Source organism: Arenibacter palladensis (assembly GCF_900129275.1).
GTDB lineage: Bacteria > Bacteroidota > Bacteroidia > Flavobacteriales > Flavobacteriaceae > Arenibacter > Arenibacter palladensis.
On record NZ_FQUX01000003.1, the window covers coordinates 1 to 57,671 of the forward strand.

A 57,671-nucleotide genomic window follows, 5' to 3' on the forward strand; every position below is an offset into this window, starting at 1 on the left:
AAAGGGCCATGATACGGGTAATTTCGTCCTGTTGGTTGTCCGAAGCCAGAAGTACGAGCTCCTTGGCCAATGCCCCGGTCTCCCCAATGGGGCGATCCGTGATCTGGTGCCATGCAGCCCGTTTTGCCCAGATGGAAGGCGACTTTAAATACCCGACAAGGTCGCTTGTTTTTACCTCATAGAAATTGGGGATCTTCTTTGGTTTTTGGGATTTATGACTGATCCTCCAGATACGGCCATGGGATTTGTCCCGGTCCGGGTGCGATGTGGCCACCTCGTTATGGGAAACAATTTTATTGTACCAATCGGCAATGTAAAGGCAGCCATCAGGGCCAAATTCCATATTCACAGGCCGGAACCAATCATCATCCGAGGTCAGGAAACTTGGAAGAAGTTCCGCACTAACGGAGCCATCTTCATTACGCAGAATTTTTACCGCATTTATCTCACTGGTTATGGGATTGGCAATAAAGGCCACATCTTTCCATTCACTGGGAAAAGATCCCTCCAGATCGTCCGAAAAGGCAACACCGGACATACCCGTCCCACCAACACGGAATTTGTGCAGTTCCGGCATCCATGGCTGGTAGGGCCTTAGACGTTCCCTACCTATACCGGGAAAACCTGTTCCAGGTTCCATGGGCACAACCGAATACCCTAGATCATTGGCTTCCATTCCATACCATTGGCCATTGCCCCTTAACTTGAAGCCCCAGATATTGTTCAATCCAGAACTTACCAGTTCTATCTTTTTCGCATCCAGGGAGAAACGTGCAATTTTGCTAAAGTCCAGACGTATCTTGGCATCACTTTTAAGTGAGCTCACTTCCCCCTTGTTCAGGGCGCCTTGACTAAAATGTATCCAATCTCCCGGGCCACGGACCAAAACATGGGCCATGGTATGGGTGTCGGTATAGCCAAACCCGGTGAACAAAGGCGTGCGCTTGTCCGCCTTGCCATCATTGTCCGTATCCTCCAAAAAGAACAGTTCGGATCCCTGGGCCACATAGGTACCATTTTTATAGGGCAATATACTCTGTGGAATGGCAAGTCCGTCTGCCCAGACATTGGTCTTGACCTTACTTTTTCCGTAAAGTCCGGAAAGTACCAAAATTTTATCCTTTCCTTTGGTATTCCCGCGGTACAGGTCCAAAACTCTTTTAAATTTAGGGTCTTTTTCCTGGGCTGCAGGATCGTCCATCAACTTTAGCAAATCCTGCCACTTGATATCGGATACCGGATCCAAGGGATACATCTCCGCAGTCTGCGTCCACAAATTACCGGCATCGTCAAATGCCATATGGATGGGGTTCACCACACCGTCCTTTTCACTGGCCACCAACTCTACCACGAAGCCTTCAGGTACCTTAAAGCCCGCCAATTCCTTTTCCGGCGAAAGTATTGCCGTCCTTGACGAATGTGTTTTTTTGTTGAGGGTAGGATAATCGCTTCCTTTATTGTCCCCCGAACTGGCGGTATCCGATTTTTCCTTGCATCCCAAGCAACTTAAGGCCAAGACCAAGCCGTATAAAAGTGGTTTCCTTTTAATTTTCATGTGTAATCCCTAAATATTTATGATTTAATTCTTTTAAAGCTCCGTGATTGTAATATGTTTGAATTCTACCTTGGCATTTCCCCCACTGTGCAATTGTATGCCGATAACTCCTTTTGACGGAATATTGGGATCCTTTTCGATATATTCGGCTGTTTTAACCCCATTAATATACGTTACATGCTTGTTCCCTATACATCTAATAATGTAACTGTTCCATCCTTCCTCGTTCAGGATATGTTTTAGGGTTCCGAGTTCACCGCCTACAAGTTTGCCCCTGCGGTGCTCATCATAAATATCGCCCCAATACCCTTTGCCTATGTCTGCCTGGTAGCCGATAATCTTATTATCCTTAATAATGGAACGATATTGAATTCCACTGTTGATCAAGCCTTTACCATGGTCTCCGGTAATACGGAAAAGGCAACGAAATTCAAAATTTTCATATTCCTTATCAGAATACAGGTAAGTGTTCCGGGGAATATTTTCAACCCCATCGCCTCCTATAACCACATTATCTACTACAGACCAATGTCTTTGATTTTCGGCTTTGACCGCCTTCCAATTCTTAAGATCTATTTGATCTGTTGTCTCGGACTTTTGAGCGGAAGACAAAAAAGTCGTCAAGAAAATAACTGAATAAAATAATTGCTTATTGATTTTCATAAATTGATGTTTAATTTCATTTTTTACCCTTTCATTGTTTTTCACAACGACCAAATTAGTTGAACCGTCTGCCGAGGTTATCCAATCCATACTATTGACTAGACCTTCTATCTGAATACCTCTTTTAGAATTGGGAACGGCCTTGAATATATTTTTACCCCTATTGGGTAGCAATACCCCATAGCTCGTATCCTGTCCAATCATGCCTGGATTGAAATCATAAAAGTTTCCAGCCAATATAACATCTTTTTTGCGATTAAGTGCGTCTTCCAGAATCGTATGAATCCCGAACATACCATAATAGTTGCCAAATAATGAGTTTTTGCAATTACCAAGTGCACAATTTGAGCATTTATATAAATGAGATTACACTTTTTTTGAAAATAAGATCAATGAACAAGCTGGCAATTATGATTATCATAAAATGCCATTATGGTAAAAAATTTGTAGTAAAAATTTGGGTTAAAAAAGATACACTACTAATGAAATCTTCTTAAGAGAACTCCCTATATCGATCCGACTATAAAACCTTTTTAAAGGAATTCCGAAAAATATAAAAGGTAAAATTGTACTATCTGAACTCAAATATACTGTCCCTATGTATTTTGTAGAAAAGGATGAATCCATTCTTGAAGAGAGAATGAAACTTTTGGAATCGACAATAGATCAACTACCTAAGAAAAATAGGGAAGTCTTTTGCTCAGCAAGAAATCTGGGTACAGGCACATGGAAATAGCTCCCCAATTGGACATCTCGGAAAATGCCATTGAAAAGCATATTAGTTGCGCTACCAAATCCATAAAAAAATGGCTCAAGGAGAAAAATAGTAGTTTGGTGCTCATATTTTTAAATTATATGAACTTAACTATCTACTAAAAAGCGTTTTTTCTTGGAATATTTTACTCTTTTCTAAGGGGGAGTTTGGATACAGCATTGAGGGAGTCCGACGCTACCTCATTGGTACCTACGGGGGAAACACATCTTAGAGGGTTGTTTAAACAGGCACAAACTTCAGGATCCTCTTGACAAGCTTCATTGTCGCTTGCACAGGAATTGCCAATAATTACTAAGGAAAAAATGGACAGAATAAATAGAAATTTTGTTTTCATGATCTCGCGTTTAGATGATTTCTGATTACATAATCAAAACTAACTAAAGGGATTATTTATATATGCCACGTATGTAACCAATTATATAAGAAATGTAACAACAAATAATTGTGCTCTAAGAATTCTATGGCAGGTATTCTATTTCTGGTTTTTTCTATATTAATATGGCGACATCATCTTTCCTAATTAACTTTTAAGCAAAATAAAATATAGCCAAAAAATGGTCTTTGTGAGGAGCAAGACGGAAGTGTGGGCACATCGGTTTTGTATATGGCTCGTAGCGTGTAAAAAGGTACAGGCTTATCGGTTAAGCACAAGCCGAATTTTTGAATTTTTCTTTTTCCTTATTGACGCAAAAAGCCAAATTTAAAAATTTGGCGATATATCAAATATACCTTAATTTCGATTAGTCAAATGATTAGAGATGAGATATATACGTTATTGTTGGCAGTTTTTATTAGTGAAACTCTATTTTGAGAAGTCAGCAAGACGCACTTAAAATAGCAAGTTGAACTAATTCCGCCATTTTCGGCGGGATCTAGGTTTAATACCTTTTATTGCCTTACTCAAAAGTCAGAAATGATAATTTTTTTCATTCCCATCATTTCCTTGAAAGCTCCTGGTTTTTTGGTCAAATCTTCCCAATTTTCAGGACAAACTTGCCAACTCAAACCGTATTTATCCTTAAGCCAACCGCACACACTTTCTTCGCCACCATTGGCCGTAAGCGTGTCCCAATAATAATCGATTTCTGTTTGGTCTTTACAGGTTATCATAAACGACACAGATTCATTAAACTTGAATTGTGGTCCAGCATTGATCCCTATAAAACGCATTCCTAAAATCTCAAATTCAACCGTGAGAACCTTGCCTGCGAAGTCTTTTTGAAATTCTGCCAAACCTTCGGCTTCTGTTTTCGGGTAATAAGTAGTATTTAAAATTTTGCCATTAGGAAAAACTGAAACATAATATTCAGCGGCTTCTTTTGCGTTTCCGTCAAACCATAAGTTTGGAATTATTTTGCTTTTTTTCATTGTCTTATTTCTTTAAGGTTGCCAGTAGTTCATCTAATTTCTCAAGCGTTGCTATCATTCCTTCTTCCATTCCCATATTTATAATTGTTTCGAGGTCATTTAGTGAATCATAGGTAACAACAGTGGTAACGGTAGAATTTTCGCCTTTATCGTTAAAAGCCACGAGCCATTTTGCTCTTGGAAGGTCTTCATTGATTTTAGCTTCACTATCACAAAATGCATCGATTGTACGATAATAATCAATGGGATTTATATCGTGATATTCCGTGTAACCCCAATACTCTGTTCCTTCAGGGTCAACCATGGCGTAGTGCCAATGTCCGCCATTGCTAAAATCCATTGATTTGGTCTTGGTTGTAAATGGTTTTGGTGCAAACCATTGGTCTAACAGTTCTTGTTTGGTGTAGCAGTCCCAAACCAATTGCCTTTCTGCATTGAACTCACGAACAATGGAAAGCGTGTTTTTTTCGTTATCGACAATGAAGTCGAATTGCAAATTATTTTTCATTTTTTTTGTTTTTAAGAGTTGATAATAAATTGTCAAGTTGGTCAAAACGGTTTTCCCAAATCTTTCTGAACTGTTCCAACCATTTATCGATTTCTTTCATTTTTTCGATTTTCAGTTCGTAGTAGATTTCCCGACCTTGTTGGTTTGCTTCTACAAGATCGCATTCGTTCAAAATTTGTATGTGTTTTGAAATGGTAGGTCTCGCTGCATCAAAGTTTTCGGCAATTGCTCCTGCTGTCATTGCTTGCGAAGTGAGCAATACTAATATCGCTCGTCTTGTTGGGTCTGAAATTGCTTGAAATATGTCTCTTCTTAATTTCATTATGAAGTTATTTGACTACAAATATATATGAAGTCATTTAACTACGCAAATATTTTATTTCAGAAATTTGGAAATTCAGTCGGAATTATTAGTGTAGAAGAAGTTGTTCTTAAATTGCCCACATCTCCCTTATTACACTACCCATTGGTTGGGGTTATTCCAGTAAAACGCACATATTTTTAAAAAAAACATCCATAGGGTGTAATAATCTATGTCTTTAGCCACTAACCAAGAAAAGATTAAAATAATGACACTACAAAATGCACTTGACCATTTCAAAAATTTGGAATCCAAAACGACTAAAAAGTCTGAAATTAAGATTTACCGAAAGTTCATTCAGATATTGACAAGTTTAGAGAACAGTGACCTGTTGGACGCTGAAATTCAATCTATTGAACAGCAACTAGATGTTCTTCATTTAAATGCAAATACAACAAATAATAAAAAAGCATTAAAGCAGTTTCAAAAATATTTGAAGGATACTTTTTCCTTAACCCCTAAAGGATATTACACCAACCTGGGTATAGGATTGGGATCATCATTTGGAATTGTTTTCGGAATAGTAGTACTTTCGAATTTTGAGCGGACTCTGGGTATATCGTTCGGTATTGCCCTCGGAATGCTAATCGGCCTGGTCATAGGACGTAATTTGGATTCGCAGGCCAAGGATGCAGGGAAGATGATATAATACCCTTTAATCAAGCCAACAAACTAGAAGAGTGAGCAACGATTTTTATACATCTTCCATTTTGCCGTATGCCGCAATTATCATTAAGATATGCAGGGCATATACCAATACACAGCAAGATTTTGAAGATTACTATCAAGAGGTGTGTTTACAAATTTGGAAAAGCAGAAACAACTTTCAGGCTCGTTCCGAGTGGTCTACATGGGTATATAGACTATCTCTTAATGTAAGCATGACCTTGTTGAAGAAACAGAAAAACAAGCGTCAGCGTATAGCCTCGGATAAACTACCCTCAGATATATCGGAAGAGCCACGTGTTTTTATCGACGATTCCCTTGAGCAGCTTTATGCCGCAATTAGACAACTGTCCCAGGTGGACAGGGGCGTGATTTTGCTTTATCTGGAAGAAAAAACCTATCAGGAAATTGCAGATATCATTGGCACCAACCCTAATAACATTGGGGTCCGGATAAAACGAATTAAAGTACGATTAAAAAAAATCTTAGATGGAAAAATCAATTGAAACCATTTGGAAAGAAGGTTTCCTAAATAGGGATGCATTAATTGCTCCCAAGGTAAACGACATTTACAACAAGAAGTCGATTTATATCATCGATAAATTCCAAAAAATGTTCTTGATCAATATATGGGGAATTATCATTGGCTCTTCCCTCCTGTTTATTGGGTCCTATTTTGCAGGAGCTTTGCTTGCCGGTAGTATTGTACTCATTATGATGTTCTGGGTTGCATACACCGCTTACCAAGAATTAAAGGCTTTGGAAAAAATAGATAGAGGGCAAAGCAGTTATACTTTTTTAAAATCCTTTAAGGATTGGATATCCAAATCCATAGATCGGTATGGAAAAATGTATAGGGTAGTATATCCTGTCTTAATTCTTGTTTTCTACTTTGGGATTTGGTTTTCCGATATGTTTGCAGGCAAGCGGGAAATGGTCGCAGCCAACTCAAATGATTTAGTGTTCGGACTACATATCTATACCACGATTATCATAATAATTGCGGCTGTTCTGATGGGCGTTTTCAGTAAGGCAATTCATAGTAAGGATATAAAAACGATTTATGGGGGAATATTGGGAAAGCTCGACTTGGCCCTTGCTGAAATGGAGGAATTGAGAGATGAACAACCCCTATCCTAAGGAGAGAAATGTGGAATACACTGAATACAATTAATGCGAAAATAAAGGGTTTTCAGAGGTTAGTTTTTTAAATAATGTTATCTTACAACTTACCAGTCCAGACGTTAAAACCACTTCAAATTATATTATTAAGGTGTAAGGCCATTATTTTAACTTTTAGAGATGTACCAAAAGCTTAGTGCAATTATTAACTCCGTAGCCCCTATTTCGAGTAAATCATTGGCAAAAATCCAAGAGTTAGCGGAATACATTGATGTAAAAAAGGGAGAACTAATTACCGCTGTTGGCCAAAATAATAACCTGGAGTATTTTATCCTTGAGGGAATCTGTAAAAGTTTTCTATACACTCCCGAGGGAGAGGATGTAACAATTTCATTCTTTATGTCGGGCTCAATAATATCCCCTTGTACAACAAGACATAAAGACGGGAAATCCATTATCAATATACGCGCATTGACCGATACTGTAATAGCGACTATCCATGCTGATGAGTTTGAACAATTAATGGTGGAAGATCTGGAAATCAGACATTTCGGCAATACGGTTTTAAGAAATGAATTAATGGGAAAAGTTCAAAAAGAAATAGCCTTGGCTTCCCTTAAAGGTAAGGATAGGTTGTTACTGCTGAGAGATAATTTTCCGAATATAGAAAACCTCGTACCCCATTCTGACATAGCTTCCTATTTAGGGATAACCACAATTTCTTTAAGCAGATTAAGAACACAATCTTAACGCTTATCATTTGTTAATGGAATCTTCCGATGAATTGCCAACCTTTGATTTTTAATCAAAAACATTCATTATGTCAATTCTAAATTCCTTGCTCCTAAAAACTTCCTCAGTAAAGAAAATTTGTATTTCATTCGTTGCAAGTCACTTGGTCCTGCTCCTGATGATGGTATTTACTTTGCCGGTGATCAATGATCAAATTGGAACCCAAGTTTTCGATCTCCAAACCTTTGGATATGATGTTTCCGTAGCGAAATCAATTGTGGACAACTTGAACAATGAGACTACAGCCCTTTACCTTTTTCCGCAATTAAGCTTATTGGATGTACTGTATCCTTTTCTAATGGCGCTATTCTTAAGTAGCCTTTTGTTTCGACTTTTTAAAATAACCAAAACAACTAGTAAGGTAACATCAATACTGTTGGTTATTCCGTTCTTGGCGATGATCTTTGATTACGCAGAAAATATATGTGTTATTTTAATGATTACGAAATCAATCGAGATATCGGAAACCATCGTCCTATTATCAAGTACCTTTACGGTTTTAAAAGGAGTACTGACTTCAATTGCCTGGATGGCCATTTTAGTTTATGCTATTAAATGGTTTGGAATAAAAATTATTGAGCGGAACAAAAAACAAACAATGGTACATCACCCAAAAAGCTCTGGCAATAAATTTTGAAATTCGCTTTTCCCTTGAGATGTAAGAAAGGGAAATAATATACTTAAGTAGGTATTAACGTAATAATCTATATTATGGGCATCCAACTTATTTGAGTAAAGCCGACTGGAATATAGCCAAGTATTACCATAATTAATCATTCTTTCTGCTAAAAAGTTATATTCCTTTTCAAATGATGCTTCCCTCATCAAGTTTTTTTGTTTCAATTTTTCAAATAGGAAGAAACAGCCACCAATCCTATTTTTATAAACCTCTTGAAAATGTGCCCTCACCCTATCGCTTATGGACAGCAGGTTGTACAAATCTGTCCAAAAAAAGGTATAATCCAACATTCTCTTCATACTGCTCTCAACATCATTTCTAAGCTGTTCAATGGATACCTCGGTATTCGGTAACACATCTATCCTTTGATCAAATTCTTCAACCATTTCAAAGTAGAGGACTTCAAAAATATCCTCCCGCTTTTTGAAATGATAATTTAAGTTTCCTGAACTCATTTTCATTTTTAAGGCTATCATTCTTATGGTGACATTATGATAGCCATTTTCGTTAAATAAAGTCCTGGCGGCTTCCAAAATCAATTTCCTTTTTATACTCATTAGTAAACTTGTCCTAAAATAATATTATTAGTAAATTTGTCCTAAAATTACGAAATGAAATCATTATTCAGATCCGAAGAAGGAAAAAAACAAATTATAAATCTTTATGAGCAAAAACTAAGGGATTTAGAAATAGCCTATAAATACAAAATTATTGAAACTATATATGGGAAAACCAATATCATTATAGCAGGAGATTCAACAAAACCCCCAATTTTGTTGATACACGGTTCAAATGGCTGTGCTCCCATAGCTTTAGAAACATATCCCAATCTGTATAAAGATTTTCAAGTATTTGCCATAGATGTGCTTGCCCAACCAAATAAAAGTGCTGAAACTAGATTGAGTATGAAAGACAATAGCTATGGCGTATGGATCAATGATATTATAAATCAGCTAAAGCTTAATAATGTTACCATGGCCGGTTTTTCCTTTGGGGGACTGATCATACTAAAAACTTTGATTCAGAATGAAAAAAATATCAAGGAAGTATTTTTGTCGGCCCCTGCTTTTATAGTCAATGGAAATCCACTAATTCTATTATTCAGGGTGTTTCTTCCTATGAAGCTTTATATAAAAACACAAAAGGTCAAATACCTTGAAAAATTTTTAAAAACCCTATTTACCGAGCCAGATAATTTTGCTCTTAAATATTTAGCAAAAGTCTTTATTCAATTTAGAATGGATTTTACTCCTGTTCCCGTTATAACCAAAGAAGAGGCCTCACAAATAAGTACTCCGATTACCCTGTTTGCAGCTAAAAGGGATATAATGTTTCCTGGAACAAAAATGATAAACCGAGCAAATAAGATTTTCCCTTCCTTAAAAAAAGTAGTAATGCTGGAAAACTCTAAACATGTCCAAAACAGGATGGATAATTATGCCATCGAAAAAATAATATTGAAAAATTAAAGTGCTGCATGTATATTTACAAAACGCTCACATTTAATGTAAAACTGTATTAGGGCAACCAAAGTAAATTGAAAGATTTTTTTACATTATCAATCGTCCAGGACAAGGAAGGGAAGAAAAGGTATCGGTGGCAAATTGCAATAACCTTACTAATTCTCTTCATACTTGGTTCCTTGATAAACATACCTTTTAGTAGGGAAGTCAAACGATTGAAATTGGAGGCCGGTATGGCAAACCTTAATCTGAAGGGATCAATTTATGATGAGCTGTTGACCATTGGCATTAGTAGTCTTGTTTTGGGTACAATATTGATTTTTATTGGTTTATGGGTTTCTTCAAGAGCCAATCTGGGAGCTCCTCTACTGGCCAGTTTTTTTTCCAAGGAGCCTACGCACAAAACATTACATTGGAAAGCCTTACTTTCAAGTATTCTATTAGCAACAATAGTAGCCTTACTCCTACTGGTATTATTTGAAGTGCAAAAAGAGTTTTATCCAGTTTCGCATAAACTAACACGCCCATCCAAGCCCTTTTATGCCCTTGTGTCATTCTCGGCCGGAATTAGCGAAGAAATAATATTCAGGTTAGGTTTGATGTCTTTAATAATTACGGTCATTCAATTTTTGAAAAAAGCAGATACTCCGTCGAATAAAATGATATGGACTGGCATTATAATTTCAGCAATAGTATTTGGCCTTGTTCATCTACCATTGTCAAAGAATTTTGTGGAGCCAACGCCTTTTACCATTGGTATAACAATGATAGGAAACTTAATAACGGGGTCAACATTTGGGTGGATATTTTGGAAACGGGGATTATTCATCGCTATTCTGTCACACATTATCTTTGATCTAGTCTTTCACGTCATTGGAACACCATTTGGTTAAAAAACAATTGCGATTTATACCAATACCGTGTACTAAAGCATCATCTGCCCCTGGATATGGCAAGAGAGTTCAAGGCTGTAAATGGACAATTATGAATATTTCCTATATTGGGAATTATTAAAACCAAATCCATCATTTACTTAACCCTGTGAAAACAATCCCCAACATATCATTCGAGAGCGATGACAACGAAAGAGAGTTGGAGTTCCTTCATCTACCCAAATTATTTGCCAAAATTAAGGAGGGGTTGGATCATAATCCCAACCTGCCACATAGGGTGAGCTTTTTTGCCTTGTTGATCATTTTGGATGGAATGGGAAGTCACCAGATTGACCTGAAGGAATATCCTATAAAAAAAGGGACCGTATTAAAAATAGCCAAAGGTCAAGTGCATGCTTTTCAGGAAAACCCCAATTATGATGGATATCTAATTTTATTTACAGAGGAATTTGTACTGAATTATTTTTCCAAATCTTCCATTGAGTTTATTTCCCATCTCTATAATTATCATATTAATGAACCACTGGTTGAAGGAGGTAATTTAAATGAAGCTTTCATAGAGAATGTACTTGCGGAGTTGGATGACCACAACACCTACGCACAAAGAAATATTGTAGCCGCCATGCTGGAGTTATATCTTTTGAGATTGGAACGTCTTTCCAAAACCGCGGATCAAAACAAGAAAAGCTATCAACACTATCCCTTGTTTCTAGAATTCAAAAATTTGGTGGAAAAACAACATACACAAACCCGCAATGTTAAGGACTATGCAAAAATTCTGCAGATATCTACCAAACATTTGAACCAGATCGTAAAGGAATTTACCTTGAATACGGCCAAACATTTTATTGATGATTTTGTAACCCTTGAAATAAAAAGAGCCATAGCCAGTACAAATTCAAGTTTAAAGGAAATAGGTTATGCCATAGGTTTTGACGAAATGACCAATTTTACCAAATTCTTTAAAAAACAAACCGGCACGACACCCAAACGGTTCAAAGCTGAATTATAAAAATTTGGCTATCGAGTATAACCTTCTTACCCATATATTTATCGAGCTTTTGGTTTGAATTAGCAACATGAATTTTTGTCGACATTAAATCTTGTAGGTCTAACATCTAATAACCTTAGCACTAATTAATTTAGGTAGCTCCTAAAACTTTGGTTTCACTTTTACCATTTTTAGCAAAACATTTACCTTTCCCACGGTCATCAGTAGTGATAATTTTGTAAGGAATTAAACAAGTCTTCAAATTAAATCTATTAAGATGAACAAATTGAAAAGTCAAATAGCGGCTACATACTCTTTTAAAACATTAAAATACCAAACAATATTAAGAGGTGCTTTCCTTGTTTTGGGAATTATTTTGATGCCGGCATGTCAAAATTCACCCAATCAAAATACATCCCAAGTGCAGGATCAAGAACATCCGAATATCACCAAATTAAAAAGTCAGAATGCCGAATTTATTCCGGAAATCATCAAACTGAACGAAAAGGTATATGTGGCCGTAGGCTATGATGGTTCCAACGCCTCTATGGTAATTGGAGAACAAGGGGTAGTGATCATCGATGCGCTACGTGCCTTGGGTGCAGCGGAAAAGGTAGCGGAAGAGTTCCGGAACATAACCGATAAACCTGTAGAAGCTTTAATTTATACACATGGCCATCTGGATCATACTGGGGGCACATCAGCTTTTATAGGCAATAACAAAGACGTAAAGATCATTGCACGGGAAGGTTTTAAGGATGAGTTGCAGGAGCATTCTCCGGTAGAGCCCATATTAAAACAGAGAAACATACGGCAATTTGGACGCGATTTACCTGCTAAAGATATCATTAACAGAGGTGTGGCCCCAGGTATTACCCCAACCGATAGGGCCGGAAAAGGATATATTGCACCTAACCTTACATTTCAAGACTCTATAACCCTTAACCTGGCCGGTATAGATATTGAATTGCATGCCGCTGACGGGGAAACAAATGACGAACTCTTTGTTTGGATTCCCGATCTGAAAACATTATTTGCTGGAGATAATTACTACAAATCATTTCCAAACCTTTATGCTATTCGGGGTTCTCAATATAGGGATGTAAAATCATGGGGCGAATCCATTCGAAAAATGAGTACCTACCCTGTGGAATACCTTGTGCCGGGGCATACCCGTCCAGTTTCAGGAAAAACTATTGTCCATAGCAACTTAAAAAACTACTCAACAGCTATCTTAAGTGTATACCAACAAACCATAGATGCCATGAACAAGGGGTATACACTACAACAAACCGTTGACAGCGTTAGGTTGGCCGATGCGTTAATAGAGCAACCCAACTTACAGGAGTTTTACGGGTCTGTGCCATGGGGCGTTCGCTCTATATTTTTGCACTATGTAGGCTGGTTTGATGGTAACCCTACCAACTTGTATCCCCTTTCTTCATCACAAGAGGCCAAACATATGGTTGAATTGGCAGGCGGAGAGGAAAAAATGTTTTATAAACTGAACCAATCATTAGAAAAAAGTGATTACCAGTGGGGATTAGAGTTGGCCGACTATCTACTACAAACTGACTATGAAAAAGTTAAAGTCACTAAAGTTAAGATAGCGCTTTTAAGAGTTTTGGCGGCGCAACAGATTAATGCTCCAGCAAGAAACTATTACCTATCCTATTCTTATGAATTGGAGAAGAGTTTGAAAGAAAGCGTCTTATAAAAGTTTTTTAGACGTTTTCAGAATCATCATTGTCCTTAATACAACACCTTTTTAAATAGCCAAATCGATGGCAATTTTGTAAAAAAACAACTATGAGTCAAGTAGCCAATTGTCCAAGCTGCGGGGGCAAATCCAAAATAAAGGAAATAGATGGCCAGATTACCTATGAAGCCATTCAAGATGCCGAAGTCTTTAAAAAAGTAGCTCAGCTTAAAAAGGCAATGGAAAAATATAAGGAAAAAGCCGAATCCTTAGAAAAGGAATTGGAAGTTTTAACGACAAACAAATAGAATGAATTTTATAAAACGAAACTACGGGTGGATGATTGTAGCCGTTTTGGCCCTATTGCCCCTATTTATCATTTTTGGTATGTTTAATATCGATTTTTCCAATGGGTTGTCCATTAGCCTGATTGAAGGTGCTGGAAGTGAAGGAAGATCCACTTTGGAAATGTTGTACCACATTTCCGGTGAGTTTGCCGTACGATGGATGACAGCCGTATTAACTTGTACCCCCTTCTTTATACTATTTGGGGTCAATAACCTTTTTGTACGCCAAGCCATGGGTATAGCCACAGCGGTATGGAGCATCCTGCACTTCATCATTTTTGTATGGGGCGAAGGACTTTTGGAAACATTTACCCAAGCCAACTACATTGCTGGCTTCATAGCGGTACTTATACTGCTTCCCTTGTTGTTTACATCCAATAGAAAATCCATGAAACGATTAAAGGTGAAGTGGAAAAAATTGCAAAGTTTGGCGTATGTTGCCATAATTCTGAGTTTACTTCATGTAGCTCTTTTAGATAAAACCTGGCTGATCTATGCGGTAATTGTTGGTTTGGGATTTATTATAAGAATAACCCCTATTAAAGAAAGCATTATGGCATATCGATTACAAATTAAAAAAATATAACCCATGAAAATTGCAGTAACATCCGTTAGCGGACAATTAGGGGCTTCAATAGCAAAAGCATTGATTCAGGAAATTGGTAAAGAAAACATAATAGGCATTGCACGCACACCTGAAAAGGCCATAGATCTGGGTGTGGAAGTAAGAAAAGGCGATTACAATAGTCGTGAAGATTTTGATGCAGCCTTAAAAGGAGTTGATAAATTGTTACTGGTTTCAGGAATGGACCAACCTCAAAAGAGAATTCAGCAACACCGTAACGTAATTGAAGCCGCAAAACTAAATGGAGTTCAAAAAATAGTGTACACCAGTATTGTAGGTGATGAAAAAAATACGGCATTTAGTCCGGTGGTACAAAGCAATCGCCAAACGGAAGAAGATGTGCGCAACTCTGGATTACAATGGATTATTGGCAGAAACGGCATTTATGTTGAACCCGACTTGGAATATATGGATACCTATGTAAAAGAAGGTAGAATTACCAACTGCGCCGCAGACGGAAAATGTACTTATACCAGTCGTGAGGAATTGGGTTTTGCCTACGCACAACTACTTTTAAATGATGGGCTTAACGGACAAACCCTAAATCTTGTTGGAGAAGCCATCACCCAAACGCAATTGGCGGAATATATCAATCAGGTGTATAAAACCAATTTAAAATATACTACCGTTTCCGTTGAAGACTACAAAAAAGAACGCCAGGCAGCTTTGGGAGAATTCCTTGGAACCATCATTGCAGGTATTTATGAAGGCATAAGAAATGGTGCCAACGAAGTGGTTTCAGATTATGAGAAAGCTGCCGGCAGACCACATAAGTCACCCTTGGCCATGATAGAGAATTATCATAAAAAGCATTCATAAAAACAAAGGCATGAGTTTAATTGAGACCATATTAAAATCCGTAGTATTAAAAGATGCTGTAATCACCGGGAAAGTGAAGCTTTCCGAGGCTGCTTATAAAATTCGCCTACAAAACGATATCATAGGCAAGATCAACTTTATTCCCGGTTCTTTCCTACGTATGGGGCTTGGAATTGGCAAAGACGAATTGTCCCTAAAGGACAAAATGAGAAGCTATAGCATTTGGGATATCAACAAAGACAAGTCATATATGGATGTAGCCATTGCTACCCACAGCAATGGTATTGGCAGTCAATGGATAAAAGAATGCAATGTGGGCGAAAAGATTTATTTTAAAACCAAAAAGGGTAACTTTTTAGCGGATGATTCCGCAGAAAGTTACATGATGGTTGGCGATCTCTCTGCACTATCACACCTTTATATAATTCGCAGAAATATAGGCAAAGACAAACAGGTGGAAAGCATTTTGTACAGCCAAAACAAACAGGACCTATTTCCTGACGTTGATGGCACCCTCCCATTCGATTTTTACGAATTGCCAGAAAATCCTTCCGACGAGATCATTGCCTTGCTACGAGAAAAAGTCGCTACTTTTAAAGGTAAAAGAATGGCATACATAGCAGGCGATAGTAGAGTTTGTGTGGCCTTGAACCGGTTTTTTAGACAGGAACTGCATTGGGAAACCAAACAGATTAAAACCAAACCCTTCTGGAATCCAGATAAAAAAGGACTTGAATAATGGATATTTTGGACCAGTACAAAGAAGTTCGTACTTATACGGAGCAAATCTGCAAACCACTCCAAACCGAGGATTATGTGGTGCAGGTAGCCGAATTCGCCAGTCCGGCAAAATGGCAACTGGCACATAGCAGTTGGTTTTTTGAAACCTTTATTTTGCTTCCACATCTCCCGGATTATAAGCTTTTCAATAAAGATTTCCCCTTCCTGTTCAATAGTTATTACAACAATGCGGGAGATAGGGTATTAAGGGCGAAACGCGGTAATCTTACCAGACCAACAACCGATGAAGTTTATGCATACAGACAATATGTGGATACTGCCATGGGGCAATTATTGAATCAAAAGTTGGATGCCGACATCGTTCAATTGGTCACTTTGGGCCTGCATCACGAGCAACAACATCAAGAGTTATTGCTGAGTGATATCAAATACATGTTTGGTCAAAACCCACTATTTCCTGCCTATGATTCCGACACTAGTTTATTGGACCAAGAAAGGAATATAGAAACAGGTAGCGTGAAAATCCCAGAAGGTGTATACACTATTGGTTACCAGGGAGAAGGTTTTTGTTTTGACAATGAATTGGGAGTCCACAAAGTATATTTGCACGATTTTGAGATTCAAAAAGGCTTGGTGACCAATGGCGAGTACCTTGATTTTATTAAAGCTGGCGGCTATAAAGATTTTAATTTGTGGTTGGATGAAGGTTGGTCATGGTTAAGGCAAAACCAAGTTTCAATGCCTTTGTATTGGCATGAGATAGATGGCCAATGGATGCATTATACCATAAAAGGATTTCAGAAAATAAATGAAAACGACATTTTAAAGCACATAAGTTTCTACGAGGCCATGGCTTTTGCAGAATGGACAGGCATGCGGTTGCCCACAGAATTTGAGTGGGAAATAGCTTCAGGCCAACTTAATTGGGGGCAGCGCTGGGAATGGACCAATAGTGCTTATTTGCCTTACCCTGGTTTTAAAAAAGCCGATGGTGCTATTGGCGAGTACAACGGCAAATTTATGATTAATCAAATGGTGCTTCGTGGTGCCTCCATGGCTACTTCACCAAAACATAGCAGGCCCACTTATCGCAATTTTTTTCACCCAAGTGCCCAATGGCAATATACCGGAATACGATTAGCAAAATGAACAAACAATTCGCCATAGATGTTAAAGAGGGGCTAAGTAAAACCCCAAAAAGGCTGTCCTCAAAATATTTTTATGACGAAAAGGGTTCTGCACTGTTTTCCGAAATAATGAAATTGCCCGAGTATTATTTGACCAATGCAGAGTTTGAAATTTTTCAAAAGAAAGCTTCTGAAATCATAAAAATTTTGGGCGTAACAAATCAAAAAAGCTTCGACCTTATAGAACTTGGTGCTGGTGATGGGTACAAAACCATTGAATTGCTTAGAGCATTGGACAGCTGCAATTTTCAATACCAGTATACCCCAATCGATATTTCCGCAAAAGCCCTACATCAAATTGAAGGAAATATCCAGCGGCAATTTCCAAAGAAAAAAATAAGCCCCAAACTAGGCGACTATTTTCATATTCTTCATGAATTAAAGGCCTCTCCCCTTCCTAAAGTGGTATTGTTTCTTGGTTCCAATATTGGCAATATGGAAAATGTGGAAGCCAATGCCTTCCTTAACCAACTTAGTGAAAACTTATCTAAAGGAGATAAAATTATCCTTGGAGTAGATCTAAAGAAAAGTAAGGACATTGTTCTACCTGCGTACAATGATAGTCAGGGAGTAACCAGTGCGTTTAACCTCAATCTATTGAGTAGAATAAACAGTGAGCTGGAAGCCAATTTTAATACCGATTTATTTGAACATACTCCTATGTACGACGAACAGGAAGGAGTGGCCAAAAGTGCTATAAAAAGTATTGTGAATCAAGAGGTGGAGATTAAAGGTTTGGACATGAAAGTAGCTTTCAAAAAAGAGGAACAGATCCACACCGAAATTTCACGTAAATACGATGACTCTGTAATTCAAAAAATCTGTTTAAATACGGGACTAAAAATTATTGGTAAGATCACGGATTCCCAAAACTATTTTGCCGATTATATTATTGAGAAACAATAATATAAAGAATAAAAATTTGGCTTACAAGAATAGGTCCTAGTCAAAATTACGTAAATTGGAACTTAATAAAATAGTTGAAAATGGTGTCAAGAACATTAATTATAATAGCGATAATATTATGGTCCTGCAGAAGTAATGACTTGGATAATGGGGCATTGCAAGCGGATAGTTTCAATATAGAAAAAGACTTCCTATTGGTACAGTATGATTGTAAAACCGATGTTGATGACCTACATACTATAGCTGCCTTTTTTACCCTCATGTCCGATCCCAATTTTTCTAAAATAAATTATCACGCCGTTGCAGGCACCTATGGTATTCAGAGTGGTTTATACGTCCCTCCCAATCCATTGTTAGAATTGGCATTTAAGGACAATTGGACGGATGCACATAATAATACACAAACCGCAGTGGAACAAGTTAGGTCCAAAATTACTGCAACCCTCTTAAACAAAGGTGATGTATGGATAGCCGAGGCGGGCCAATCAGACTTTACCGCAGAACTTATTAAATCCATTCAAGCCAATTTACCAGAAATAAACACCTCCGAAAATATACATGTGGTGCAACATTCTGATTGGAATGAAAAATCTACCTCTCCAGAGGATCTTGAATTTGTAAAGAAAAACACCGATTATCATAAAATACCGGACGGCAATGTCGTTGGTAATGGGACACCAGGGTTTCTGACAGCAGAATACACCCAGTGGAAGGATAAGATTACAAATCCGCAACTGATTGAAGTTTGGGAACTCGCTATTGAAATTTCAAATGAATATAACGGAAAGGATGGACGCTACAACAATAAGGCCATTTCACAAGGTGGTATGGACTTTTCCGACCTCTCTGAGGTTTGCTGGATTTTGGGAATTAATGATATTAAGGATACGGCTGAATTTTTTAATATCTATTCCAATTAAAAATTCCGCCCATCCTTAAGCAAATAATTTTGTAGAAAAGTCTAATTGAAGGTCACTGGTCTTTTGACTTTTGAAAACAACATCTACCTAATTTAATATTTATAAATTGGGCCAAGGAAATTAATGGTCTCCGTATTGACATTATCGGTTTGCAATTCATAGTTCCCCGTCACTCTATTACTTAACTTTTACAAGTTTATAAAGTAAATAAATATGAGATTTTTCGGACTTTTAGTAATTATTTGTTTAACGGCAACATTACAGGGCCAGTCTTTTAAAGGTAATATTAGTCATGGAAAAACAAGCTTTAATTATCAAATAGAACTTGCGAAAATAGAAGGTAAAACAAGGGCATTTTTTTCAAGTATGGCAATGAATGCTTTTGAAATACCCTGTCAAAACACAACTTATGACAACGGCTCCCTCAATTTTTATGTGATCAGTGATTTTTATACCTATGAATACAAGTTCTTGCCGTACAATCGGAACTTCAAAGGACAGTTAAAGGTTTATTCCAATGAAACAGAACAATTATTAAACACCTTTGAGACCGAGCTGACCCCTGATAATATAACGGAATCGGAGTTAATTGAAAAACAGGAATTAATCTTTGTTTCAAATAACCTGAAGCTTCATGGGACCTTATGGAAGCCTAAAAATCCAATAAAAAAGGGATTGTTTTACGTGACTTCCTCTCAAGGAAATGACCGAAGTGGTACCAATGCCGAAGCACAATACTTTGCAGATTTAGGGTACACTGTTTTTAATTATGATAAACGTGGAACTGGCAAATCTGAAGGGGATTGGCAATCCGCAACCATTGAAGAACTTTGTGCCGATGATATCAATGCCTTGGAATTCTTCTCCAAAATATCCTCACTGCCTTTATCGGAGATTGGTATTAAAGGAAGCAGTCAGGGAGGTATAAAGATACCTTATATCTTGTCTAAAGTGCCCGATTTGGGTTTTGGAGTCTCCATCAGCTGTCCCGGTGGAACCATTTTGGAAAGCGATTTGAACCATTGGAAAAATTTGAACTACGATCTGTTAGGAAAAGCTAATATTGATCGGGCTCTAAATGTTCAAAAAGCAGGATATGATTATCTCGCAGGCAATATTTCATACGAATCATTGCTTACGATAAAAAATGAAAACGGCAAGGAAAATTGGCTTAAGCATATATGGATTCCCGAGGAGGGTGTACAAAAGGATTATAAGTTGAATTTTAGTGGATTACCGTATTTTGAGAAAATAACACAGCCCATATTGGTAATTCAAGGATTATCGGATGAAATAATTCCCATGGATAGTTACAAAACCATCGAAAAAGTAATTAGTAAATCCAATTCAAATAATTATAAAGTCATTACTTTAAAAAACACATCACATTCTATGACATCCGTTAATAATGAATTTCCTTATTTTGAATTATTAACACCGGAGTATTTAACAGTAATTACCAATTGGCTCAAAGTAATTGAAGCTAGATAATTACTCCAAACAGTAATTGCTGAAATAATGGCCACATTATTGCTAAGATAAATGTCCCATAAATATTGAAAATTAGTAACTAATCCCGGTTCTTTGTCCAAAACACCCACGGTGTAAATTATAACCTAAAACCATCGAAAAAATCTTCTGGAATTATGATGATAAGACCCCTGCTTTTACTTTCCATATTTTTAGTTGTTCAGCAAACGTTTTCACAAAATTTTAAAATCAGCTCCCCGGACAAAAACATTCTGTTACATATTAAAGTTGATGGTACCATATCCTGGTCCGCTTCTTTAAGCGGCAATGTGTTGATCAAGGAAGCTAAAATAGGTATGGATTTTTCTTCAGGGGTAGATTTTGGGGTAAATTCTAAGGTAAAGGACCATACGATAGAAGAGTTTTCTTCCATGATCTACCCTGCAATATCCCATAAGGATGCTGAAATTAAGGATGAATATGTTCAATTGTCCATTAATTTCAAGGGGCAATATCAGCTAAGATTTAGGGCCTACAACGATGGGGTTGCTTATCAATTTATAGACAAGAATAAAAGGGAAAGAAATGTAATATCAGAAAAGGCCATGTTCACGTTTCCGGAGGGGGCAAAATCCTTTTTTCCCCAAGAAGACAGTATGTACTCGCACAATGAACGTTCCTATTTGAACAAATTTGTAAATGAAATATCAGCAGATGAGTTTTGTAGCTTGCCTGTAGTATTTGCAACAGATAGCGGAAAAGTGTTGTTCACCGAAACCGCCCTTCATGATTACCCTGGCATGTTTGTTAGAGGGAACGGGAATACCTCTGTAGATGCCCTTTTTCCAAAATTTGTACTGGAAGTGGAAGTTGATAAGGCACAGCCAGATCGCAACCAAACCATTACCCAGGAAGCGGAATATATCGCACAAGTATCAGGTAATAAGGAGTATCCTTGGAGAGTTTTTATAATGAGCGATGACGACCGCACCTTTGTAGAGAGCAATCTCACATATCAGTTATCGAGACCACAGGCCTTTAAAAACACGGACTGGATTAAACCGGGCAAAGTGGCATGGGACTGGTACAATGCCAATAATATTTATGGGGTCGATTTTAAATCAGGGTTAAACACGGCTACCTACAAATATTATATTGATTTTGCTTCTGCCAATAAGATAGAATATGTAATATTGGATGAAGGGTGGACAAAATCCACTACAGAAATCCTTGCTTTTAATCCGGATATAGACGTAGCCGAATTGATTAGGTATGGAAAGGAAAAAGGAGTGGACATTATACTTTGGACGCTTTGGAAACCCTTACAGGCCAACCTTGTCGAAATCCTTGAAACCTACAAAAGTTGGGGCGCCAAAGGAATTAAGATCGATTTTATACAGCGTAGTGACCAATATGTGGTGAATTCCTACGAGCAAATAGCAAAAGAATGTGCTAGACTGGAATTATTGGTTGATTTTCATGGTTCGTTCAAACCTTCGGGCTTAAGACGTGTATATCCCAATGTTATCAATTATGAGGGTGTTAAGGGCAGTGAAAACAATAAATGGAGCAAAGATGTTACTCCGGAACACAATGTGACCATCCCTTTTATCCGAATGGCCGCAGGCCCAATGGACTATACCCCTGGCGCTATGAGCAATAGACAAAAGGCCAATTTTGGCATTAGTGGTAAGCGACCTATGAGCATGGGGACACGGGCACATCAAGTGGCTATGTATGTGGTTTATGAAGCTCCCCTACAAATGCTTTGTGAATCGCCATCAAGGTACTATCAAGAACAAGAGACCGTAGATTTCATCACACAAATTCCAACAATATGGGATGAAACCATTGTGCTACAGGGTGCTATTGGCGATTATATAGCGGTGGCCAGAAGAAAGGGCGATAAATGGTATATTGGGGCTATGACCGATTGGACATCCAGGGATTTGGAATTGGATCTTTCGTTCTTAAAAGAAGGGAACTATGAAATGGAGGTATATAGGGATGGTATAAATGCCAACCGCTATGCAGAAGACTACAAAATAGATGTTATGGAAGTCAATAGGGAATCCAAAATCATTGCAAAAATGGCTCCAGGTGGTGGATGGTCGGCCATTATCACAATTCCGAGCGTTTAATATTAATTAATACCTCTTTATCACAAGGGGAAATGACATTTAAATACAATCACAATAAATTGTAAAATGGGATATCTTTGCCCTAGTGCTTATATCACCCTTTTATATCAATCAACAATAAACACAATGCCTCGAATTTACGTAAATTAGATGTGATAAATCAAGACTAGTAAGGAACCTATAGTGGATGCAAGTGAACAGAAACAACAAGACAATTGACTACATACCAAAATCAAAAATTTGAGAATTACTTGCTAACAAAAAAGAAAATGAAACTACCTCCATACTATAAATTTCCAGAAATCGATTCCGATACCTTTGTTCTACGGCAAGTTGAAATTGAGGATATTAAAGACATTGTTGAAATATCGTACTATAACTCCCAACCGGCTTTAACGGTTGGGGATGCAATAGCAATGCATGACGAAATAAACAAGGACTATGAAAACGGTTCGTCAATTCATTGGGGCATTGCGGACAAACGAACAAATGTAATAATGGGAACAATAGGCTATTATCGTGGTTTTGACAATGGCATTGGAGAACTTGGTTGCGTTTTAAAACCTGAATTCAGTGGAAAAGGTATTATGACTGCGGCAGTGAAACTTGCAGCCGAATTTGGAATTAACACTATCGGGCTTACAAAAGTTATAGCGATTACGACCAAACAAAACAGCAGGGCCGTAAAACTATTTGAGCGTCTCAACTTTATAAGGCAAGTAGATCTTCCAGAAGATGAAATTGAATTTCAGTACATTAAGGGTGACTAAGGAGCAAGTGCAAATCAGTTTACTTCCCAAGTCTTATGGGCCGATACTTAGTTTACTGAACTAAATTATTTATACTTTTAAAAACATTTCCTTTTAACATTGGATTGATTAACCTCTTAAAATTGTAAATTCAGATTTCAAAAAAAGAATATTATGCCATTACGAATCTCGCTATTCCTAGGAGCGATTATAACTTCCCTCCTTTTTCCCTCCTGTCAGGGCACAGTAAAAGAATCTGCAACCATGCTTATTTATGGAGGAAATATTTATACCGTAGATATTACCCAGCCCATGGTGGAAGCAGTAGCTGTGAAAGGCAACACCATACTATTTGCTGGTAGCCTGGCCGAAGCCGAGCAATACAAAAGCGACCAGACCCAACTTTTGGATCTAGAGGGCAAAACAATGACCCCAGGATTAATAGAAGGCCATGGCCATTTTATGGGATTGGGGTACAATGAATTGAATTTGGATCTCAGTAACACTAGCAGTTATCAGGAAATTATAGATGCCGTAGCCGAGAGGGTAAAAACGACAGCACCTGGAGAATGGATTACGGGTAGAGGATGGCATCAAAGCAAATGGAAAGAAATGCCTTCAGAAATGGTAAATGGCTTTCAAACACATGATTTGCTTAGTGAGGTTTCCCCGGACAATCCTGTTTACCTTGGGCATGCCAGTGGTCATGCAGGTTTTGCCAATGCCAAGGCCATGGAAATCGCTGGTCTATTGGAATTATCCAAGGAAGGAATAAACAAATTTGAGGTTGAGGGTGGCGAGGTAATGCGAGACGCTATGGGAAGGCCTACGGGTATTTTCAATGAGCTCGCCGTTAGCCTTATTACAAAACATATCCCGGACAACACCCCAGCAAAAAATATTGAGGCATTTGAAATGGCGGTTGCCGCCTGCCATAAAAATGGTATTACCGGTTTTCATGATGCGGGCATAGGCAGGGAGACCATTACACTTTACCAAGAAATGAAGGCTAAGGATAAAATGAAAATTCGCCTATACGGGATGCTAACGGGTTGGGATAAAGAGTTGATTAACGAATGGTATGAAAAAGGACCAATGATAGATCCCGATAATTTAGTGACGATTAGATCCGTTAAACTAAACTGTGACGGTGCATTAGGTTCCAGAGGGGCTTGGTTATTGGAATCCTATACAGATAGACCGGGGCACTTTGGGCACGAAACCCTGCCAATGAATTTTGTGGAAGAGACGGCACTCAATGGGTTACAGTACGGTTTTCAAGTATGCTCACATGCCATAGGCGATAGGGCCAACAGGGAAGTACTAGACCGTTACGAATCGGCCTTTGCCAAATTCCCACAATTGGCCACCGACCACAGGTTCCGTATAGAGCACGCACAACATTTACATCCCGAGGATATTCCACGCTTTGCCCAATTAGAGGTAATTCCCGCCATGCAAGCCATACACATGTCTTCGGATAGGTCTTGGGCCATTGACCGTTTGGGAGAACAGCGCATAAAAGAAGGTGCCTACATGTGGCAAAGCCTTTTAAAAAGTGGTATCCCCATTGTGAATGGCACCGATGTACCGGTGGAACCCCTAAACCCAATTGCGAGTTTCTATGCCAGTGTAACAAGAAAAACTTTACAAGGAACACCTGATGGAGGTTATGAGCCTGCAGAGAGGATGACAAGGGAACAAGCGCTTAAATCCTATACCTTAGATGCTGCCTATGGTGCATTTGAAGAAGACATTAAGGGCTCTATTACTTTTGGGAAATTGGCAGATTTTACGATATACGACCAGGATTTAATGAAGGTCCCAGAAAAAGAACTCTTGAACACGGAAATAGCCATGACCATTTTTGATGGCCAAATTGTATATACCAAGTAGGATTGATTTTAAATGTGATTATCCCATGAATTATAACAATAAAAAATTTAGAACTGTCCTAAACTCTGATAACGGGGAAACTTCCCCTGAAACTATTTTTCAATACAGGCAAAAAGACAATATTCTGACTTCTGATTATCAGGGCGGGCAAATTGTAAAAGGACATTTGATAGGGATGGTGGACAAGGAGGGCAATATAGATATGCGGTATCATCAGGTTAACGATAAAGGAGAATTAATGACCGGGGTCTGTAATTCAAGACCAGAAATTTTGTCCAACGGAAAAATCAGACTTCACGAAAGTTGGCAATGGACCAGTGGTGATAAATCCAGCGGAAAATCAATAATAGAAGAGATTTAAGTACCTAACCATATCGGAAAAATATTCCCATTTTCATAAAGTCCATTCCCCTTGCATCATTGGGTTGCCAATCTATAATGTAAGAATTTACTTATAATAAAAAAGGGATTTAGTCGTTCTAGAGAAGTGAACTCTATAATCATCGCAAAAATGGGGAGTTCGAGTGCCAATTGTGCACCTCTTTTGCGTTAATTTATTAAAACCAATGGCTGAATTCTCCTCTAGACGAGTAAAACTGGTATTCTGTTTATCAATTTTAACAACCCTGATATCCACAGTTTGGTTTTTTATTGCCAGGAGCTTGGATCTAATGGAATTGAGCACATATATTGGGGCTACAGTACCCTTTTTTATTATGTCAGCGCTTGTTTCAAAAAAAGGCAACCTCACCCTTTCACGCTTTATCTATATGATTGCCTTTAATTTAAGTGTAGCTATCACGGCTTCATTTATTGGAAAAGCAGGTAGTGTTGAGTTTATTTTGATGTTTGCCTTGGCGCTACCCTTTGTAACGTTTTCCTTTAGACGGGAAAGGAACTTTATAGTCTTATTTTCCGGACTTTCCATGCTACTTTGGTTTCTCTTGTATTACACAGATTTTAATCTGTTCACCAATATCCATATGGATGCTGAACTGGCTGGCAAATATGTTTATCCTGTCTCCATTGGCACCACTATTTTGTTGGTAACCTATCAGTTAATTTATTTCTCCTATATCAATGCCCAGTATTATTCCAGCATCCACAACCAGCGTGAAGAAGCCATAGAGGAATCCAATGCCAAATCCAGATTTTTGAGTATGATGAGCCATGAGATCCGGACACCGTTGAATGCCATTACAGGTCTCTCGCACATATTGGGGGATTCCAATCCAAGACAAGATCAAGTGCAGAATATAGAAGCGCTGAACTACTCAGGGAAGATTTTGCTGAACCTGCTCAACAATGTTTTGGATTTTAGTAAGATGGAATCCACTACAATTACTTTGGATCCGATTCCTACCAATATCATGTTGGCAGTAAAACAAATTAAAAAGATACATGAGCCCAGTTGTTTGCGTAAAGGCATTACCCTAGAATTGGAAATCGATGATGACCTTCCTGTCGTTCAATTGGATATAGTACGTTTTAACCAGGTAATAAACAACCTAGTTTCCAACGCCATCAAGTTTACCGATGAAGGAAGTGTAACCTTGAAGATCACAAAATTGAACGAAACTGCAGATACTGTCCTTTTACATACGGAAATAAAGGATACCGGTATTGGCATTGCCCAGGATCAGCATGAAAAAGTATGGCAGGCGTTTACCCAAGCTTCTACCAGTACAAATCGCTTGTATGGTGGAACCGGCCTAGGGCTGCCCATTGTAAAAAGTATCGTGGAAGCCATGGGTTCCCAAGTAAAAATTGATAGTGAGCCGGGTGTTGGCACTAGTTTTAATTTTGATTTGGAGTTAAAATTGGCCTCCAACGAGGAACTGGAACAAGCCACCCAGAAAAAAGTACATGATCTTAAGGGAAAAAGAATTTTGTTGGTTGAAGACAATCAGATCAATGTCATGGTAGGGAGGCAAATATTGGAGAAGGCCAACCTTGTAGTGGAAGTAGCTTATGACGGACAAGAGGCTGTAAACAAGGTTCGGGAAAATGATTATGATGCCGTACTAATGGATATTCAGATGCCGATAATGGACGGATATACGGCTTCCAAGGAAATTAGAAAATTCAATACAGTTACTCCCATTATGGCCCTATCCGCCTCAGTGTTTATGGAGGTAAAGAGCAAAATTATCGAAAGTGGAATGAACGGTTTCATTTTTAAACCTTTTGAGCCGGAAGCCCTCCTGGACAAAATTGAAGATGCCATGCAAACCAAAATTCCTGCTGATATTGTTGCCAATTAAGAAGACTGGTTTCGCATCAACGCAGTTATAGTGGTAATCCTAAAAATAGGCCAATTTTCACAAAACTAATCCGCAATTAAAAAGGTAAAGTTTACTGTATCTTAATGCTCCGATCATGAAAATAGCTTAAAGCAATTCTTAATATTAAGAATTCACTACCTATCTGTACCAGTGAATCTAATATGACTTCTTTAATTTGAATCAATTTTTTTAATGGGATTGTAAAAGATGATCCAAAAAAATAACAATTAGGTAATATTGAACGGTTTAATTTCCAACTGAAGTAATTAGTCTTATTTTTACAATTATACCCGATTGAAAAAATAGCTATTTAAATGTTATGGATAACTATATAACTTTCAGGTTTTAAACATCTATGGTTTAATTCTACTAAATACACAAAATAAATATCTCAATGGCACATTTTACCCCGAAAATTGCTGAGGAAGACAGACTTGCTGTTCCCGACACTTACAAACACTGGAAAAAATGGGGTCCGTATTTGGCTGAAAGACAATGGGGTACGGTTCGGGAAGATTATAGCGAACATGGACATGCTTGGGATTTTGTAAATCATGACAAAGCTCGTAGCAATGCGTATAGATGGGGGGAAGAAGGTATAGGTGGCTTTTGCGACTCCAGGGAGATATTATGTTTGGCTCCTGCTTTTTGGAACGGCAAGGATGAAATTTTAAAGGAACGTTTGTTCGGCCTTACCAATAATCAAGGTAACCATGGAGAAGATGTTAAGGAGCTCTATTTTCATCAGGTGTCCACACCAACCCACTCCTACTGTAAATACCTGTATAAGTATCCACAAAAGAAATTTCCATACCTAGAACTTGTCAACAACAACATTCGTAGCCGGGAAGATATGGAATATGAGTTGTTGGACTCCAAATCTTTTAATAACAATGCCTATTTCGATTGTTATATAGAATATGCCAAAGCGGATGTGGAGGATATTCTTATGAAAATCACGGTGGTTAACAGAGGCCGCAGAAAGGCCAATATACATGTGCTCCCACACCTATGGTTCAGAAACTTTTGGAAGCACAATAAGCGGTTTAGCCGTCCTAGCATCAAATCCATTTCAGATAACTGTATACAATCCAGAAGTATTAGAAACGGCAGATATTATTTTTACCATGAAAATGGTGAGCAATTGTTTTGTGAAAATGAGACCAACAATAAACGTATCTACAATGGAGCCAATGAGGTGGACTATGTTAAGGATGGTATCAACGACCATGTGGTAAATGGAAAGTCTACCGTAAATCCGGAGAAAAATGGGTCCAAGTCGGCCGTATGGTATAAGTTTAAACTAAAGGCAGGGGAAGAAAAGAGCATTAGGATACGGCTTAGCAAGAAAAAATTGGAGAATCCCTGGTCGGATTTTGATACTGTATTTGATCAAAGAATAAAAGAATGTGAGGAATTTTATGGCAGTATCCTAAAGACCGACTTGCCAAAGGCCCACCAATCCATTGCCAAGAGTGCTTTCTCCGGTTTGTTATGGACCAAGCAATTTTATTACTATGATGTTTTTAAATGGCTTTTTGGAGGACCAGGGGAACCAAAACCTTTCCGTGCGGCCGCTAGAAATTTTACTTGGCAGCACCTTACCAATAGGCATGTAATATCTATGCCCGATAAATGGGAGTATCCTTGGTATGCGGCCTGGGACCTGGCCTTTCACATGGTTTCCTTTGTAGAAATAGACCCCTATTTTGCCAAGGAACAACTGCTGTTGGTACTCAGGGAAAATTATATGCACCCCAACGGACAAATACCGGCCTACGAATGGAATTTTAGTGACGTTAACCCTCCTGTACATTCTTGGGCGGTGTGGAATGTCTATGAGAAGGATAAATTACGCACTGGCAAGGGCGATACCAAATTTTTGGAGCATGCATTCCAAAAATTACTCATCAATTTTACCTGGTGGGTAAACCAAAAAGATAAACACGGTACGGATCTATTTGAAGGTGGATTTTTGGGTCTGGACAACATTGGGGTGTTCGATCGCAATCACATGCCCGAGGGCGTTAGCAGAATGCAGCAGGCCGATGCCACCAGTTGGATGGCCATGTTTACGGTAAATATGCTGCGTATGTCTTTGGAGCTGGCCAAGACCAACAAAGTGTACGAGGAGTCTGCGGCCAAATTCTTTAGGCATTTCCTGAATATTGCCTGGGCCATGCACCATATAGGGAAAAAAGATATCTCGCTATGGGATGACGAGGACGATTTTTATTACGACGTAGTTGAACTTTCCAACGGGGCAACAAGTAGATTGAAAGTACGTTCCTTGGTAGGTATAATTCCCTTATTTGCGGTTGAGATCATTCACAAGGACCTCTTTGAACAATTGAAGGAGTTTAAAATAAGGGCCGCCGAAATTGTCAGGACCAGACCGGATCTGGCTTCCCTGATCTCCAATATAGAGGAGGCCAACAGGGATGGCAACTATCTTTTTTCGATTATGAGGGGCTATAGATTGGAAAAACTCCTTATACGGCTATTGGATGAGGATGAGTTTCTATCCGATTATGGGATTCGCTCCCTTTCAAAATACCACAAGGATCATCCTTTTGTATTTCAACACAACGGACACTATAGCATTCACTACGAACCGGGTGAAAGTAGGTCCAATATGTTCGGGGGCAACTCCAACTGGAGGGGGCCCATCTGGATGCCGTTGAATTATATGATCATTCAGTCGTTGCGAAAATATTATTCCTTTTATGGACCTACCTATCAATATGAATTCCCTACCGGATCTGGAAAGAAACTAAACTTAAATGAAATTGCCAACGAGCTTACCAAAAGGTTGGTAAGGTTGTTCGAACCTAATTCAGAAGGTAAATTCCAGTACCATGCGGATGACAGGAATAAACTTTTCTCCAAAGACGAACATTTCAAAAACCATCATCTCTTTTACGAATTTTTTGATGGTGACAATGGTAAAGGTCTTGGGGCATCACATCAAACGGGTTGGACGGCGTTGATCGCCAATCTCATTATGGAAATGAAAGAATCGGAGTCCTAAAACGGACATTTTCTAAAAACTTATAAAAATCTAGACCTCACATTGTGGGGTCTAGTGCATTTAGGGACTAAAATTCCACCTAATTTATTATCTTTCTACAGTGCAAGGAATCATTACCTGTTTCCTTTATATCATAATGTGCGTACAACCTTTTGTATTGCTCAAATTAGAAAATAAACCAACCAAAAAAATGAAAACAAAAATTTTTGTCTCTTTTACTTGCTACCTATTTTTTATCCTTAACCTAAGTGCACAGCCACGACAAGAACTGGTGGAAGTCATGGTAAGTCCCAACCATGCCGATTGGACCTACGCTCTTGGTGAACAGGCCGAATTTTCAATTTCGGTTTTTAGAAACAATGTACCCTTGGACGGCATCGAGATTCAATATGCCATTCAACCTGACCCTGGCTATCGAACCTTAAAAATTTGGGATGAGGGTACACGGACGCTTAAAAACAATTCCACAAAAATAAAAGCCAAAAAATTTACCGAACCAGGATTTTTGCGTTGCACCGCGACCGTAAAAGTGGATGGGAAGGAATATTCTTCCTATACCACGGTAGGTTTTGCACCAGACAAAATACAGCCCACCACCACCTTACCGGAGGATTTTGAAGCGTTTTGGAATAAAGGCAAGGAAGAATTGGATAAAGTGCCCATGAACGCCGTACTCACTTTGATGCCCGAACGCTGTACGGACAAGGTAGATGTATACCATGTGCAATTGGACAATATAAAAGGGAAAATCTATGGTATTCTTACCAAACCCAAAAAAGCTGGGAAATACCCTGCCATCCTTCACGTGCCTGGAGCAGGTATACGCCCCTATTATGGGGAAATTGACGAAGCGGCAGAAGGGTTTATCTCTTTTACCATTGGTATTCACGGCATTCCCGTAAACCTGGACCAAAGTGTTTATGATGCTCTTGGCAAAGGGGCATTAGGCGGTTACCAAACTTTTAATCTCGATGATAGGGATAGTGCCTATTACCGCCGTGTATATCTCGGCTGTGTTAGGGCCGTAGATTTTATAGAAAGTGTGGATGGATTCAACGGTGAGGATATAGCGGTTACCGGTGGCAGCCAGGGCGGTGCGCTTTCCATTGTGACCGCAGGTTTGGATGATAGAATTGATTATTTGGCAGCCTTTTACCCTGCCTTATCCGATATGACCGGATTTTTACATGGTCGTGCCGGAGGTTGGCCGCAGATTTTTATGGACGATTTCACCAACAAACCGGAAAAGATTGAAGTTTCCAAGTATTACGATGTTGTTAATTTTGCGCGTTTCGTAAAAGTACCAGGCTGGTACAGTTGGGGCTATAATGACAATGTATGTCCCCCAGCCTCTACCTATTCGGCCTATAATGTACTCACAGCTCCCAAGGAGTTACATCTTTTTCAAAAAACGCAGCATTGGACCTATCCTGAACAGCAGGAATTGAGGAAAGAATGGCTATTTACGAAACTCAAGAAATAAGTGGAGCGTCAAGGACTTTGTAATGGCAATAGCTGTATTTAATTGAACCAAACCAAGCGTACATGAAACCAAAAGACCAACATCGTAGAGAATTTATTAAACAGAGTGGTTTGGGCCTATTGGGCCTAACCTTATTACCTTCGGCCTATGGCAAGATTGCTCCTAGCGATCGTCTAAGGGTTGCCCACATTGGCGTAGGTGGAATGGGCAACAGCCATATGAAATGGTTCAGCGCCCTACCGGAAGTGGATGTGGTAGCCCTATGCGATGTAGATGAACTACACTTGGCCAACAGTCTAAAAACAATGGAAACCCTTCAACCTGGGAAAAAGGTGAAAGGTTATGGGGATTTTAGAAATATTCTAGACCGTAAGGATATTGATGCCATTACTTGTGCCACTCCTGACCATTGGCATGCCCAGATAGCAACTCTGGCTTTCCAGGCAGGAAAAGATGTATACGGTGAAAAACCACTTTCCTATGATGTTAAAGAAGGGAAGATGATGCTCAAAAATTTAGAAAGGCACAACCGTATCTTTCAAATGGGCAACCAGATACATGCCACCGATAACTTCCACCGGGTCGTTGAAATTATCAAGTCGGGCGCCATCGGCAAAGTGCATATCGTTCGCTTATGGAAAACCGGGGCACCTCCAAATTTGGGCAATCCCAAAAGTGTGGCAGTGCCCAAAGGCTTAAACTGGGATATGTGGCTGGGACCAGCGCCCTATGTAGATTATATTCCCGAAAAATGCCACTTTACATATAGATATTTCCTCGACTATTCAGGAGGTTATTTTGCCGATTTCTGGTGCCATATTGCTGATGTTGCCTTCTGGGCTTTGGAACCTAAGGGCCTAAAGAGTATCCTTGCCCGAGGGGAAAAAGCCGAGGGTATTGCGGATACCCCACAATGGCTGGAGGTCGACTATGAGTTCGACGGTTTAAAACTCTATTGGACCACTGAACCACCCAATGTCCCAGGTGCAGCAGACCGTGGAATAGGAGCCTATTTTGAAGGAGACAAGGGGAGTTTAATTTGTGATTACAATACCCGAGAAATTACCATCAACGGGGAAACCATGACCGATATACCGGAAATACCACAAAGTATAATCCGTTCCCCAGGACACCAACAAAACTTTGTGGATGCGGTAAAAACCAGAACCCAACCCGAATCAAATCTTGCCTATGCCCGGAATATGACCTTGCCCATGCATTTGGGACTGATTTCCTATAGATTGGGAAGGAAACTTAATTGGGATTCAGAAAAAGAGAAATTTATTGGGGATTCGGAGGCCAATGATCTTTTGTCCAGAAAAGCGAGGAAAGCCTGGCGATTGGTCACCTAATCCCTATATTATAAAATGGTTAAAATGCCAATTAATAAGCACATTTAACCCTATTTAATTTCGATTTCTGTATTTTTAAAAACTAAATATCGATTGTTTTGAGCATTTAAAAATTGTGCTAAAATGAATAAAAGAATTGCCTTGAAAATTATGTTCCTATTGCTTGGAGCACTTCTCATATTTCATGTATTAATTTTCACGGAGCAAATACCCTATGATAAAGTCTGGGCAGGTAAATTAAATTCTGTTGAGGAAATGAAGGCCTTTGAAGCTTTTTCCATCCTGACCAATCTCTTCATGATTTTGATACTGTCCATTAAATACAAATTTTTGGAGAGCGGAAAAAGCAACAAGGCCATTGATATACTCATTTGGGTATTTGTGGTCTTTTTTGCCCTGAATACAGTAGGCAATATGTTCGCCAAAAGTTTGATAGAATTAATTTTGGGAGGTATTTTGACCTTGGTTTCATCCATTCTTTGTTTTATAATTGTTAAAAAGGAAAAAATAATAAGACCCCAATAAGCCAAAGTCCCTCCTCTCTTGTCCCGCATAGGTCAGTACAAAACAATAAGCTATCATATCAATCCAAACTACAAGGGGGATAATATTCCCTGCCATAAAATTGCAGGGAGATTGGTCCATTTATTTAATAATCCCGAATTTTACAAAAACAAAAATCTATTATAATGCCCGAAAACAAAATTGCAGTAGTAACAGGAGGTAGTCGTGGCCTAGGTAAGGATATGGCCATTAATATCGCAAAAAAAGGAATCGATGTCATTATTACCTACCACTCCAACAAATCGGCAGCAGATAAGGTTGTGGCGGAGATAAGGAATATGGGGCGGATGTCCAATGCGCTACAATTGGACACCGCTAAGATTAATTCCTTTGATGAATTCTTTAGTCAGCTTTCCGCTTATCTGAAAACCGAGACAGCCCAGGAAAAATTCGATTTTTTGATAAACAACGCCGGTACTGGAATTTACCAACCTTTTGTTGAAACCACGGAAGAACAGTTTGATGAAATGGTCAATGTTCATTTCAAGGGAGTCTATTTTCTAACCCAAAAGGCCCTGCCCTATTTAAATGACGGTAGTAGGATTATTAACATTTCTTCCGGTCTAACCAGATTTACTTTTCCAAATTCATCGGCCTATGCCCCAACTAAAGCTGCCGTAGAAGTATTTACCAGATACTTGGCCAAAGAATTGGCGCATAGAAAAATTACGGCGAATGTGGTGGCCCCAGGTGCCGTAGCAACTGATTTTGGTGGCGGAGAAAACAAAACTAACGAACAAAAAAGAAAGGCGGTTACGGCTGCCACTGCCTTGGGAAGAGTGGGAGAACCCGACGATATTGGTGGTGTGGTGGCATTTTTGTGTACCGAAGATGCACGCTGGATTAATGGTCAACGTATAGAAGCTTCGGGAGGCATATTATTATAAGACCATTTCAAATTACAAAAAAGAGGGCCTAATGGCCCTCTATATATTATGGATTGCAAAAAGATGGTCTACTCCTCTTCCCCATCTACAGCACCAACTGTAAGGGCTTCTTCGTTTTCAAAAGTATCCAAAGCTTCCAAATCTTCATTAAGTGCGTTGGACTCCGAAGTTGAAGTCTTTAGGGCATTGAACTTTTCCAATTGTTCCAAATCCCCTTCATCTCCTGAAAAATAGGGAAACACATCCATAATAGGCGATTCTGAAATAACGGGAATGGTGTAATCTCCCATAGTACCTTTCATGGCCTGTATGGTATTGTCATAGGCTTCCTTTACATCATTGGCCTGTACCAGCAAATAAGTGTTGGTTTTTCTTTCCTTACCACTATTCTCGTCAAAGGCTATTAAGGACACCTTGGATTTAAACCAACGATCTGAATTCTCAAAAGGATGCACCTCAGAAAAATTCGCAACTTTTATATTGGTAATCAAGAATTCTTCACTGGTATAAGCGGCCATCTCCTCGTTTATTCTGCTCTCCGCTTCGGTATACGATATCGCATCCAATAAATAGGTTTCCGTTGTTACTTTCTGTTCTCCAGTTTCATGGATTTTTCTATATTTTACCTTGCACTCGTACCAAGTCTGACTCATATCTATGTTTTTTTAAGGATACCAAAAATAGTCCTTACAGAAAAATTTGCCCCCCTATTCCCTAAATAGATATTCACAATTTCCAAACTTGGGATATATAACAACACCTACTGTAGGTACGCCTTTTTGTAAGGAATATTTGAGATCCGACATAATTATCCGAAGACCAACATTTTACAACTGTAGATTTTAAAATGTAGGGTCGAAATTGAAGATGGGAAGCTTGGTTTGTCATTTTTTAATTCGCACTTATGCACCAATCATATTGCACTAAAGGTCATCAAGGTCAAACGCATAAATATTGCCCAAATCATCGGAAAAGAATATAAATTTGGCCTCATTGGGCAAAAAACTGGCCTTACTGGAGGTAACATCACCGTTTTTCCCATTTATTTGGGTTTTTAATTGGATGAGTTCCCGAAACTCCCAGCTATCTTTCTTTTTTACTATTTCATTGACCGAAATAAAATAGCGATTGTTCTCCCTATTTTTTACGGCATGTGCTTCGAATATCTTTCCGGATTCAATATGATTGATAATAGGACGGGATGGACTTCTTTGTGCGGTGAGGTTTTCATACGGAACGTTCGTCCACATTCCCTCCTTGTCCCTTATTCTCAATACAAACTGAGGTTGATCTACTTGGTCCACGCTGTTCTTGGTAACAACGGCCATTTCCCCATTATTAAATACAGTAGCATTCAAGTGATCGTCTGCATTATTATCGCCCTGTTGAACAATTATGGGCTCCGACCAGTTGTTGGGCTCTTCCCCATCAATGTGTATTCGCTCAATAATAGATTGACTGTTTTGGTTGGACCAGATAACGGATACTTGATTCTTAAGACTCACTATCAAGGAAATATCGTCTTTATTGATGTCCTGTGCCAGTGCAAAGGGTTCCGACCAATCCCTGCCATTGATGGAATGCCAAACCATAATATTTTGGTCCACATCTGCGCAGACCCAAAATTGGTTCTTGGAATCTCGTGTGATGGTAGCAGTTTCAAGGGATTGGCAGTCCTGGGGAATGGGAAGTGACTCTTTCCACAAATGTTCATATTGATTGCTTTGGTGGGAATATCTTATTTGAACTACCTCCAAAGCACATTCCCCAACCAAGACTATATGCGCCTCATCACCTTTACTGTATACGTCTGCCCTACTTGGCAAATTATACCAGGCCTTATTTACCTCAAATTGACTCGCCCAGGAAGAAGCCTCCTTTTTCAATAATTTGGGACCGTCCCCATCCCCTACTATTACCCAATGCCCATATTGGTTTGTCCATGATTTTGACTGGGGTTTATCCGCAGTAGCATCACCATAATCAACATGGAAAATAGGCTCTAAATAAAGCTCCGGTGTATTGATTTCCTGCGAAAACGCTCCATGTCCACAGATCAAAAGACAAAAAAGAAAGGATAAGGAAAGTATACTGCTTTTTAATTTCATACTGTTGGCAATAAAGGACACCAAGTTAACCTTATAAACTTAAAAGTTAAATAAAAGTAAGGTTAACTAAATATAAATAAATTGCAAATATTCATAATAAAAGTTTGCTCCAATTGGGTAGTAAGTCTCTTACCGTGATCCCAAAGTTTTACACCAAGGACTTAAAAATCAACGAGTATAATTTACCCTTAGTGCAACTATATATGGGCATTAATATGATAGTATGAGCATATCGAAACTGCACTAGGGGCTTCTATTTTAAATGATTTCCAACTTATAAAACTCCTCCAATTGGGAATTACAGCTAAAATTGACTTCCAAATCTTTGACAATCCCCGTGCCAACACCATAGACCCATCCATGCAGGTAAAGATCCTGGTTCCTTTCCCAGGCATTTTGGACAATGGAAGTTTTCGCTAGATTGAATACCTGTTCCATGGCATTGTATTCAACAAAGCGCTCAAAGAGTTCCTCTTCCCCTTTTATTACTCCCAATGCAACTTGATGGTGTCTGTAAACATCCCTTATGTGTCGAATCCAATTATCGGCGAGACCATATGACTTGCTGCCCATGGCTGCCTTTACACCCCCGCAACCGTAATGACCGCAAACAATAATATGTTTTATCTTTAGGACGTTAACCGCATAGTCCAGGACGCTGAGCATATTCATATCGGAATGTACCACCATATTGGCAATGTTTCTATGCACAAAAACTTCTCCTGGTTTGGCTCCAATAATCTCATTGGCAGGTACGCGACTGTCCGAACAGCCGATCCATAACAAAGGTGGCTGCTGTCCCTTTTCCAGTTTTTTAAAAAATTCCGGGTCACTATCCAACTTGGATTGCACCCACTTACTATTATTCTCGATCAAACTTTTATAAAATTCTGTTTTCATGATGTTTTCTTTTTATTATTAATGTCCTAATTGAAATACCTGATGTCCGAAATATTTCCTAAAACTTTCCGGATTGTCTAGGGTTTCCTTTTCTGCTATCATTTTAATATTGATGTTGTTGTTTTTCGCCTTGATTGAAAATTCATCCAAATATTCCAAAATATCATAGTCCAAAATCTTGGTCTTTCTAAAATCCAGTTCCAGGTAGGAATCCTTTTCCAAAGCATCCAACTCCTTCATGATGGGCCCTTTATTTATAAAGGTTACCTCCTCGGCAAAGTTGATATGAAACAAATTTTGTTTCCCTTGGTACTCCTTTAGGAGCACGTGATGTGAATTGTAGTAAGACTTTAAAAGCACAACGATCAACCCAATGGTCAACCCTATTAGAATACCCTTCAACAAGTCGGTGGCAACAATGCCTATTACCGTCACAATAAAGGGAATGAATTGGGCCTTACCCAATTTATACATCTGTACAAAGGACTTGGGGTTGGCCAGTTTATAACCGATTACCAAAAGAACACTGGCCAAAACGGCCTGGGGAATGAGATTGAGGAAGGTAGGTATTGCAATGACACTCAGCAAGATGAGGAATCCATGTAAAATGGCGGAGAGTTTGGACACTGCCCCACTCATCACGTTCGCAGTACTACGAACAACCACTTGTGTTATGGGTATACCACCGATAAAACCTGAAATACTGTTTCCAATTCCTTGGGCAATCAATTCCCTGTTCGTAGGTGTCTGTCTCTTATATGGATCCAATTTGTCCGTAGCCTCCACGCTCAATAAAGTCTCAAGACTTGCAACAATGGCTATGGTAAAGGCTATAACATATACCGATCCGTTGGACAAGGCTGAAAAATCAGGTAGTGTAAACTGTCCCATAAAAGACGAAAAATCCTTAGGAACGGGTACACTTACCAACTGAGTCTCATGAAGGGCCAAGAAACCTGATGTTCCAATAGTAACATAGAGGATTATTCCAACTATTACTGCAATAAGCGGGGCAGGAATTAGCTTGAACATTTTATTTTTTTTGGCCAGGACTTCATCCCAAATCAGTAGTATGCCCAACGATATCAGAGTGATCAATATGGCTCCAGGGGTTAATTGATCATGAAGTCCACTTAAATTGATTCTATCGGTGTTGACATCCCCACTAAATCCTAAGGCCAATGGAATTTGTTGTATAAAAATCATGATTCCTATAGCGCTAAGCATTCCTTTTATTACTGCCGAAGGGAAATAATAGCCAATTACACCAGCACGAAAAATACCTAACAGAATTTGGATGATCCCAGCCAAAATAACAGCAGTAAGAAAAAGTTCATAGCTGCCCAATTCGGTTATGGCGTTTAAGACAATTACCACCAGCCCTGCGGCTGGTCCACTGACCCCAATGGCGGAACCTGATAGGTAACCTACCAGTACCCCTCCAATCAGCCCGGCAATAAGGCCTGCAAACGGGGGTGCCCCACTGGCTAGGGCCACACCTAAACATAATGGCAATGCTACAAAGAAAACTACAAGACTTGATGGCAAGTCTTTTTTCCAGTGTTTAAATAAATTCATGGAAATATAAGATTAGAAAATAAAGGTATATAGACCCGTCCTAGTTAGCTAACATGCGGATGGTCCTATATGATTAATAATTAAAGATTGGCTGTTACCCTAACTATTATGTTTTAGGTAAGTGTAAAATAGGTTATTAACCTATATGCTCCGGTGGAGGGGTTGGCTGGGAAATTCCAATAATTTGGATTTCCATACTGGAACTCGTTCGTATCTCAAACCTATTGTTGCTGCATAGGTTGGTTGGAAGTGATTGTTTATTTGGAAAACTAAAATCCATTACCTCCTCATCCAGATCGGATTCGGATCCATCCTGATTATCCTGCTGTTCCAACTCAAAGACCATATTGGTATCAGCGGAATATTTTGATACCATCCCATGAACCAGTCCCAACATAAAAACGAGGGACAAAAGGCTTGAAAAAATATGCTTTGTATGGATTATCAATTTTTTTGAAAATATTTAATTCTATTAAAAAATTCACAGTAAATGTATAATTATGCAAAACATAACACATTAAAATACTGTTAAATGGAATGTTAATTAAATTATTCATAAAATTAACTTTGCATTTTGAGCGTACTTGAATTATTTAAATATATAAAGTCTGAATTCTATAATTTTTAACTCAAAAAAAGACAATCCAATAATAAATTATCGGAAATAATTAAAAGACTTTATATAGCAATGAAAATCCAAACTCTAAAATCTTAATTAAAAGTAAAGGGGCCGTTTTCCAATAGACAAATAATATTGGATTAATGTGACAAAAGTCACATTTCCATTTAAAATTCAATCGTACATTTGCGATAAGCAATAGATTATACAGGATAGGCTTTAAGGTACTACTAACAGAATTAATAAGTTTAAGAAAGCAGACACCAAAATATTGTTATTATGAAGAACTGTTTATTAACTAATTGCTTGGGAACAACAAAATATTGGACTTAGAGAGATGAAACGAAGTTTAGAACATATAGAATACAAGGAAGACACCGAAGCTTTGGCAAAATTTGCAAAAGCCTTAGGGCATCCTACACGTATTGCCATTTTAAAGCATCTTGAGAATCAATCCTGTTGTTTCACAGGCGATTTGGTGAATGTATTTCCTTTGGCGCAATCTACGGTTTCCCAACATCTAAAGGAACTGAAAAATGCCGGGCTTATAAAAGGTGAATTAAAGCCGCCCAAAATAAAATACTGTATCCATCAAGAAAATTGGAACATTGCAAAATCGTTGTTTCAGAAATTTTTCGATTGATATTTTTTAATAAACACATCGTCTATAGGCGATAAACTAAAATTAGCATTATGAGCAAAGTAATTAAAATATTGGGGACAGGTTGTCCAAAATGTCAGTCCATGACCGGAGTAGTCCAAAATGTGATCTCCGAAAACAACATTGATGCAACTATTGAAAAAGTTGAGGATATCATGGAAATAATGAAATACAATGTAATGACCACACCGGCTTTGGTCATAGATGATGTTATTACCATTAAAGGTCGGGTACCATCAAAAGATGAGGTACTGGCACTATTAAACTAATTATAATGAGTTTTATGAATTATCAAATCAAGGCCTCCTCTATATCAAATCAGGATGCAATTGTTCATATAAAACAATCCAATATAGATTTTGGCACCACTACAACCACTGCTGATACTTTGCCGAATCCCGCCGAATTATTATTGGGTTCGTTTGCTGCCTGTATATTGAAAAATGTGGAACGCTTTTCCGGTATGATGAAATTCAGTTATTCCAAAGCCACGTTGGAGGTCAATGCTACACGACTTGAAAATCCACCTAGGATGGACAATATCCAGTACAATTTGACCATCTATAGTGACGATAAAAAATTGAACGGAGAATTACTGAAAAAGAACCTTGAAAAGTTTGGCACCATTTACAATACCTTAAAACTATCTTGTAGTATTTCAGGAACAATTAATACAATAGATCATGTTTAATCGGTTACAACATCTTGTTGATTGGCCCATCCATTCTGTTTTATATATCGAAACAACACCTACGGAACCGCATATAAAAAGCAGCAGGTAAATTGGACATGAAAAGATTTTCCTACCAAAGGAAAAGTTGCCGCATTGGAAACAACTATAGGTTACGGTTGTTCCCAATCTAATAATTGTTGATGAATTAACTTTAATCTACCTTATAAAATGAAACGAGTATTCCTTATTCTACTTTTTTTCCCTACCGTTCAAATGGTAGTTTCTCAAGATTACTTAGACAACTACCTTACTAATTTCAATTATGAAGCCAGAAAAAACATGAAGGTAAGCAGTGAAGGGCTAACTAAATTACTAATTGATAATAAGGCCATTCTCTTAGATATTAGATTTGAAGAAGAGCAAAAATCATGGAGTATGCCCTATGCTGTTCCTATGCCCCTGCCTAATATTCCTTCCAATTACAATTCTTTGGATAAATCCAAAATAATAGTTACCGCATGTCCACATAAAGACAGAGCCATTATAGCGATGGTGTACTTAAAGTCCAAAGGTTATGACGCACGGTATTTGTCCGATGGTTTGCTTGGCCTAGCTGATTATTTGAGAGGTGATAAGGCCAAATTATTCATTGAAAAAATAAAATAAAATGTTTGATTGGTTACAACATTTTGCCGATTGGCTCATATACACTGTTTTTAATGTTGGGCAAGAAACCCACTTGGGCACTGCTCTGAATTTCTTTGTATATGATACCCTCAAAATTCTTATTCTTTTATTTTTTGTTGTTTTTATTATGGGAATAGTGAATGCTTATTTTCCTGTAGAACGACTAAAAAATTATTTGAACAAAAAGAAGCTTTACGGTTTGGAGTACTTTTTTTCTTCCGTATTTGGTGCAATAACTCCTTTTTGCTCCTGCTCTTCGGTACCACTGTTTATTGGTTTTGTACAAGGAGGGATCCCCTTAGGGGTCACCTTTTCCTTTCTAATCACTTCACCATTGGTTAATGAAGTTGCCGTGGCCATGTTTCTTGGCATGTTTGGCATAAAAGCTACCTTGATCTATGCCGTTTCAGGTATTATTTTAGGTACTATTGGTGGCTGGCTACTTGGCAAATTCAACCTTGAACCTTTACTTTCGGATTGGGTAAAAAAAATTCTTGAAAATAAAATGCAACATGGTAAATTCGAAGAGGTAAAGCAAACTTTCTACCAACGATTACCTGAAATTTCACGTGGAGCATGGGATATAGTTAAAGGTGTACTACTTTATGTAGTTATTGGGATTGCAATTGGTGCCGCAATGCACGGCTATGTTCCGGAAAACTTTTTTAATACCTATTTAGGAGGTGGCCAATGGTGGACTGTTCCCCTTGCTGTACTTGTTGCAGTACCCATGTATGCCAATGCTGCAGGGATTGTCCCTATCATTCAAGTCTTTGTCGCCAAAGGGGTGCCACTAGGGACTGCCATTGCCTTTATGATGGCTACCGTGGGTTTATCCATTCCTGAAGCTACTTTGCTAAAAAAGGTAATGTCCCTAAAGCTAATTGCCATCTTTTTTGGGATAGTGACACTATGCATCATGATTTCGGGATATCTATTTAATCTTATTCTATAACCAATTGTTCAAACCTATGAGAAAAATAGTTCTATTTCTCCTATTAATTAGTTTTTCATTTCTAAGTTCAAAAGCTCAAAACACTCCAAAAATTCATACCGTTGGAGCTATGAAAGATATGGGAACCACCTATCCCCTTGAGGTCTGGCTGGATACCCTGCCGGATAAATCCAATATGTTCGCAATGGGTCCCTACGATAAAATGAAGGGAGAGATAACTGTTTTTGATGGGAAGCCCTTCTTTGCCACAGCATTTGTCAAGGACATGGGCGTGGTTAGTCAAAGTTGGGATATTCGTTCTCCTTTTTTCGTCTATAGCAATGTAAAAGACTGGGAAGAATTTACTTTGAATGGTCCCTTTAATAGTACTCAGGAAATACAGGAAAAAGTGGCTGCATTGGCAATAAGTAAAGGTTATGATCAAAAGGAACCATTTGCTTTTCGGATTGCAGGGAAATTTAATCAAATCACCGCTCATATCGTTACCCCCAGAAGCCCGGAAATTGAAGGCTATAGACCCGATGTAAAATCCCAAAAGTTTTTTTTGGAAAACAATAATGGTGAATTATTGGGTTTCTATTCTGAACAGCATCAGGGAATATTCACAGGGTCTAACAGTTTTGTGCATATACACTTTTTGAAGGACGACCAGACTTTTATGGGACATTTGGATGAAATTACCTCGGGCACCCAATCCTATAAACTCTACCTTCCCAAAAAACAGGCCTTGGTTAAAACTGTAATGCAGGTCAATGATACCGATTTTTCAAAAGGACGTCTGGGGAATATTCAAAATATAGATTTGGATGACCTGGTAAAATTTCATGGCCATCTTTGTGATGGACTGGTGGTAGGGCATCTTGCCTTGCAACGGGCAATGCAAGAATTATATTCAGATGGTATTGTAGACCGTACCAATACCCGAATCGTCAGTAAAGCTTCTCCCTGCCTTACCGATGCAGCTATATATTTAACAGGAGGTAGGTATCAGTTCAATACCTTCTACATATCCAACAATATGGATGCATTGTTTACGGTTCAACGTATCGATACCCAAAGAGCTGTAGCCGTACATATGAAAAAAGGCCTAAAACCGATGGAGATTGACCAACTCGGAGCCATGGTGGTAAAAGGGGAATTGTCTGCCTGCGATTTGGATAAATTAAAAGGAATGGAAGATAATTTTACCGAATTACTACTTTCCACCGATCCAAAAGATAATTTCACCCTAACGGAAATTACCGATTTTAAATGGAGCCCAGTTTTGAAGAACGATTACATAAAAACGGATATTCTGAATAAAAACAAAACTAAATGTCAGTAACAAACTCCCCGAAAAAAAACCTGCCCTTATTTAAGAAACCTACCCATGGGTGTAGGTATTGGAGCGAAAATTTCAATAAAAAAGTGGAATAACTTCAATTATCGCATGTCAATATACCTGCGACTTATAATATAAGGATCCAATGAATAACAAAGTCTAGTCCCACATGGCTATTCGTAAATATAGAATTGGGAAGGTCTGAAATACAAACAAAATATTTATTTTTGGAAAAGTACCAACCCGAATAGTAGTCCTAATATTCCAAAGTGGAACCTACTATTCAATTATCCGAATAAAATATGCAAAATAGATCCCCTCTCCTATTATTTTTAACCCTGTTGTTTATACAAACAAGCGTGTCTTTTGGTCAAAAGAACGAACCCACAACCGGGCCCGTTTTTAACGACGTCGGTGCTGTATTCTCCATTGATGACCTGGATTTCCTACCCGATAAATCCCAGGAACTAAAGGCAATTTTTGACATCGACAGAAAGCAAACTGATCCAAGTGCCAGCAATCCCATCATCTCCAGCCTCCACCGCTATTACAATATGCATGTTCGATACGGGGTTCCCAAGGACAAGATTCACTTAGCTCTTGTATTACACGGAAGTTCAACGAAAGATGCACTCTCTCCGGCTGTGTATAAAGAAAAGTTTAAAACGGACAACCCTAATAAGGATTTAATAAATACACTTTCCGAAATTGGTGTCGATGTTTATATATGCGGCCAATCAATGTCCTACATGGGTTATAGTAAAAAAGATCTGTTACCGGAAGTAAAAGTTGCACTTTCCGCCATGACGGTATTAACAGTATATCAAATGGATAATTATGCCCTGATCAAATTCTAATATACGGCATATCGCTTCCGAAACTGTCTTGGAATATTTGTTGGGAAAACCGTCAACATCAATCAAAAATAATATAAAACCCCTTTCCAAAATTCACGGGTTGGATAGCATAATTTCATTACTTTTAATGGGGTAATCATTCTTTTCCACAATTAACGATTACCAAGGAACTAGAAATTTAAAACCCTATGAAAAAAGTCGCCCAGACCATATTCCTTTTCTCGACTTTACTGTTGTGGTTCCCGGGTATTGGACAAGACAAAACCCCAAATGCAAATTATACCTATAAAAAAGGTGATTCCAGTGGTATTGGAAAATGGTATATGGATAGGGAAATTGCCCATGTAATGGGGTACCAAGGAATGCAATGGCTAGACCGTCCGGAGCGTGAAGAAGAGGAAAACACCACTGCCCTATTGATGAATATGGAAATTGAACCGAAAGATTATATAGCCGATATTGGTGCGGGATCCGGTTACCATGTCTTTAAAATGGCCAAATTGGCCAGAAATGGCTTAATCTATGCGGTTGATATTCAGGATGAAATGTTGGAGGAGATCAATAGTCGTAAAGAGCGGGATCATATTAAAAATGTTAGGGTCATAAAAGGTGGTGAAAAAAGCATAAACATAGCCGAAAATTCTCTGGACAAGATACTGATGGTCGATGTTTATCATGAATTTAAGTATCCGGCAGAAATGTTGGCCTCCATCAAAAAAGCCCTAAAAGCCCATGGAAAACTGTTTTTAATTGAATACCGGGGAGAAGATAAGTCGGTCCCTATTAAAAAATTACACAAAATGACAGAGGCACAGGCCATCAAGGAAATGAAGGCTGCCGGGATGAAACTTCTTAGAAATATAGACAACCTTCCATGGCAACACTGTATGGTTTTTGTTAGGAATTGAGTATTTCTTTTGAAATATTCCAACTCCTTATCCTGTTGGCAATAGTCTAATTGGATAAAACTGTTGCCTTTGAAGTATTGTCGTTACATAATATGATTGAATTTCCCAGCCTTAAATGAATCTCAATTTTAAATAATTGATTACCTTCCATAGATAACAGCAATCCATTTAATAAATTAATTAAACCATACTAAAACACATTAAAATGAAACGGATAATTACTTCTATGATATTAATATTTTTAGCCCTTAACGGCTTCGCAAATAGTACGGCACAACAGATATTTGCCAACCCCTTTATGGGTATGTGGGGGCTTGACGTTGAAGGCGGGGGAGCCGGCTGGCTCAACGTACACGAAGATCAAGGGTTTTTGGATGCCGAACTACTGTGGATAGGCGGTAGTGTAGTTCCTGTGTCCAACGTTTATTTCTTGGACGAAAACACATTAGTTGTTACCCGAACAAATCAAGTAAAAAGAAGTCCCGATCGCAGCCATACCATAACCTATACTTTGGAAGTGAAAAAAATTGGGGATGCCCTAGAGGGTACCATGAGCAGCCCCAATAGGGATGGAAGCGGGGTTTCCACTAAAAATTTTACCGGGAAACGTATGCCGCCCATGCCTAGCACACCGGATCTGTCCAAGCTGAAATTTGAAAAACCGATCAAATTGTTCAATGGGAAGGATTTAAGTGGCTGGAAATTGATTGATCCGGAAAAAGCCAATGGCTTTAAGGTGGTAGATGGCACACTGATGAACGATCCCGTTCAACCAGAAAATGGCGAACATATTTCCTATGGCAACATTCGTACGTTACAGGAATTTAAGGATTTCAACCTAAAGCTGGAAGTGAATGTACCCGAAGGAAACAACAGTGGGGTATACTTACGCGGACTCTATGAAATTCAAGTAGTGGATTCGTACGGCAAGGAATTGGATTCCCATAATATGGGAGCCCTGTACAGTCGTATCACCCCCAGCGAGGCAGCCGAAAGACCTGCCGGGGAATGGCAGAGCTTTGATATTACATTGGTAGACCGACATGTGACGGTAATCTTCAACGGTAAAAAAATAATCGACAATCAACCCGTTTTGGGACCAACCGGTGGCGCTATGTCTGCAGACGTATTGAGTCCTGGGCCCATTTACCTGCAAGGAGATCACGGCAATGTAGCCTATCGCAATATTGTCCTGACCCCTATCAAATAAACCCTTTAAACCAAAATTAAAAGGCCTCCTTTTCTGGGAGGCCATTTTTTTATTTTTCCATCTTCAAGACAGCAAATTTTCCTTTGTTCCAGCCATGTACCAGAAGGTACAATTGTTTGGTTCCGTTTTCCGTAACAATATGCGGCCAAACCTGATGAATATTTGTGAGAACGGGAATATCCAAATCTCCTGGAATAACGGTCGAAAGCAACTTCTCACCGCTATGCACATAGATAGGTGCCGATTTTTGTTCGCCAATGGCCTGCAAGGCATTTAGGAAGTAGTGCTCCGCTTTATAGGAGACATTACATACCAAACTACCTTCAGGAATGTCATTGAAAGTTTCCACAAACTTACCCTTCTTGGTAAATTTCACTACTTGTCCTGCTGCCCTATTGGCCACCAAAATATGTTTCTCGTGGGCATAGATACCATGAGCTGTTTGAAACTGGCCGGGTTTATCTCCTTTTCCTCCCCAGGCTAGTTTTCCCCAGCTCCAAACCCCGTTCTTTTCCTTAATCGTCATCACAAAGTCTCCTGCAGAATAACCATGGGCCACGTATAGGGTACCATTTAGGTAGGTAACATCCGTAACCCCAAAATTACTGTCCTTGGATCCAAAGAACTCATTGGCTTCGGCAAACTTGAATTCACTTCCCGTAGGTTTCAAGACTTCACTAACGATTGTTCCGTCCAAGGTCAATACTAGAACTCTTTTGCCTTCTTGGGCCACCGCAAGGTGTTTTTTGCCTTTGTGGACAAAGAAAACAATACCATGAATATTATCCTTTAAACGTGGATCATTACCAATGGTGGACCATTTGGTTAGATCGGGGCTTATGGCACAGAGTCCGTAGCCCGGTATGCCGGTATAAACAATACCGGTTTCAGGATCTTCATTGAATCCACCGTGCATTCCGGGCTCAAATTCATGGGCTTCTTTTGGGAAGGCCGCCGTTAATTCCTGGTCCCAAGAAAAAATAAATTCACCTTGACCCGTTAGCAGTTTTGCCTGCATGGGAATTTCATCGGAAGCCATAGGGCCATGTGGGTGATGATGGGCCATGTCATTATGTTCATGGGCATGGTGGGTATGATCGTGTTGGGTAGTTTGCGCCATAATGGTAGATGATAGTCCCAAAGAGGAAACAATCGACAATACGGCAAGTGCAGTTCTTTTTTGCATGGTTGGTTCTTTATATTTTTTTTGAAAGTTAAACATTCTAATTCGAATATTCAACTGATAAATATTGCACTATTTCTTAAATCTATTGTTCAATATTTCTTTTAAGACTACATATCAACTACTGTTTACTTTGCAAAAGGTAGATATTAGTTTACTCCATAGTAATGCCCCCTACTTCATTGGCAAACCAGGTATTCAATGCCATTAGCCTGTCTTGATTAATAATATGCCCTACATCATATATTTCTTAACACATAAAAATTTGAAAAATACGTAACTAGTTACGTAAAAATAATTACATTTGCGTAACCAGTTACTTAATAAAGATATCATGAACGACTTTTTAACGGAAATGGAATATGTTGGACTCACCAGTAGGCTTAAGAGATTAAGTGATTCACTACTCTATAGTACCAAGGAACTTTACAAGTCCGAAGGACTGGATATTGAACCCAACTGGAACTTGATCTTTATTCTCCTGCAAGAAAATGAAGCCATGACAATTACAGAAATATCAGAAACATTACAATTCTCACATCCTGCCGTGGTAAAAATCATTAACAAAATGAAAAAAAACGGACATGTAGAAACTAGAACTGATACTGAAGATAAAAGAAAGCAGATCTTAACGCTGACAGAAAAAGCCCATAAACAATTACCCCTTTTTGAAAAATATTGGACCGCAGGAAGACAGACCGTTATGGATCTACTGGAAGATAGTCCCAATTTTTTGGAGGAATTCCTGAAGATTGAAGAAAAAGTGAACCAAAGCGATTATAAGGAAAGAACCTTGAAAAATTTAAACAATGACGAACTTAGTAATTGAGAGCATTGGCTATATCGCCATCCTTACCGGTTTCTTTGCCATTACCAAAAAGGATATGGGCAAATTCCGCCTTTGGCATTTGATTTCCAGTTTTTTCTATATCATTTATGGTGCTATGCTAAATTCCGTGCCCCTTGTTATTGCTGGAATAGTTTTCTGTATCATCCATGTTTATCATTTAATTAAGATGTACGATTCCAACAAGGGGCCAAAACTTAAAACCTAGGGCATTGGTCCACAATAATATCTTTGGTAACCAAAACCATTTCCAAATCCGGACTTAAATCACTTTTAACTCCTTACCTACTTTGGTAAAGGCCTCTACTGCTTTTTCCAAATGGTGCTGCTCATGGGCTGCGGACAACTGTACCCTAATTCTGGCTTTCCCTTTTGGCACTACGGGGTAGAAAAAACCGATTACATAAATTCCCTCCTCCAACAATTTGGCCGCGAACTCTTGGGCCAAGGGAGCTTCATAGAGCATTACCGGAACAATAGGGTGATCGCCAGGTACTATATCGAAACCGGCTGCGGTCATGGCAGATCGAAAATATTTAGTATTTGCCTCCAACTTGTCACGAAGCGCAGTTGAAGAGGAAAGAAGGTCCAATACTTTTATGGAAGCCCCAACGATGGATGGTGCCAAAGTGTTGGAAAACAAATAGGGTCTGGAACGTTGTCTTAGCATTTCCACAATTTCCTTTCTGGCCGCTGTAAATCCTCCAGAAGCTCCACCCAAAGCCTTACCATAGGTACCCGTAATGATATCTATCCTGCCCATTACATTTCTATATTCATGGGAACCACGTCCGGTAGCTCCCAAAAAACCGGTAGAGTGACACTCGTCTATCATAACCATGGCCTCATATTTATCGGCCAAATCGCAGATTTTATCCAATTGTGCAATGGTTCCGTCCATAGAGAAGGAACCATCGGTCACGATCAATATCCTACGGGAACCTTTGGCCGCTTTTAATTGCTCTTCCAAGTCGGCCATGGAATTATGCTCATATCTAAAACGTTTCGCCTTGCACAACCTTATCCCATCTATGATGGAAGCATGGTTCAATGCATCTGAAATAATGGCGTCTTCCGGCCCTAGAATGGGTTCAAACAGACCACCGTTGGCATCAAATGCAGCGGCGTACAATATACAATCCTCCATTCCTAAAAATTCGGCGGTCTTGCGTTCCAATTCCTTATGGATGTCCTGAGTACCACATATAAAACGTACCGAAGATAAGCCATAACCATGGGTGTCAATTGCCTCCTTACCGGCCTTTATAACCTCTGGATGGGCAGAAAGCCCCAAATAATTGTTGGCACAAAAATTCAGGACGTCCTTGGTATTGGTCGTTTGGATCTCGGCCCCTTGTGGGGTCGTAATTATTCTTTCCTCCTTATATAGTCCCTCTGCCTTAATAGCTTCAAGCTCTTCCTGCAATGCGTTTTTTACTGTTGAATACATGTCTATTATTTCTTTTTTATACCCAAACTTGGTCTGGGCATTCTTGTTTTTTTAAAATAGCCCCAAAGGGTCTATTCATGTGGTATATACTGTTCTTTCAGTTTTTCTATCATGGTACTGACAATTCTTTTCAGATCGTATTCCGGCTTCCAACCCCAATCCAAGCTTGCTTCAACGTCGCTTATAGATTTCGGCCAACGGGCGGCAATGTCCTGCCTAAAATCCGGTTCATATTTTACCTTGAATTCTGGATAATGATTACGGATTTCTGTTACAATATCCTCTGGAGAAAAACTACTACCAGCAAGATTATAAGCCGTTCTTATTTTAATGTTCTTTTTAGGCGCCTCCATTAATTCCATAGTTGCCCTAATGGCATCATCCATAAAGATCATAGGCAAGGTAGTATCTTCATTGAGGAAACATACAAATTCTTCTTCCAAGACGGCCTTGTGGAAAATATCCACAGCGTAATCCGTAGTACCTCCACCAGGCAGGGATTGGTAACCTATAACTCCAGGGAATCTAAGGGATCTTACATCCAAACCATATCTTAAAAAATAGTACTGAGCCCATTGTTCTCCTGCCGCCTTGCTCATTCCATATACAGTTGCAGGATTCAGAAATGCGTTGTTGGGCGTATTTACCCAAGGGGCATCTTCTCCAAAAACGGCAATGGAACTTGGAAAGAACACCTTATCCAACTCATGGATTCTAGCTACTTCCAATACATTAAAAAGCATCCTCATATTAAGGTCCCAAGTCCCCAACGGATTTTCTTCTCCCTTGGCAGACAAAATTGCCGCCAAATGATAAATTTGGGTAATCCCGTGTTTGGTAACCACATCGCTCAAATGTATCCTATTAGTAGCATCCAAGACCTCGAAGGTCCCTTTGAAATTATGGGTTTTCTTTATATCTGTAGCCACCACATTATCCGAACCATGATGATGTTGCAACTCTTTTACGAGTACAGTTCCCAATTGTCCATTGGCGCCGATAACTAGAACTTTTGCTTTCATAGTGTACTTTTTTTACTAAATTAACTAAAGTGTTAATTACTGTCGAAATTACAAAATACGATTGCAACATTTAAATAATGGATATAATTAAGTAATTATCACTTGATTATATCAATTAAAAAGTTTTAATTACTTTTATCAATATAAAGATATAAGTTTTAAAGTAATTTTTCCCAACACTATGGAGCAATTAGATCAAACCGATATTACCATTCTAAGGATTTTACAAAAAGATTCCAAAAAAACGGCAAAGGAAATCGCCGCGATCCTTAATCTTACCCCCTCCCCCGTTTACGAAAGAGTTCGTAGACTGGAAAAACAAGGTATTATTAAAAAATATGTGGCCATACTGGACAAAAAGCAAATAGACCGCTCCATAACCGTTATTTGCCAAGTGTCCATGCGATATCACAACGAAGCCTTTATAGAGAAATTTGAGGCACAGGTACAGAGTTTGGATGAAGTACAGGAATGTTACCATTTGGCCGGACAGGTAGATTTTATATTAAAAATCCATACTAGAAGTCTTGAGGAATATCATGACTTTGTTAAGACCAAGCTGTCAAAAATTGAAAATATCGGTGTTCTCAACAGTACCTTTGTACTAAAGGAAATTAAACAATCCTCGGAATACTACATTTAATATCTAGTAGCATTTCTGCTATATTTGTTTTAACCAATAATTTGCCTATTTGAGGAAACCAACCATTACCGATTATACCATAATATGAAAATAGTAAGAACCGATATGGAGCTCGAAACTCCATTTGTAGACGAAACCCTTAGGAAAAATGGACATGATCTGGTTTTGCTCCCTGATGGGGTATCAGAAGAAAACCTAATGAAAGAATTAGAGGATTGCGACATCCTTTTAATGTGCTACACCCCTATTACCAAGAATGTCATAGATTCGGCAAAAAGGCTCAAGGCAATTATAAAATATGGGGTTGGAATAGATGCAATAGATATCCCTGCTGCCAACGCACGGGGCATCGTAGTGGTCAATATTCCGGAATACGCAGAGGAGACTGTAGCAGAAGGGGCATTTGCCATGCTTATTGCACTGGCCAAAAAGCTGCCAACGCTACAAAAACAAATGAACAGCAAAGCTTGGGTATGGCCAAGTAGCGAGTGGTTGGGACATGATATTGCCAGAAAAACACTCGGTATCATTGGTTGTGGTAAAATAGGAAGTAGCATGGCAAGGATGGCGGGTCCGGGTTTTAAGGCAAGAGTTATTGGTTACGACCCCAGCAAATCCGAAGAGGAATTGGCAAAAAGGGGTATTCAGAAATATGATGACCTCTCCGAAATGCTTAAGGAGTGCGATTTTATTTCCGTTCATGCCGTTTTGAACAATGAAACCAAACATCTGATTGGGTCCAAGGAGTTTTCGGTAATGAAAGAAACCGCTATCATTATCAATTCTGCCCGAGGTGCCTTGATAGAGGAATTGGCACTCTTGAATGCCTTGGAGAAAAAACAAATTGCCGGCGCTGGACTTGATGTATACAGCCAGGAGCCATTGAACAAAATGAACCATCCGTTAAAAAAGCTTTACGAAATGGACAATGTGATCCTACTGCCCCACTTGACTTTTTATACCCATGAAGCAATGCATAGACTTGAATTGGAGACCATGGAGAGAATTACAGAGGTCATGGAAAATAAGCCGGTCACTATTAAATCCAAAGACCCGCGACTTCAAAATCAGCCGAAGGCACAGCAATAAATTAGTTGATTTCTACCTTATAAAGTTTCCCGATTTTTACTTTACCATGGATATGGTGATATTTTGTAATTAATATGGGTTTTAAACCCACCTCCAGTTGAATCATAACCTAGTTTTCTTTATGACCTACTAGGCCCAGAATTCCCAGTGAAGGCAATAGATTTATTTACATGACACTAATGGTTACTTAAAGGTTGGATAGGAATTTATCAAGTGTATCCATTGTTCCCTCTTCTGATTCAATCTTTTCTATGGCGAAATTATTGGCCTTGTTCAAGGATTTATAATGTTCCTTCACAAAATCATAGGCCTGCGAGTACACAGAGTCCATTGCTCCTCCATCCGCCTCCACAACCAGCATCAATTTTCGTGGAGCAAAAGCGGCAGTCAAATCGGGTAGGTCGTAATGTGGTAAGGCCCCAGCAACCGTAAAAGGTATATGGGCAGGGTTATAGTCTTTGTTGGAAACAACGTATTGGAAAGAAGGCATCGGGTCCAAAAACAGCATGCTCTTAAAATCTATTCCTAAGGCCGCAGCATGTAATAAACTGGAATTAAAGCCCCCTTTAGATATTCCCATAAATTCTTTATCGTCCAATTTTAAATCTGCCTTGCAAACTTCCAGCAGCGTTTCTATGGCCTCCACATGTAAGGAAATCGTACTTTTTCCGTTCAATATCCCTGCAAACCATTGATTGTAGGAGGTATTTTCAAAATAGGCATCACCTTTTAAATACCCAGGCCCCAATTCACCGTAGCCAGGAAGATCAGGGACAATTACGGTAATACCTTTTTTGGCCATTTCTATGGGAATGGCATATGCTGCGTCCGACTTTTTATTCGCCAAATCATCAAGATATAGGACCGACCGTTTGGTGGATTGCTTGGGCACAAAGGCTACGAAGGGAATAAGGTTGTTCCCTGGCAGCTCTATCAAATATTTATTGAGGTAATAGGTTTCGAACTCTGTTTGTCCTGAAAAAAGCAATTCGCCTTTTCTGGTACTTTGGCTATACCCCGTTATTGTCTGAACTTTTTGTTTTAAATCGATTAAATGTTGGTCCATATTCTGCCTACTCCCCTTCAATACCTCCATATTTTTCTTTGTCAGATCGCTATTTACATCAAACAAAAATTTGCGGCCTACCGATGTTGAAAGTTGACCCGTTTCCGTAACATACAATTCCTCTACTGGAAAAATAACTACTTCCTCATCCTTGGGATCTCCGGGATTGTCCAAATGCTTTTGAAAAAAAGCATACATGGCTTCCCTATTTTTTAGGGTAGATTGATGCCCTGCATTGTCCTCCACCATCATGAGATTTTCTGACATGTCAAAGGCTTTGTAGGTCAATTTCGCTTCCCGATAGGTATCCCGTGCCCCTTGAATACTAAAAATATCACGAGTTGTGGTGATCATCAAAGTTGGTTTTGGTGCCCTTACCTCTAAAAGATCGGCATGGTCCAAACCGAGTTGGATACCTCTGGGGAAATTCTGCTCAGCATCTTGCGGCCCTCCAGATTTTAATTGGTATTCCATACTGGTGATATAACATTCCGGGGCTGAAGCTTTAATACGCTCATCGAAGGCCGCAATGTGGGAAGACTGTGTTCCCCCTCCAGACCTACCAGTAATACCAATACGTTTTGGATCCACTTCCTTACGGCTAAGTAAATAATCTACTGCTCTAATTCCATCCCAAATCATATATTTACCAGTGGATTCCCCGTTGACAAACAACTGTGCCCCGGGATAGGAATGCTCACGCGTTGGACTAAAGCGTGACTTGCCCTGGTTCTGATCAAAATACTGCGATCTTTCCCCTTGCCCATAGGGATCAAATGCAAACACAGCAAAGCCCTTTTTTACCAGATTGAGAATAACATGTTGATAGATATCACTTCTAAAAGCCAAATCGCTATGACCACTGCAATATATTATAGTCGGCAGGTTCCTCCTTTTGCCTTGAGGAATAAAAAAAGCAGCTGTTACCTTTACCCCCGGCATAGATTCGAAATATAATTTTTCTATGCTATACCCATCCTTTTTAATCCTTTTGGTAATTACAGGATTTAACGGGGTCTTTACAGGAAAGTCCCCTATAGACGCGTGCAACCTCTCTTTTATTACTTGCTGATGACCTTCCCAATCATTTTTCGTTTGCAGCTTCGATATGGATTCCTTTCGTTTGATAAGACTTTGAAACGATATTTCGGCCTGTTCCTTGTAAAGTTGATTCTCTGCATCCGAATAATATTTCCAAAAATCCAAGATGGAATAATTGGTTTGGGACCAACCATTACTGGAGTTAAATAAAAACATTAGCATTATTCCAAGGGTAAGGACTTGAGGTTTATATATTTTGAACATAATGGAATTTTGGATAAAAATTGAAAAAAATCAGTTCCAAGATAGATATTTAATCGTTTAAACTATAAAAATTGCCCATATTTACATTTCAAAACAATAGGACTTTGGCCCATTAGGTTGAAAATGAATAGGCATGCCTTGGTTATATTTTTGTTAATGGCGATGGTACACCATAAAGAAGCTCAATAAATTGATAAGAACTAAATTGATTTTGTTTTGGAAGCACTAGGTCGATTCTTAAGGATGTTTCTGATAGCCAATTTTTTGGTATATCCAATACTGGGCTTTGGGCAGCAGCTAGCCAATGTACCCCAAGCTTTTGATGCAATTAGTGTGGAACCGGAAGTGATCCTCATCAACAACAGAATTAAAGTGCCTCACCGCCATGGTCATTTTCAAGGGGTGCAACTCATAAATAAAAACGGAACAGAAAAATTGCTTGTTTCCGGGAGTTCCCGATCCAAGGCCTATGTATTACAGATAGATCTAACCACACGTAAATCTGAATCCGTATTTACGCTAATGAAAGATCCTTTCCGGCATGCCGGGGGGATTCAAGTCAGTGAACCTTATATGATTGTTGGCATTGAGGACAATATCCTTAAAACCACTTCCAAGGTTTGCCTTTACAATTACCAAAATAATGATTTGGCCAAGGCCCAGCCCAGTGTTACCATAGCCAGGGAAGGCGAACCTAAACGGCAAACCGCCGGAGCAACGGGATTATTGGCCTTAGATAATCATTATTTGGCAGTAGTAGCAAATTGGGACTCCCGCAACTGGGACTTCTACTATATAAAACCTAATAATGGGGAACATAAATTCCTGTATAGTTTTACTGCACCCGAGGAATGGGGAGGTTACCAGGCCATTAACCTTATCAAAGACGGCACAGCCATTTATGCCCTAGGCTTTTATAAGAAGGATTCTCTAGGGACAGCAGATTTGATCCTTGTGAGCAAACTTGAATCTTTTGAGCCCATTATGCAGAAAATCCGTTCCAAAACCTTTGTCTGCAAAAATGGGGTCGATTTTAATTCGGCCGTTGGGCTTCAGGTAGACCGGGAAGGAAAGCTTCACATTTGGAGTACCCAGGCGGATACAGCCAAAACCATCGCCATAAACAAATTTAGTCAACCATAAGTCTATGTTCAAGATCATCAAGCCCTTATCACTATTTATTTTCATTTTCTGCATCCAAAAAAATGTTACCGCACAGCAAGATTGGAAGGCCATCAATACCGTTGAAGAAGTATGCTCCATTTACCCCTGGACCATAGCAAACATGCTGGATCAATTTAATCTTGACTATCCTGGGTTGGAGAAAGTGAAACAGGCACATATCAGCGGGAATATGGTACAGGCATGCCATGAATTATTGGACTATTATAAAAACGCCAGTACGGCAATGGACCTACGCAAAACACAACCTGCAAAAACCAACCTCAGTATAGCGGAGATCGATACCATTTTAAACAATGTTTTTGTGGTGCAAAATGTACGGGGAAAGGTTCCCTATCTTGAAGATGGGCATCGCGACTGGTACTACAAAGGCCCCAATAACGATAAGGAATGGGCTTGGCTTTCCAATAGGCACAGTCAGTTAAACAGAGTGTTCCACACTTATCTGGAAACCGGCAACCCAAAATAT

59 protein-coding genes (1 of these 59 running past the window's edge) are annotated in these 57,671 nt (G+C 39.0%); 42 read left to right on the top strand and 17 right to left on the bottom strand.

The window, feature by feature from the left end:
• The 7 genes from BUA60_RS09980 to BUA60_RS10005 form a co-directional block, all read right to left on the bottom strand.
• A partial coding sequence (locus tag BUA60_RS09980; RefSeq protein WP_218587918.1) for a DUF7133 domain-containing protein occupies positions 1–1,555 on the bottom strand: 1,555 nt, incomplete at its 3' end.
• A 33-nt stretch (positions 1,556–1,588) separates the two neighbouring features.
• Entirely contained in the window at positions 1,589–2,512 is a 924-nt protein-coding gene (locus BUA60_RS09985; RefSeq protein ID WP_218587919.1) for a 3-keto-disaccharide hydrolase, read from the bottom strand.
• Between the two features lie 380 nt (positions 2,513–2,892).
• A complete protein-coding gene (locus BUA60_RS23025; RefSeq protein WP_178346987.1) occupies positions 2,893–3,060 on the bottom strand; it encodes a hypothetical protein in 168 nt (55 codons plus the stop codon).
• Between the two features lie 57 nt (positions 3,061–3,117).
• Entirely contained in the window at positions 3,118–3,327 is a 210-nt protein-coding gene (locus tag BUA60_RS09990; protein ID WP_072861649.1) for a hypothetical protein, read from the bottom strand.
• Positions 3,328–3,893: 566 nt separating this feature from the next.
• A complete protein-coding gene (locus BUA60_RS09995; protein WP_072861650.1) occupies positions 3,894–4,361 on the bottom strand; it encodes a VOC family protein in 468 nt (155 codons plus the stop codon).
• A 4-nt stretch (positions 4,362–4,365) separates the two neighbouring features.
• Positions 4,366–4,869, bottom strand: coding sequence for an SRPBCC domain-containing protein (locus BUA60_RS10000; protein WP_072861651.1), 504 nt, complete (start codon positions 4,867–4,869; stop codon positions 4,366–4,368).
• The gene (locus tag BUA60_RS10005) at positions 4,859–5,191 is read right to left on the bottom strand and encodes a metalloregulator ArsR/SmtB family transcription factor (protein ID WP_072861652.1); all 333 of its coding nucleotides are present in this window, start codon (positions 5,189–5,191) and stop codon (positions 4,859–4,861) included. The genes BUA60_RS10000 and BUA60_RS10005 overlap by 11 nt, the downstream gene beginning before the upstream one ends.
• Positions 5,192–5,438: 247 nt before the next feature.
• Between BUA60_RS10005 and BUA60_RS23190 the strand changes: the two genes are divergently transcribed.
• The 5 genes from BUA60_RS23190 (at position 5,439) to BUA60_RS10030 (ending at position 8,447) form a co-directional block, all read left to right on the top strand.
• On the top strand, positions 5,439–5,879 hold the full coding sequence (locus BUA60_RS23190) for a hypothetical protein (protein ID WP_218587920.1): 441 nt from the start codon (positions 5,439–5,441) through the stop codon (positions 5,877–5,879).
• A gap of 31 nt (positions 5,880–5,910) precedes the next feature.
• Positions 5,911–6,402, top strand: a complete 492-nt coding sequence (locus tag BUA60_RS10015) for an RNA polymerase sigma factor (RefSeq protein WP_072861654.1) — start codon at positions 5,911–5,913, stop codon at positions 6,400–6,402.
• The gene (locus BUA60_RS10020; protein WP_072861655.1) at positions 6,386–7,036 is read left to right on the top strand and encodes a hypothetical protein; all 651 of its coding nucleotides are present in this window, start codon (positions 6,386–6,388) and stop codon (positions 7,034–7,036) included. Before BUA60_RS10015 ends, BUA60_RS10020 begins: the two co-directional genes overlap by 17 nt.
• A gap of 162 nt (positions 7,037–7,198) precedes the next feature.
• On the top strand, positions 7,199–7,768 hold the full coding sequence (locus BUA60_RS10025; protein WP_072861656.1) for a Crp/Fnr family transcriptional regulator: 570 nt from the start codon (positions 7,199–7,201) through the stop codon (positions 7,766–7,768).
• Between the two features lie 70 nt (positions 7,769–7,838).
• Positions 7,839–8,447, top strand: coding sequence for a hypothetical protein (locus tag BUA60_RS10030; protein ID WP_143153164.1), 609 nt, complete (start codon positions 7,839–7,841; stop codon positions 8,445–8,447).
• Here BUA60_RS10030 and BUA60_RS10035 read toward each other — a convergent pair.
• Positions 8,417–9,046: a TetR/AcrR family transcriptional regulator gene (locus BUA60_RS10035; RefSeq protein WP_072861658.1), complete on the bottom strand. Its 630-nt coding sequence runs from the start codon at positions 9,044–9,046 to the stop codon at positions 8,417–8,419. The genes BUA60_RS10030 and BUA60_RS10035 overlap by 31 nt on opposite strands.
• A gap of 54 nt (positions 9,047–9,100) precedes the next feature.
• Between BUA60_RS10035 and BUA60_RS10040 the strand changes: the two genes are divergently transcribed.
• From BUA60_RS10040 to BUA60_RS10145, 22 genes are all read left to right on the top strand, one after another.
• Complete coding sequence (locus tag BUA60_RS10040) at positions 9,101–9,958, top strand: alpha/beta fold hydrolase (RefSeq protein ID WP_072861659.1); 858 nt, start codon at positions 9,101–9,103, stop codon at positions 9,956–9,958.
• 227 nt (positions 9,959–10,185) lie between these two features.
• Positions 10,186–10,845, top strand: coding sequence for a CPBP family intramembrane glutamic endopeptidase (locus tag BUA60_RS10045; RefSeq protein ID WP_143153165.1), 660 nt, complete (start codon positions 10,186–10,188; stop codon positions 10,843–10,845).
• 148 nt (positions 10,846–10,993) lie between these two features.
• The gene (locus tag BUA60_RS10050; protein ID WP_072861661.1) at positions 10,994–11,857 is read left to right on the top strand and encodes a helix-turn-helix domain-containing protein; all 864 of its coding nucleotides are present in this window, start codon (positions 10,994–10,996) and stop codon (positions 11,855–11,857) included.
• A 256-nt stretch (positions 11,858–12,113) separates the two neighbouring features.
• Positions 12,114–13,553 carry an alkyl/aryl-sulfatase gene (locus tag BUA60_RS10055; protein WP_072861662.1) on the top strand — a complete coding sequence of 480 codons (1,440 nt, stop codon included), beginning with the start codon at positions 12,114–12,116 and terminating at the stop codon, positions 13,551–13,553.
• Positions 13,554–13,645: 92 nt separating this feature from the next.
• Entirely contained in the window at positions 13,646–13,843 is a 198-nt protein-coding gene (locus tag BUA60_RS10060; protein WP_072861663.1) for a hypothetical protein, read from the top strand.
• Between the two features lies 1 nt (position 13,844).
• On the top strand, positions 13,845–14,468 hold the full coding sequence (locus BUA60_RS10065) for a ferric reductase-like transmembrane domain-containing protein (protein WP_072861664.1): 624 nt from the start codon (positions 13,845–13,847) through the stop codon (positions 14,466–14,468).
• A 3-nt stretch (positions 14,469–14,471) separates the two neighbouring features.
• Positions 14,472–15,326: an SDR family oxidoreductase gene (locus BUA60_RS10070; RefSeq protein ID WP_072861665.1), complete on the top strand. Its 855-nt coding sequence runs from the start codon at positions 14,472–14,474 to the stop codon at positions 15,324–15,326.
• Between the two features lie 10 nt (positions 15,327–15,336).
• Positions 15,337–16,065, top strand: a complete 729-nt coding sequence (locus BUA60_RS10075) for an SIP domain-containing protein (RefSeq protein WP_072861666.1) — start codon at positions 15,337–15,339, stop codon at positions 16,063–16,065.
• Positions 16,065–17,216, top strand: a complete 1,152-nt coding sequence (egtB, locus tag BUA60_RS10080; RefSeq protein ID WP_072861667.1) for an ergothioneine biosynthesis protein EgtB — start codon at positions 16,065–16,067, stop codon at positions 17,214–17,216. The genes BUA60_RS10075 and egtB overlap by 1 nt, the downstream gene beginning before the upstream one ends.
• On the top strand, positions 17,213–18,160 hold the full coding sequence (gene egtD / locus BUA60_RS10085; RefSeq protein WP_072861668.1) for an L-histidine N(alpha)-methyltransferase: 948 nt from the start codon (positions 17,213–17,215) through the stop codon (positions 18,158–18,160). Before egtB ends, egtD begins: the two co-directional genes overlap by 4 nt.
• 80 nt (positions 18,161–18,240) lie before the next feature.
• The gene (locus BUA60_RS10090) at positions 18,241–19,080 is read left to right on the top strand and encodes a hypothetical protein (RefSeq protein ID WP_072861669.1); all 840 of its coding nucleotides are present in this window, start codon (positions 18,241–18,243) and stop codon (positions 19,078–19,080) included.
• 213 nt (positions 19,081–19,293) lie between these two features.
• Positions 19,294–20,571, top strand: a complete 1,278-nt coding sequence (locus BUA60_RS10095) for an alpha/beta hydrolase family protein (RefSeq protein WP_072861670.1) — start codon at positions 19,294–19,296, stop codon at positions 20,569–20,571.
• A gap of 155 nt (positions 20,572–20,726) precedes the next feature.
• Positions 20,727–22,691 (top strand): glycoside hydrolase family 97 protein, encoded by a 1,965-nt coding sequence (locus BUA60_RS10100; protein ID WP_072861671.1) that lies wholly within the window; start codon positions 20,727–20,729, stop codon positions 22,689–22,691.
• Between the two features lie 269 nt (positions 22,692–22,960).
• Positions 22,961–23,461 carry a GNAT family N-acetyltransferase gene (locus tag BUA60_RS10105; RefSeq protein WP_072861672.1) on the top strand — a complete coding sequence of 167 codons (501 nt, stop codon included), beginning with the start codon at positions 22,961–22,963 and terminating at the stop codon, positions 23,459–23,461.
• A 153-nt stretch (positions 23,462–23,614) separates the two neighbouring features.
• Complete coding sequence (locus BUA60_RS10110; RefSeq protein ID WP_072861673.1) at positions 23,615–25,336, top strand: amidohydrolase; 1,722 nt, start codon at positions 23,615–23,617, stop codon at positions 25,334–25,336.
• A gap of 25 nt (positions 25,337–25,361) precedes the next feature.
• Positions 25,362–25,697: an avidin-fold protein gene (locus BUA60_RS10115; protein ID WP_072862048.1), complete on the top strand. Its 336-nt coding sequence runs from the start codon at positions 25,362–25,364 to the stop codon at positions 25,695–25,697.
• Between the two features lie 310 nt (positions 25,698–26,007).
• Positions 26,008–27,600 carry a response regulator gene (locus BUA60_RS10120; RefSeq protein WP_143153166.1) on the top strand — a complete coding sequence of 531 codons (1,593 nt, stop codon included), beginning with the start codon at positions 26,008–26,010 and terminating at the stop codon, positions 27,598–27,600.
• Between the two features lie 415 nt (positions 27,601–28,015).
• Entirely contained in the window at positions 28,016–30,652 is a 2,637-nt protein-coding gene (locus BUA60_RS10125) for an MGH1-like glycoside hydrolase domain-containing protein (protein ID WP_072861675.1), read from the top strand.
• Between the two features lie 190 nt (positions 30,653–30,842).
• Positions 30,843–32,135 carry an acetylxylan esterase gene (locus BUA60_RS10130; protein ID WP_072862049.1) on the top strand — a complete coding sequence of 431 codons (1,293 nt, stop codon included), beginning with the start codon at positions 30,843–30,845 and terminating at the stop codon, positions 32,133–32,135.
• Positions 32,136–32,197: 62 nt separating this feature from the next.
• Entirely contained in the window at positions 32,198–33,487 is a 1,290-nt protein-coding gene (locus BUA60_RS10135) for a Gfo/Idh/MocA family protein (protein ID WP_072861676.1), read from the top strand.
• Positions 33,488–33,610: 123 nt separating this feature from the next.
• A complete protein-coding gene (locus BUA60_RS10140; protein WP_072861677.1) occupies positions 33,611–34,012 on the top strand; it encodes a hypothetical protein in 402 nt (133 codons plus the stop codon).
• A 164-nt stretch (positions 34,013–34,176) separates the two neighbouring features.
• Positions 34,177–34,938, top strand: a complete 762-nt coding sequence (locus BUA60_RS10145) for an SDR family oxidoreductase (protein ID WP_072861678.1) — start codon at positions 34,177–34,179, stop codon at positions 34,936–34,938.
• 68 nt (positions 34,939–35,006) lie between these two features.
• Here the strand turns inward: BUA60_RS10145 and BUA60_RS10150 are convergent, their stop codons facing one another.
• From BUA60_RS10150 to BUA60_RS10170, 5 genes are all read right to left on the bottom strand, one after another.
• Entirely contained in the window at positions 35,007–35,591 is a 585-nt protein-coding gene (locus BUA60_RS10150) for a DUF4494 domain-containing protein (protein ID WP_072861679.1), read from the bottom strand.
• Between the two features lie 270 nt (positions 35,592–35,861).
• Positions 35,862–37,046 (bottom strand): hypothetical protein, encoded by a 1,185-nt coding sequence (locus BUA60_RS10155; protein WP_072861680.1) that lies wholly within the window; start codon positions 37,044–37,046, stop codon positions 35,862–35,864.
• Between the two features lie 258 nt (positions 37,047–37,304).
• Complete coding sequence (gene can / locus BUA60_RS10160; RefSeq protein ID WP_072861681.1) at positions 37,305–37,946, bottom strand: carbonate dehydratase; 642 nt, start codon at positions 37,944–37,946, stop codon at positions 37,305–37,307.
• A gap of 18 nt (positions 37,947–37,964) precedes the next feature.
• On the bottom strand, positions 37,965–39,524 hold the full coding sequence (locus BUA60_RS10165; RefSeq protein WP_072861682.1) for a SulP family inorganic anion transporter: 1,560 nt from the start codon (positions 39,522–39,524) through the stop codon (positions 37,965–37,967).
• A gap of 136 nt (positions 39,525–39,660) precedes the next feature.
• On the bottom strand, positions 39,661–39,921 hold the full coding sequence (locus tag BUA60_RS10170) for a hypothetical protein (RefSeq protein ID WP_072861683.1): 261 nt from the start codon (positions 39,919–39,921) through the stop codon (positions 39,661–39,663).
• Between the two features lie 559 nt (positions 39,922–40,480).
• Between BUA60_RS10170 and BUA60_RS10175 the strand changes: the two genes are divergently transcribed.
• The 9 genes from BUA60_RS10175 to BUA60_RS10215 all read left to right on the top strand — a co-directional run bounded on the left by BUA60_RS10175 (position 40,481) and on the right by BUA60_RS10215 (position 47,415).
• Complete coding sequence (locus BUA60_RS10175; RefSeq protein WP_072861684.1) at positions 40,481–40,786, top strand: ArsR/SmtB family transcription factor; 306 nt, start codon at positions 40,481–40,483, stop codon at positions 40,784–40,786.
• A gap of 50 nt (positions 40,787–40,836) precedes the next feature.
• Positions 40,837–41,073, top strand: a complete 237-nt coding sequence (locus tag BUA60_RS10180; protein ID WP_072861685.1) for a thioredoxin family protein — start codon at positions 40,837–40,839, stop codon at positions 41,071–41,073.
• 5 nt (positions 41,074–41,078) lie between these two features.
• Positions 41,079–41,495 (top strand): OsmC family protein, encoded by a 417-nt coding sequence (locus BUA60_RS10185; RefSeq protein ID WP_245802527.1) that lies wholly within the window; start codon positions 41,079–41,081, stop codon positions 41,493–41,495.
• 210 nt (positions 41,496–41,705) lie between these two features.
• Positions 41,706–42,143: a rhodanese-like domain-containing protein gene (locus BUA60_RS10190; protein ID WP_072861686.1), complete on the top strand. Its 438-nt coding sequence runs from the start codon at positions 41,706–41,708 to the stop codon at positions 42,141–42,143.
• A gap of 1 nt (position 42,144) precedes the next feature.
• Positions 42,145–43,119 carry a permease gene (locus tag BUA60_RS10195; protein ID WP_072861687.1) on the top strand — a complete coding sequence of 325 codons (975 nt, stop codon included), beginning with the start codon at positions 42,145–42,147 and terminating at the stop codon, positions 43,117–43,119.
• Positions 43,120–43,135: 16 nt separating this feature from the next.
• The gene (locus BUA60_RS10200) at positions 43,136–44,443 is read left to right on the top strand and encodes an FmdE family protein (RefSeq protein ID WP_084532557.1); all 1,308 of its coding nucleotides are present in this window, start codon (positions 43,136–43,138) and stop codon (positions 44,441–44,443) included.
• A gap of 299 nt (positions 44,444–44,742) precedes the next feature.
• Positions 44,743–45,297, top strand: coding sequence for a DsrE family protein (locus BUA60_RS10205; protein ID WP_072861689.1), 555 nt, complete (start codon positions 44,743–44,745; stop codon positions 45,295–45,297).
• 188 nt (positions 45,298–45,485) lie between these two features.
• Complete coding sequence (locus BUA60_RS10210) at positions 45,486–46,205, top strand: class I SAM-dependent methyltransferase (RefSeq protein ID WP_072861690.1); 720 nt, start codon at positions 45,486–45,488, stop codon at positions 46,203–46,205.
• A gap of 205 nt (positions 46,206–46,410) precedes the next feature.
• Positions 46,411–47,415: a 3-keto-disaccharide hydrolase gene (locus tag BUA60_RS10215; RefSeq protein ID WP_072861691.1), complete on the top strand. Its 1,005-nt coding sequence runs from the start codon at positions 46,411–46,413 to the stop codon at positions 47,413–47,415.
• 49 nt (positions 47,416–47,464) lie between these two features.
• Here the strand turns inward: BUA60_RS10215 and BUA60_RS10220 are convergent, their stop codons facing one another.
• Entirely contained in the window at positions 47,465–48,601 is a 1,137-nt protein-coding gene (locus tag BUA60_RS10220; RefSeq protein ID WP_143153167.1) for an NHL repeat-containing protein, read from the bottom strand.
• Between the two features lie 331 nt (positions 48,602–48,932).
• Between BUA60_RS10220 and BUA60_RS10225 the strand changes: the two genes are divergently transcribed.
• Complete coding sequence (locus BUA60_RS10225) at positions 48,933–49,427, top strand: MarR family winged helix-turn-helix transcriptional regulator (protein ID WP_084532558.1); 495 nt, start codon at positions 48,933–48,935, stop codon at positions 49,425–49,427.
• The gene (locus BUA60_RS10230) at positions 49,408–49,653 is read left to right on the top strand and encodes a YgjV family protein (protein WP_072861693.1); all 246 of its coding nucleotides are present in this window, start codon (positions 49,408–49,410) and stop codon (positions 49,651–49,653) included. The genes BUA60_RS10225 and BUA60_RS10230 overlap by 20 nt, the downstream gene beginning before the upstream one ends.
• 54 nt (positions 49,654–49,707) lie before the next feature.
• On the opposite strand, the gene kbl is transcribed toward BUA60_RS10230, so the two are convergent.
• Positions 49,708–50,895, bottom strand: a complete 1,188-nt coding sequence (kbl, locus tag BUA60_RS10235) for a glycine C-acetyltransferase (RefSeq protein ID WP_072861694.1) — start codon at positions 50,893–50,895, stop codon at positions 49,708–49,710.
• A 71-nt stretch (positions 50,896–50,966) separates the two neighbouring features.
• Positions 50,967–51,917, bottom strand: coding sequence for an NAD-dependent epimerase/dehydratase family protein (locus tag BUA60_RS10240; protein ID WP_072861695.1), 951 nt, complete (start codon positions 51,915–51,917; stop codon positions 50,967–50,969).
• Positions 51,918–52,098: 181 nt separating this feature from the next.
• Between BUA60_RS10240 and BUA60_RS10245 the strand changes: the two genes are divergently transcribed.
• Positions 52,099–52,560 (top strand): Lrp/AsnC family transcriptional regulator, encoded by a 462-nt coding sequence (locus tag BUA60_RS10245; RefSeq protein ID WP_072861696.1) that lies wholly within the window; start codon positions 52,099–52,101, stop codon positions 52,558–52,560.
• Positions 52,561–52,644: 84 nt separating this feature from the next.
• Positions 52,645–53,649, top strand: coding sequence for a 2-hydroxyacid dehydrogenase (locus BUA60_RS10250; protein ID WP_072861697.1), 1,005 nt, complete (start codon positions 52,645–52,647; stop codon positions 53,647–53,649).
• A gap of 187 nt (positions 53,650–53,836) precedes the next feature.
• Here the strand turns inward: BUA60_RS10250 and BUA60_RS10255 are convergent, their stop codons facing one another.
• On the bottom strand, positions 53,837–56,020 hold the full coding sequence (locus BUA60_RS10255) for an alpha/beta hydrolase family protein (protein WP_072861698.1): 2,184 nt from the start codon (positions 56,018–56,020) through the stop codon (positions 53,837–53,839).
• Between the two features lie 216 nt (positions 56,021–56,236).
• On the opposite strand from BUA60_RS10255, the gene BUA60_RS10260 reads away from it, so the two are divergent.
• Both BUA60_RS10260 and BUA60_RS10265 read left to right on the top strand, forming a co-directional pair.
• The gene (locus tag BUA60_RS10260; protein ID WP_143153168.1) at positions 56,237–57,163 is read left to right on the top strand and encodes a hypothetical protein; all 927 of its coding nucleotides are present in this window, start codon (positions 56,237–56,239) and stop codon (positions 57,161–57,163) included.
• A 4-nt stretch (positions 57,164–57,167) separates the two neighbouring features.
• Positions 57,168–57,671: the start of an alginate lyase family protein gene (locus BUA60_RS10265; RefSeq protein ID WP_072861700.1), read on the top strand. The gene runs 1,548 nt beyond the window's last position; the window shows 504 of its 2,052 coding nt (coding positions 1–504); the start codon lies at positions 57,168–57,170; its stop codon lies beyond the right edge, outside the window.

Excerpts from the sequence above, each read along its gene's own strand:
- BUA60_RS09985 (WP_218587919.1), bottom strand. The coding sequence starts at position 2,512 with ATGTTCGGGATTCATACGATTCTGGAAGACGCACTTAATCGCAAAAAA.
- BUA60_RS23025 (WP_178346987.1), bottom strand. The coding sequence starts at position 3,060 with ATGAGCACCAAACTACTATTTTTCTCCTTGAGCCATTTTTTTATGGAT.
- BUA60_RS09990 (WP_072861649.1), bottom strand. The coding sequence starts at position 3,327 with ATGAAAACAAAATTTCTATTTATTCTGTCCATTTTTTCCTTAGTAATT.
- BUA60_RS09995 (WP_072861650.1), bottom strand. The coding sequence starts at position 4,361 with ATGAAAAAAAGCAAAATAATTCCAAACTTATGGTTTGACGGAAACGCA.
- BUA60_RS10000 (WP_072861651.1), bottom strand. The coding sequence starts at position 4,869 with ATGAAAAATAATTTGCAATTCGACTTCATTGTCGATAACGAAAAAAAC.
- BUA60_RS10005 (WP_072861652.1), bottom strand. The coding sequence starts at position 5,191 with ATGAAATTAAGAAGAGACATATTTCAAGCAATTTCAGACCCAACAAGA.
- BUA60_RS23190 (WP_218587920.1), top strand. The coding sequence starts at position 5,439 with ATGACACTACAAAATGCACTTGACCATTTCAAAAATTTGGAATCCAAA.
- BUA60_RS10020 (WP_072861655.1), top strand. The coding sequence starts at position 6,386 with ATGGAAAAATCAATTGAAACCATTTGGAAAGAAGGTTTCCTAAATAGG.
- BUA60_RS10025 (WP_072861656.1), top strand. The coding sequence starts at position 7,199 with ATGTACCAAAAGCTTAGTGCAATTATTAACTCCGTAGCCCCTATTTCG.
- BUA60_RS10030 (WP_143153164.1), top strand. The coding sequence starts at position 7,839 with ATGTCAATTCTAAATTCCTTGCTCCTAAAAACTTCCTCAGTAAAGAAA.
- BUA60_RS10035 (WP_072861658.1), bottom strand. The coding sequence starts at position 9,046 with ATGAGTATAAAAAGGAAATTGATTTTGGAAGCCGCCAGGACTTTATTT.
- BUA60_RS10040 (WP_072861659.1), top strand. The coding sequence starts at position 9,101 with ATGAAATCATTATTCAGATCCGAAGAAGGAAAAAAACAAATTATAAAT.
- BUA60_RS10045 (WP_143153165.1), top strand. The coding sequence starts at position 10,186 with ATGGCAAACCTTAATCTGAAGGGATCAATTTATGATGAGCTGTTGACC.
- BUA60_RS10055 (WP_072861662.1), top strand. The coding sequence starts at position 12,114 with ATGAACAAATTGAAAAGTCAAATAGCGGCTACATACTCTTTTAAAACA.
- BUA60_RS10060 (WP_072861663.1), top strand. The coding sequence starts at position 13,646 with ATGAGTCAAGTAGCCAATTGTCCAAGCTGCGGGGGCAAATCCAAAATA.
- BUA60_RS10065 (WP_072861664.1), top strand. The coding sequence starts at position 13,845 with ATGAATTTTATAAAACGAAACTACGGGTGGATGATTGTAGCCGTTTTG.
- BUA60_RS10070 (WP_072861665.1), top strand. The coding sequence starts at position 14,472 with ATGAAAATTGCAGTAACATCCGTTAGCGGACAATTAGGGGCTTCAATA.
- BUA60_RS10075 (WP_072861666.1), top strand. The coding sequence starts at position 15,337 with ATGAGTTTAATTGAGACCATATTAAAATCCGTAGTATTAAAAGATGCT.
- egtB (WP_072861667.1), top strand. The coding sequence starts at position 16,065 with ATGGATATTTTGGACCAGTACAAAGAAGTTCGTACTTATACGGAGCAA.
- egtD (WP_072861668.1), top strand. The coding sequence starts at position 17,213 with ATGAACAAACAATTCGCCATAGATGTTAAAGAGGGGCTAAGTAAAACC.
- BUA60_RS10090 (WP_072861669.1), top strand. The coding sequence starts at position 18,241 with ATGGTGTCAAGAACATTAATTATAATAGCGATAATATTATGGTCCTGC.
- BUA60_RS10095 (WP_072861670.1), top strand. The coding sequence starts at position 19,294 with ATGAGATTTTTCGGACTTTTAGTAATTATTTGTTTAACGGCAACATTA.
- BUA60_RS10100 (WP_072861671.1), top strand. The coding sequence starts at position 20,727 with ATGATGATAAGACCCCTGCTTTTACTTTCCATATTTTTAGTTGTTCAG.
- BUA60_RS10105 (WP_072861672.1), top strand. The coding sequence starts at position 22,961 with ATGAAACTACCTCCATACTATAAATTTCCAGAAATCGATTCCGATACC.
- BUA60_RS10110 (WP_072861673.1), top strand. The coding sequence starts at position 23,615 with ATGCCATTACGAATCTCGCTATTCCTAGGAGCGATTATAACTTCCCTC.
- BUA60_RS10115 (WP_072862048.1), top strand. The coding sequence starts at position 25,362 with ATGAATTATAACAATAAAAAATTTAGAACTGTCCTAAACTCTGATAAC.
- BUA60_RS10120 (WP_143153166.1), top strand. The coding sequence starts at position 26,008 with ATGGAATTGAGCACATATATTGGGGCTACAGTACCCTTTTTTATTATG.
- BUA60_RS10125 (WP_072861675.1), top strand. The coding sequence starts at position 28,016 with ATGGCACATTTTACCCCGAAAATTGCTGAGGAAGACAGACTTGCTGTT.
- BUA60_RS10130 (WP_072862049.1), top strand. The coding sequence starts at position 30,843 with ATGAAAACAAAAATTTTTGTCTCTTTTACTTGCTACCTATTTTTTATC.
- BUA60_RS10135 (WP_072861676.1), top strand. The coding sequence starts at position 32,198 with ATGAAACCAAAAGACCAACATCGTAGAGAATTTATTAAACAGAGTGGT.
- BUA60_RS10140 (WP_072861677.1), top strand. The coding sequence starts at position 33,611 with ATGAATAAAAGAATTGCCTTGAAAATTATGTTCCTATTGCTTGGAGCA.
- BUA60_RS10145 (WP_072861678.1), top strand. The coding sequence starts at position 34,177 with ATGCCCGAAAACAAAATTGCAGTAGTAACAGGAGGTAGTCGTGGCCTA.
- BUA60_RS10150 (WP_072861679.1), bottom strand. The coding sequence starts at position 35,591 with ATGAGTCAGACTTGGTACGAGTGCAAGGTAAAATATAGAAAAATCCAT.
- BUA60_RS10155 (WP_072861680.1), bottom strand. The coding sequence starts at position 37,046 with ATGAAATTAAAAAGCAGTATACTTTCCTTATCCTTTCTTTTTTGTCTT.
- can (WP_072861681.1), bottom strand. The coding sequence starts at position 37,946 with ATGAAAACAGAATTTTATAAAAGTTTGATCGAGAATAATAGTAAGTGG.
- BUA60_RS10165 (WP_072861682.1), bottom strand. The coding sequence starts at position 39,524 with ATGAATTTATTTAAACACTGGAAAAAAGACTTGCCATCAAGTCTTGTA.
- BUA60_RS10170 (WP_072861683.1), bottom strand. The coding sequence starts at position 39,921 with ATGTTGGGACTGGTTCATGGGATGGTATCAAAATATTCCGCTGATACC.
- BUA60_RS10175 (WP_072861684.1), top strand. The coding sequence starts at position 40,481 with ATGAAACGAAGTTTAGAACATATAGAATACAAGGAAGACACCGAAGCT.
- BUA60_RS10180 (WP_072861685.1), top strand. The coding sequence starts at position 40,837 with ATGAGCAAAGTAATTAAAATATTGGGGACAGGTTGTCCAAAATGTCAG.
- BUA60_RS10185 (WP_245802527.1), top strand. The coding sequence starts at position 41,079 with ATGAGTTTTATGAATTATCAAATCAAGGCCTCCTCTATATCAAATCAG.
- BUA60_RS10190 (WP_072861686.1), top strand. The coding sequence starts at position 41,706 with ATGAAACGAGTATTCCTTATTCTACTTTTTTTCCCTACCGTTCAAATG.
- BUA60_RS10195 (WP_072861687.1), top strand. The coding sequence starts at position 42,145 with ATGTTTGATTGGTTACAACATTTTGCCGATTGGCTCATATACACTGTT.
- BUA60_RS10200 (WP_084532557.1), top strand. The coding sequence starts at position 43,136 with ATGAGAAAAATAGTTCTATTTCTCCTATTAATTAGTTTTTCATTTCTA.
- BUA60_RS10205 (WP_072861689.1), top strand. The coding sequence starts at position 44,743 with ATGCAAAATAGATCCCCTCTCCTATTATTTTTAACCCTGTTGTTTATA.
- BUA60_RS10210 (WP_072861690.1), top strand. The coding sequence starts at position 45,486 with ATGAAAAAAGTCGCCCAGACCATATTCCTTTTCTCGACTTTACTGTTG.
- BUA60_RS10215 (WP_072861691.1), top strand. The coding sequence starts at position 46,411 with ATGAAACGGATAATTACTTCTATGATATTAATATTTTTAGCCCTTAAC.
- BUA60_RS10220 (WP_143153167.1), bottom strand. The coding sequence starts at position 48,601 with ATGCAAAAAAGAACTGCACTTGCCGTATTGTCGATTGTTTCCTCTTTG.
- BUA60_RS10225 (WP_084532558.1), top strand. The coding sequence starts at position 48,933 with ATGAACGACTTTTTAACGGAAATGGAATATGTTGGACTCACCAGTAGG.
- BUA60_RS10230 (WP_072861693.1), top strand. The coding sequence starts at position 49,408 with ATGACGAACTTAGTAATTGAGAGCATTGGCTATATCGCCATCCTTACC.
- kbl (WP_072861694.1), bottom strand. The coding sequence starts at position 50,895 with ATGTATTCAACAGTAAAAAACGCATTGCAGGAAGAGCTTGAAGCTATT.
- BUA60_RS10240 (WP_072861695.1), bottom strand. The coding sequence starts at position 51,917 with ATGAAAGCAAAAGTTCTAGTTATCGGCGCCAATGGACAATTGGGAACT.
- BUA60_RS10245 (WP_072861696.1), top strand. The coding sequence starts at position 52,099 with ATGGAGCAATTAGATCAAACCGATATTACCATTCTAAGGATTTTACAA.
- BUA60_RS10250 (WP_072861697.1), top strand. The coding sequence starts at position 52,645 with ATGAAAATAGTAAGAACCGATATGGAGCTCGAAACTCCATTTGTAGAC.
- BUA60_RS10255 (WP_072861698.1), bottom strand. The coding sequence starts at position 56,020 with ATGTTCAAAATATATAAACCTCAAGTCCTTACCCTTGGAATAATGCTA.